This is a genomic window from Thermococcus sp. Bubb.Bath, assembly GCF_012027595.1.
Taxonomy (GTDB): domain Archaea; phylum Methanobacteriota_B; class Thermococci; order Thermococcales; family Thermococcaceae; genus Thermococcus.
In genome coordinates this window covers 547502-603118 of record NZ_SNUR01000001.1, presented here as the reverse complement: position 1 = coordinate 603118, position 55617 = coordinate 547502, and the positions used below count along the sequence as shown (strand labels likewise).

Sequence of the window (55617 nt, the reverse complement as noted above, 5' to 3'; positions counted from 1 at the left end):
CAGGAGGTTTATCCTCCTCGGGGGAATCAGCACGTCGAGGACTGCCTCTTTGACGGCCTCCCCTATGAGCTTCCCCTTGTCGGTGCCTATCCTCACCTTTCTCCCGACGAGCTTCTCCTTTATCTTTTCCCTGAGCTCGTCAACAACTTCCAGCGCCACATCGGCCTCAAGGAGCTCTAGTTCGAGCTCATCCAGAGCCTCCTCCACGTCTTTCTCCTTTATCTCCACCTGGAGGAGCCTTCCAAGGAACCCCTGCTTCTTCTCCTCGCCTTCTGCTCTCTCTCCTTCGGCTTTCTCCACGACCCTGGGGGTCTCTGGCGCGGCTTCTTCAGTCTTTGCCTCAGCTGCCTTCTCTTCCTCTTCTACCTTTTCTTCGACCTGTTTTGTAAACTTCTTGAGCTTCTCCCTGAGTTTCCCGAACATGCTCACCACCGGTAGGACGGGCTCATATCGTTATATATGACTATCGGCCTCAGCGATAGCTGGTGTCCTCACCCCTCAGACCCGAAGCCACTCATCATGGGCCGTTAAATCAGCTCTTCCTCATGAGCTCGCGGGATTCAGTTACCCTCCCGTTCTCCAGCCGATAGAGCTTAACTACCTCCGTTCCGACGGTTTCCCATCTGTATGCAATCAGGTAATCAATGAAGTCCTTAATTCTGTAGCGGGTGATGGAGTCCCCCACGTACTTTCCCTCGTAGAGCAGGATGAGTTTGTCCTTTCTCTCCTCCAGCCACTGGTAGAGCCGCTCCTTCTCCGCTTTGGACTTTGAGAGGGGGTTCACAACGAAGTAAACGTCGAAGTCTGGATTCTCCATCGGATTTCCAACGAAGACCTCCCCGTTGACGACGAAGGGCAGTTCCTCGGCCAGAACCCTGTAGCCCTCTTTGGCCCACTCGTTCAGGAATATTCTGGCTATCCTCTTCGGGTTTCCGCTCATCATTATCCTGCCGGATTTTAGGTACAGTAAGTCAGGCAGCTTCAACTTCGATCCCTCATTCCTCTTTACGTTAAGCCTTAAAAAATCTGCCGGAACGGTCGTAAAAATCTTTCGATAATTCGGGCGTTATTGTGAAAAACCTCTCACTGAGCGCCCTCAGACCATAAACTATATAATGGAATATCTCCCCAAGTATCCCAGTGAATGTTCAGAGGTGTTCGCATGAAGAAAGCAGTACTCGCTATATTTTTGGTGGCCCTGATGGGCCTTAGTGTTGTGGCCAGCGGCTGCATTAGTGGTGGAGGCTCCAGCAGCCAGAGCACTCAGGCCAAGAAGGCTATAGCCATCGTCTACGACGTCGGTGGAAGGGGTGATCTGAGCTTTAACGACATGGCATATCTCGGTGTATCAAAGGCGGCCAAGGATTTCAACCTTCAACTTACCCAGCTCCAGAGCAACAGTCCTAGTGACTACCTTACGAATCTGGAGACCCTCGCTAAGCAGAAGAAGTACCTTGTCATCGTGGCCGTTGGATTCATGATGAGCAATGCTGTCGAAGCAGTTGCAAAGAAGTACCCGGACCAGAAGTTCATCCTCATCGACGGTGATGTGTACAACATGTCCAACGTCATGACCGTCAAGTTCAAGGAGAACGAGGGTTCCGCTCTGGTTGGGGCACTTGCCGGCCTCATAGCGGCAAACGACGGCAAGAATAAGGTTGGAATTGTTCTTGGCATGGAGATACCGGTTCTCTACAAGTTTGAAGCTGGATATCGCTTTGGCGTAAAATGGGCGGAGGACTACTATAAAAACAGGACTGGAAAGAACGTCGACATAAATGTCCTCTACCAGTACACCGGAACGTTCAACGATCCGGCCAAGTGTTATGCTGCAGCTCAGACACAGCTCCAGCAGGGCGCCTGGGTTATCTACCAGGTTGCCGGTGGAGCCGGTCTCGGCGTGTTCAATGCTGTTGCAGACTACCTTCACGCCCATGGAAAGAAGATGGGACCGCCGTTCGCCATAGGTGTCGACTCGGCCCAGGATTGGATCAAGCCCGGCGTTATAATAGCGAGCATGATGAAGCGCGTTGACCTCGGCGTCTACGATGGTATCAAGGCTGCCCTCAACGGCACTTTCAAGGGAGGAAAGGTTGAGCTCGGCCTCAAGGACGGTGGTGTAAAGGTCAGCACCATAAACGACGTTATGACAATGTTCAATTCCCTCCCAGCGGACACAAAGAAGAAAAAGCTCCAGGAACTTGGATTCAACAGCACCGAGGAGCTCAAGCAGTACCTTGAGAAGACGAGAAGCCAGGTTCCGGACTGGATCTGGCAGGCCGTTGACGAGCTCCAGCAACAGATTATCAGTGGCAAGATAAAAGTCCCCGCCCCTACCACCAAGGACGGCATTGAAAAGATAAGGAACGCTCAGACCTGGCAGGAGATGGAACAGCTCGCGGGCTGATTTTTTCTCTTCCTTTATACTCTAAGGGGGGGTTGTTCTGTGGGCAGCGGGGAACAGAAGCCCATCGTAGAAATGAAAGGCATAGTTAAGGTCTATCCGGGCGGTACAAAGGCCCTCCGGGGCGTTGATTTGACCGTCCATCAAGGCGAGATACTCGGCCTCCTCGGTGAGAACGGGGCCGGCAAGACGACTCTTATGAAGATTCTCTTCGGTATGCTCAAGCCCACTTCTGGGCGGATCATCGTTAAAGGGGAGGAGGTGTCGTTTAAGAGCCCTTCCGACGCCATCGCTCATGGTATAGGTATGGTTCACCAGCACTTCACCCTAGTTGAGGTTTTTGACGCCCTCCAAAACATCATCCTTGGAATGGAGGGTCATGGTCTCTTCTCCAGGATAGACACGAAAAAAGCCGCCAAGAAACTGCAGGCCCTCATGGACGACCTGAACTTTCAGGTCCCCCTTGATGTCCCGGTGGAGGACCTCCCGGTGGGCGTTCAGCAGAGGATAGAGATTTTAAAGATGCTCTACCGTAACGTTGATATACTAATCCTCGACGAGCCCACTGCCGTTCTGACACCGATTGAAGTCGAGGAGCTCTTCCAGGTCCTCCGGAAGCTCAAAAGCGAGGGAAAGACGATAATCTTCATCAGCCACAAGCTCAACGAGGTCATGGAGATAACCGACCGCGTTACCGTTATCCGCAAGGGGGAGGTCATAGGAACCGTGAAGACGGCAGAAGCTACTCCCCAGCTCCTGGCAAGGATGATGGTGGGCAGGGATGTGGTCCTGAGACTTCAGAAGCCCCCTGCTAACCCCGGAAAAACCGTCCTCCAAGTGGAAAACCTGTGGGTCAAAGGTGACAGGGGTGAGGACGCGGTTAAGAACCTCTCCTTCCAAGTGCGCGCTGGGGAGATATTCGGCATAGCCGGTGTCGAGGGCAACGGTCAGACTGAGCTCATCGAGAGCATAACCGGCCTCCGCAAGGTGGAGAAGGGAAAGGTGATCATGAACGGGATTGAGATAACCGGCAAAGCTCCAAAGGAGCTCTACGACCTTGGAATGGCTCATATACCTGAGGATAGGACTCACATGGGCCTCGTTCTGGACATGACCGTGACGGAGAACTCGATCCTCGGCCTCCACTGGAGGAAGAAGTTCCAGAGGGCGTGGGGGATCATAAGCTGGAGAAAAGCCAGGGAGCATGCCCGCTCACTTATAGAGCAGTTCGACGTATCGGCCCCTGGGACCGAGGCGCCTGCAAAGGCCCTGAGCGGTGGTAACCAGCAGAAGCTCATCGTTGCGAGGGAGGTCAGCAAGGAACCGGTTCTAATCGTGGCCTCCCAGCCGACGAGGGGCGTTGACATTGCCTCAACGGAGTACATCAGGAATTATTTGATAAAGCTCAGGACAGAGGGAAAGGCCGTTCTTCTCGTCTCCGCAGATTTGGATGAGGTTCTTCAGCTGAGCGACAGGATGGGCATAATGTACGAGGGGGAGTTCATGGGGATTGTGAAACCTGAAGAGGTCAACACAGAGGAGATAGGCATGATGATGGGGGGTATCCACTATGAGGAGCTCAGGAAGTGAACTACTAAGGAAGCTTAACCTTAAGGCCTTCGCGGAGAGTATTACCGCAATCTTCGTGGGTTTCATTATTGGGGCTGTAATTCTTTATGCATTTGGTTACAGCGTCAGCAAGGCATATTACGGGCTCTTCACTGGGGCTCTCGCCTCAGTTGGGGGAATAGCAACTACGTTGGAGTATTCCACCCCCATAATGCTAACTGCTCTGACTTTCGCAGTCGGCAGCAGAACCGGTATATTCAACATAGGCGCCGAGAGCTCGTTTTACTTTGGGGCAATAGCGGCGGTCATATTCACGAACATCTGGGGAAACCTCTGGTTCGGCCTCGCTATGGGTATGCTCCTGGGGGCGTTATGGGCCCTTCCAGCTGCTCTCCTCAAAGTCTACCGCGGCGTCCACGAGGTAGTATCCACGATAATGCTCAACTGGATAGGGTTTTACCTCGTGCTCTACCTCATCTTGGGGCCATACGCTAATCCAACGAACCCCGTTCAGACGATTACTGTCCCTGAGGGGGCCAGACTACACCCAATCGGAGGCACCACTCTTAATTGGGGATTTTTCATAGCTCTCATAGCTTCAATCTTAACGTACGTCCTCCTCTGGCATACCAACCTTGGGTTTGGAATGAGGGTAAGTGGACAGAACCCCCGGGCGGCCAGATACGGTGGTATAAATCCGGGAATGGCCATAATCTGGTCTTTCATAATCGGCGGCATGCTCAGCGGTCTTGGGGGCGCTATCAAAATAATGGGGGACTACCCAAGTTATGCGATAAATCAGGGCGGTGCCAATATAATAAATTACGGGTTCGATGGTATCGGTGTTTCCCTCGTGGGAAGGGATCATCCCCTTGGCATAATTTTCTCTGCAATATTCTTTGGTATGCTGAGAGCTGGGGCGGCTTCAATGCAGACCATGGCCAACGTCCCGATCCAGATAATTGAGGTTATCCAGGGAATAATCGTAATAACCGTGGCTATCCCTGGGCTCTATGATCTAATAAAGAGGACGATGAGGAGGGGAGCATGATGGACTGGAGTTACATCGTTACACCCTTAATAATGTCCCTCATGTCGATGGTTCCCATAGTCCTCACGAGCGTTGGTGCCGCTTGGAGCGAGAGGGCCGGTGTCGTGAGCATTGGGTATGAGGGAGTCATCCTTATGAGCGCGTTCTTCGGTGCCATATTCGCAGAATTAAGCGGACACGCTTCGATTGGCCTCCTCGGAGGGATAGTAACAGGTATGCTACTTGGAATGCTCCACGGTGTCCTCACCGTGTACCTCAAAGGAGACCACGTTATCCCTGGTATTGGCATTAACCTGCTCGCCGCTGGAGTCGTTCCCTTTGGCATCCTAGCATACTGGGGAACCGCCGGCCAACACCAGCTTGCTCCTTCTGATGTTATGTGGCACATTCAGACAGCGTATGGGAACATAAGCCCGATGATCATAGTCACGGTAGTGGTAGCAATAGTAACCTGGTGGGCCCTCTTCAAAACTCCCCTCGGCCTGAGGGTTCGGGCGGTCGGTGAAAACCCGGAGGCTGCAGATGCCCTCGGGATAAACGTTGAGAAGTACCGCTTCTGGTCAACGGTCTACGGCCACGCTCTCGCAGGACTCGCAGGGGCATACATGAGCGTGGACTGGTTGGGAATGGTTCAGAAGACGATGTCCGGCGGAAGGGGCTTCATAGCACTGGCCAACATGGTCTTCAGCAACTGGAACCCGCTGGTTTCACTCATAGGCGGCTGGCTCTTCGGCCTCTTTGATGCAATAGCCACATGGCTAGCACCGCAGCATATAATCCCTGGACAGTTCATCCTAATGCTGCCATATATTATGACGCTGATAATAGTTGCAGGAATAATAGGAAAGGCAAAGCCGCCCAAGTGGGATGGCATTCCCTACAGGAGGGAATGACCTTTCATTTTTTCAGTATGTATCCGATGGTAGCTCCGAGGGAAAGTCCTGCGAAGAGTGCCGCTGCTGCATATTCAGCGTTTTGATTTTCCTCTTTTACGGTGCCGACCTGCTGGGAACTTCTTCCCATGGTAGCGTTAAGAATCGCAGCAGTGTTTTTGATGAGGATCTCCGTGTACGGTTTGTCCTTCCAGAAGACGGTTACTCCTGCGATTGGCTTATCTGCCTTAGACGCCAGCTCCATTGCTCCTTTTTCAAGCTGTTCCGGACTCTGGATGCTGTAGACGACCATATCAGCCTTTTTCGCCGCCGGAACCAGCTCATCAACCCCCTTAGCGGGAACCTCTTCCTCAGGGAGGAGGGAGGCAGTGGCCTTAATGCCCAGCCACTCAACGGCGTACTGCACCGGCGGCATCTCAATGACGGCGCTCCGGTTCTCTGTAATCAGCGCCCTGTAAGAGTTTTCTATTGCTTTAACTTTCTCCTCAAAGCAGAGAAGCTCCCGTCTGTATGTTTCAGCGTTCGCTGGGTCAACTTCCTCCAGCGCCTTCTCCGTGGCCCTCGCTATTGCAATGGCATTGTCCGGGTCGAGCCAGACCCCGTGGGGGTTGTCCTTGTCGTTGTACCAGTGCTCCTTGAAGTAGTGGAATCCTTCTGCTTCATAGTCGTCCGCTAGGAGTAGTATTCCATTTAGGCTGCCCTCCCTTTTGAGCTCCGCCATCTCTGCCTCGACCGGGAGGTGGCCATCGGTGGTTACTATCACGTCGGCCTCTTTTATTGTATTCACTTGCTCAGCAGTCAGCTGGTACTCGTGGGGGTCTGCGCCGAGCGGGATTATGTATTCCACTTGAACGGAATCCCCAAAGGCTTCCTGGACTATCGAGGCCAGTGGGGCGATGCTGGCAACGACCAGCGGCTTATCTGTAGCCGCGCCTGCATGGGGAACCATGAGCACGAACAACGTTACCGTGAGGAACAACCCAATTATCCTCTTCATTTCAGAACACCCAACCCACGTTTTCTCCTATCCCTTAAAAGTCTTGTATATTTCTCATTGATTCCACTTAAGAAGTGAGCTCATACCAAAACCGCAGCGATAGCGGCTTCCTCTTCGTATGGGTTGATTTTAATCCCCTAGTGGTGAAGATAAAAGGAGGAAAGCTTATTCTCCCTCTTTTTTTCCGTTTCCGTTGCTCTTTATGTGGGGCTTTCCAATGGCTATCGTGAAGCCCTTGAAGCTGTCGTCCTTCCTGTTGAACTCTATGGCGAGGGGAAGGCCGTTGTCCTCGTTGAAGACTATCCTGACGATCCTCGCGCGCGAGTGGTCGTTGAGGTAGTCCTCTTTAAGGCCCTCGTAGTTGTCGATTACTTCGTTGATGCTCTCACTGTGCATGTTGTAGATTTCCTTTGAATAGACGCTGTGGTTCTTTATCTCCTCGACCTTCTCGGCCCTGTCCACCGTTCACACCCGTCGGGCTTTGAGCCAGGCTCCCCCGCGGAACTTAAAAACCTTCCTGCGCTCGGCCATCTGGAGCGCCTCTTCGAGTCTGCCCTTTGGAACTTCCATGCCGTGGAGCTCCTTGAACATCTCGACGATTTCATCGGTGGTTAGAGCTTTTCTCTCCTCGAAGAGGTTGCCCACGAGGTTTATCATATCCTCGACGAAGTTCCACGGGAAGACTATCCAGGCCCAGTCTATTTCCTCACCGTAGAAGTCTGGCTTGAAGCGCGAACCCCTTATCGTTAGAAGCGTGGCAGTCTTTACCTCGGCCGGATTCTGCCCTTCGACGTAGTTCTTGGCGAGGGTCAGGCTCTCGCCAGTGTCGCTGATGTCGTCAACTATGAGAACCTTCTTGCCGCTCAGGTCGTAGTTGCTGCCATACTTCAGCCTGGCCTTGCCGTCTGGGGTTGCGGTTACTCCCCAGTGCTCAACCTTGAGGCTGACGAGGTCTTTGACGCCGAGATAGTCGCAGTAAAGCCTCGCGGCGACCCAGCCGCCCCTTGCAAGCCCAACCACAACGTCGGGCTTCCATCCATCTTCGAGAACCTTCCAGGCTCCTTCCTTCGCCCACTTTTCTATGTCTTCCCAAGAAGCCAGATAAGCTGGAAACTTCTTCATTTGTATTTCCCTTAACGAAGCGGAGGTGACGATATATTTAAGTCTTTTGGCAGGCTTTGACATAAAAATGAAAAAGCTCACTTCTCAAAGAGCTTCACGTAGAGGTTTATGCCGCTCTGGAACGCGGCCAGCCCGTTGAGCGTCGTGAATATCCAGTCCCTTCCAGCATAGGCGTATATAGTCAAGAGGACGGAGGCTGTGAAGTATATCATGATGAATCCCATGTTCAGAGGGCACTCCTTCCTCTTTATCGTCTCCACCGTCTGCGGAACCCAAGAACCAACGAGGAGCAGCATTCCGATGAGTCCAAGTATCTCCGCTGGTGTCATTTTCTCACCTCCTAGCTCCGCTCTGGAGGCACTAAAAAAATGTTGTGGACTTGGAAGGCTCAAAAAAGTCCAGAAAATATGTCCTGATTAACAGTATAAGGCTAAACCGTCGTCGCCATCCGGGACATTGCCCAGGTCTTGACGTCCTCGTCCATTATGTCGTTGATGATCTCCATCGCCTCTGACACCTTTCCCTCCCTGGCGAGCTTGAGCGCAACCTCCGCCTGGATTTTGGAGCGGTTCGGGAGGTCGGTTATGAAGCCTGCTATCCTTAGGCTCTCTTCTTCCATATCCATATTTAGGAAGTCAAAGGCCAGACCCATGAGTGTTTTCGTTGCCTCCTGGTTGGGAAGGTCGGAGGCGGTCTCCACAGCCTTTTCGAGGGCCTTTTTGTAGTCCCTGCCCTCTGATGCGAGCTTCACGGCTATCTTTGCGAAAGCCTGGGCCTTCACTTTGTCATCCGGAATCTCTTCGGCAATCTTGAGTGCTTCCTCACTCCTGCCCGAGTTCAGGAGTTTGATGACGGTGTCGTAGAGGGCGCGTGAGCGGTACCAGACCTGCATTCTCATCCCCCTACTACCTCCTTCAAAGGGGATTTAAACCTCCCGGTCGATGGGGCAGGTTTAAAAGATAAAACCCCAAATGACCCCGGTGAGTAAACAGATGAGGGCAGAAGTCTGGAAGTACATCACTTTCATCCTCGTTCTCATCCTTGGGGTCTTCGTTACCTCAACTGCGCTGCTCTATCTCCAGAACCAGAGCATCGAACACTACACTCCCGTTCCCGTCAACACCACCTGTACATCAAATGTCACCGGCGGTTTCTCGAACCTTGAACTCCAAGCACGAGTTCAGGAGCTTGAGGCCCAGCTGAGGGCAGTCGAGCTGGAGAGGAACGTAACCTCATCAAACGCAACGATAGCCGTCGTCCCAATCTTCGGTCTGATAGATGATGGAACCGCCCTGAACGTCGTCCCAACCCTAATGAGGCTCGCCTCCAACGACTCAATTGGAGGGGTTCTCCTGTGGATTGAGAGCCCTGGAGGGGACGTTGGGGCTGTCAGGGATATTTATCACGCGGTCCTCACCCTCAAAGCCAAGAAACCCGTAGTCGCTTACACCGGCGGTGAAGCGGCCTCCGGCGGTTACTACATAGCCGTTGGGGCGGACAGAATAGTGGCGGATCCCCTTGCCGAGATCGGGAGCATTGGAGTCCTCTACGTCCACTACGACTACTCTCAGAACTACGCCTTGAACGGAATAAAGGTGACGGTGTTCAAAACCGGCCCCCACAAGGACATGGGCGCCGAATGGAGGGCCCTGACGCCAGAGGAGAAAAAGGAGATACAAAATATGGTAAACGTCTACTTCCAGAGCTTCATCGACGCGGTAAGCTACGGGCGGAACATGACGAGGAACGAGACCCTGAAGTACGCCACTGGTGAAACCTGGTTTGCAGCAAACCTGACCGGAACCCTCGTTGATGAAACCGGAAACTTTCAGACTGCCGTGAGTGAGCTTGAGAGGCTCATGAACGTTTCCTCTGCAAGGATAAAGCTCTATGAGTATCCTACCGGGGGCTATTCCCTCGGAAGCATCGGGAGCACCGCCCTCTACTTGGACCCGCGCTACGTGAGGCTCCTCCCAGGGGGTGGTTGAATGCTCTGTGAAGAAAAGCTAGAGGTCTTTGAGAACGGCTTTGAGGACGGAAAGTTCAACCTCCGGGTTGAGTTCTACGGGAAGGATGCCCGAAAGGTCCTGCTTGCAGTGATAAGGGAGCTCTACGTGCCGGAATACGGGGAGGACTACGTGTACCCCTTCGAGTGTGCTAAAGAGTTCTGGGGCATCCCCCTAGAGCCTGACGAAATCGTCAAGGAAGAGTTCACACCAAAGCCGGTAAAGTTCCTGAACAGGGCTATCTTTGACCGGTTGGAAGAAGTCCTGGACAGTATTGGGGTTTCATGGCGGCCCGACTTTGAGCGTATCCAGGTTCACAGGCTTAAGACTGGCTACCTTGCAGTTGGAAAGGACTTCATCCTCAATGAGGATAGGGGAGTGCTCTTCACGTTCAGTAAGCCCTCCGCGGCGGGACTCATATTAAAGTACATGGGGATGCTTGATGAGAAGTGAAACGATAGTCTGGATAGTTATCTCTGCGGTTATCTTTTACCTTATATGGCTCGTTATCGAGCCCGTCCTCTCGCCGATAATCATTGCGCTGACTATCGTCTATGTTACCTACCCCGCTCATGTCCGACTGGAGAAGCGGGTAGGGGCCAAGAAGTCGGCGTTCATCCTGACGATCCTCCTATCCATCATCTCATTTCTCTTCATAATCGGCTTCGTCCTCTGGATCTCTGAGGTCAAGTACCAGCTGGTGGGCTACCTTGAATCTTTCTTCAACTGGCTTCAGTCGGTTACTGTCTCATCCCAGACACTCAACGAAGTTCTCGCCGCCACGAGCCAGGGCGTCTCAACGAGGCTTGAGAAATACATCATCAGCTACACCTACTCCCTCCCGAAGCTCTCCCTTGAGGTATTCATCATGATATTCGTCTACTACGGGGCACTCCTCAACGTTCAAGAGATAGTGGAGGAGGTCTACTCCCTCATACCCACTACCAACAGGGAGTTCGGCCTCAGGCTCATAGACGCAACTAGGAACACGCTTGATACCCTTCTGAAGAGCTGGCTCAGCCTCAGCGTAATAAAGGGGAGCACCGCGGCACTCGGCTTCTGGGTCTTCGGCGTCTCCCAGCCCAGTGGCGCGATAGCCCTGGGAATTCTCGTAGCCGTCCTTGAGCTCCTCCCACTCCTTGGAGGATGGATGGTGTGGCTCCCAATGGCGTTCTACCTCGGCCGATCCAGCGGTATTCTCATGGCCATCCTGTTCTCACTCTACTCTGCGGTCGCGGTTTCTCCAGCTCCGGATATACTCCTCGTGCCCAGGATGACTATCAAAAAGCGCGGCCTAAACGCTTTCATATCCCTCGTTGGTATATTTGGGGGGCTTTGGGCTTTTGGACTGGTGGGCATAATAATCGGTCCAGTTGCCCTCGGCCTCCTAACCACAGTGGCCGAGGAGTGGAAGAACATGGTTAAGGAGGTATAGGGATGATAATAAGAACACCTCGGAGACTTCACATGGGACTCATCGATCCCTCCGGAAGCTTAGGGAGGAGGTTTGGGTCCCTGGGGGTGGCTATAGAAGGCGGATATGAGGTCAGGATGATCCCCTCAGAATCCATCGAAATCAAAGCTGAAGGCGAGGACAGGGAGACGATCCTGGAGGCCCTGAATGCGATGAACGGCTCCTTTGAAACCGGTACGGGTTACTCCATTGAGGTGCGGAGGGGCATTCCGAGGCACGTCGGTCTGGGTTCGACAACCCAGCTGAGCCTCGCGGTAGGCACCGGTATCGCAAAGCTGAACGGTCTCAACGTTACAATCGAAGAGATAGCCCGGGTTCTGGGACGGGGAAAGAACAGTGGCGTCGGGATACACGCCTTCCGGCTCGGAGGTTTCGTGCTCGACGGCGGGGTTCGCAACGGCATTCCTCCCCTCATCGTTCGGCATGAGTTCCCGGAGGAGTGGGCTTTTTTGATAATCATCCCGGAGTTTCGGCCCGGATTTGACGAGGTTGAGGAGAAGCCCGTAATGGCCTCTCTGGGGGGGAATCCCCAGGCCGCGAGGGAGATAAGTCACGTAATCCTCCTGGGTCTACTCCCGGCCCTCGTGGAGAGTAACATCAGGGACTTTGGAAAGAGCCTGACCCGGATTCAGGAACTGGTTGGAAGCCACTTCAGCGGCTACCAGGGCGGGGAGTTCAGGGAGGATGTTGGAATCCTCCTCGACTTTCTGAGGGAAAGGAGCTATGGTTACGGCCAGAGCAGCTGGGGGCCGACGGTTTACGGTCTCATTCTGCGCGATGAAGGTGAGAGGCTGGTTGAAGAGGCCCAGGACTACATGAACGACCACGGCATCAGGGGAACGGTTGAGATAGGTGTTCCTCGGAACAGGGGCGCCGAGATAATTCAGGAGAACGCGTTTTTGGAGAGGTTGATAAAGTCCGTTGGCAGCGGGCGGGGATGAGTGATGACGCTGGAGAAGTACGTTAAAATACACTACAGGGCCGATAAAGACAAAGTTGAGAGGATTAGGGAAATTCTAAGGGAGCTTGGGGTAGAATGCGCCAGGATAATCGAGGAAAAGGTTGACCTCCAGTTCGACGCCCTCAGAAACCTCCGGGAGAACCTCGGAAACGACGAACTGTTCCTGAATCTCGTTGTTGCCAACTCGATAGTGAGCTACCAGCTGAGCGGGAAGGGGGAGAACTGGTGGTGGGAGTTCTCAAGGTATTTCTCCTCCCATCCGCCCAAGGGGGGCATAGTGGATGCCTACTTGGAGTTTTTGCCGGCTTCACGAACCAACCGCCGCCTCGTTGCTAGAAAACTAAGCAGACTGAAGAAGCTGGAGCCCTTCCTCGATTCACTCGACATCGATGACTTGAGGAACTACTACTTCGCCGGCATGGTGAAACTCAGGGAAGAGCTTGCAGAAACCCTTGGATCCAGGAAGAGCGCAAAAACCGTAGTTTTTGCCATCAAAATGTTCGGCTACGCCGGGAGGATAGCCTTCGAGGAGTTCGTCCCGTATCCAATGGAGCTTGAGATACCCGAGGACGTCAGGATAAAGGTATACACGGGGAGAATAACCAACGAGCCCCCCGTATCTTTCTGGGGGAGAGTATCAAAGGAGACAGGAGTTCCACCCCTCCATATAGACTCCATCCTTTGGCCGGCCCTCGGGGGAAACGAGCGGGTCGTGGAGCGGCTCCAGCGGCACTGTGGGGAACGGGCAAAGCTCGTCCTTGAACTCACGGAGCTTTGAACTTCTCGCGGCCTTTCGCCTTTATAGAACCTCAAAGAAGAACCTTCAATGCCCTGATTCCTATAGGGGTCTTTGCTTTCCCCACTAATCACTCAAACAAAAATTTTTTATACTAATGTTGATAAACAACGATGGAACCTTAGGAGGTGTTGGTGTTGTTGTGGGGACTGAGACTTGAGCTTAAGAAGAGCCTTCGAACGAAGAAGTTCTGGGCGGTTGTTATAGTAATGCTCCTGCTCTATATACCCGTGCTCTACGCGATGAAGAGCGTTCACCCCTTTGGGAGGGAGTTTACGGCCTCTGAGATAGTCTCCGGCCTCATCTCGGTGACCCTCTCCCTGGCGAAGTTCTTCATCACGATACTGGCGATAGTTCTCGGGGCAACGGCGATAAACGCTGAAATAACCGAAGGAACGCTCAGGGTAGCCCTGAGCAAACCGATAAGCCGGCTTGGTTATATCACAGGAAAGCTTCTCGGCCACCTTGTTGCCCTCTTTGCGGCAATATTCGCGGCAGTGGTGGTGACGATAATCGGGGTTACCCTTATGGGTGTTGACGTAACTGGAAGCCTGGTCTCGGACGTTATCCTGCTGAACCTGGCTATTCTCGTGGCCATGCTGGAGTTTCTGGCCCTGGGATACATAATCTCCCTCTTCGTAAAGTCGACCTCAACCGCCATAGGCATCGCAATAGTGCTGCTCTTCCTCGTATCCCTCATGAGCCCGATACTGGTCGACTACTTTGCCCACTCCAAGGCGGAGCAGCTGACGAGGGAGAAGTTCGGGCCCAACTGGGAGACAATGGATTATGGCGTTGCCCCATACGTCCAGTACAATCAGTCCATGAATGGGACGAGACCGTACCTCGAGAGACAACACAAATCCCCCTACGACTACCTCAACGAGCAGTACAATCGTATCAAGAGGGACTACGAGAAGAAATACCTCTTCTTTGACCCGATAACGCAGCTCGACTACCTGCTGGGTAACCTCTCGGAGAAGGTTCATGTAACGATCACGAACACCACGTACTATCCAATGGTTCAAGAAGGCCCTATGATGGTAGCCGACTACAAACATCCCATAAAAACTGAGGTAACGAACACTACTGAGAAAGGATACTGTAAGGGTGCCACTTACTCCGGTGGAAGCACAACGAAGACAATAAATGGAACTCCCGTAGAGGAAGTACACGAAATGCGCTGCTACACTATGGACGTGTATAGAGGAGTTGGCTACTCCATCAAACAGAACCTTGACAGGCTCTGGGTTCTCATCGGAGTTACGCTCGTGTACCTTGGAATAGCGTTCTACCGCTTCCTCCGTATGGATCTGAGGTGATGGCGATGATCAAGATAGAGAACCTCCTTAAAAATTATAGGGACGTGAGAGCCCTCGATGGTCTCAACCTTGAGGTCAAGAAGGGCCAGGTTTATGGGTTCCTCGGTCCCAACGGTGCCGGGAAGAGCACCACAATCTTAAGTACTCTCGGCCTCATTTATCCTCAAAAGGGGAAGATAGAGCTCTTCGGCGAAGAGGTGTTCAAAGACGGGAGATTCCACGAAAAGACCCTCCTAAACGCGAAAAAGAGGATCGGCTACATGCCGGAGCACGCTACCCTCTGGGACTTCCTCACCCCAATGCAGACCCTGGACATGATAGGAGAATCCTTTGGAATGTCCAGGGAGGAGAGGGCCAAGCGGAGCAGGGAGCTCCTTGAACTCCTGAACCTCTGGGGGGTAAAGGACAAGAAGGTCGGAAAGTTCTCGAAGGGAATGCGGCAGAGGGTTCTCCTGGCCCAGGCACTCATAAACGACCCCGAGCTCCTCATACTGGACGAACCCATGACCGGTCTCGATCCCACTGGGATAGCGGAGTTCAAGGACATCATCAGGGCCCAGAAGAAGGAAGGGAAAACGGTGTTCTTTTCATCCCACATCCTGGCCCACGTTGAGGAGGTCTGCGATACCGTTGGGGTTATAGTGAGGGGTAAGCTACGCGTGGAGGACAGCATAGAGAACATAAAGAGAGATTTCCTCAGAAAGGGCGGCTACCTGATACTCCTTGAGACGGACAAGCCAGTGAGCTTCGATTCCGCTGACTGGCAGGTCGAGAAGGTGAGCGAGACGAAGTACAAGATAAAATCCCCGGAGGACATCAGACCGCAGATTAACGAGCTCGTGTGGAGCCAGGGGGCGAAGATACTTCAGCTCATGGTTCGTGCACCCAGTCTGGAGGAGATATTCCTCAAAATGGTGGAAGAGGGGAACGGAAAGAAGTGATCAGACCTTCGCCCTCTCAAACTCTTCCTTTCTTTTGAGTAGTTTTGTCGCGTCGATTCCCCATTTTGCCGTCAGTCCATCCTGGGCCGAAGGGTCAAGGGAGCTTCCCCTGGCGTTTGTCACTATTACCAGGTCTTTATCCGGCTGGAAGCGCGTTGCCATCGCCCACTCAACGTCCCTGTCGTCGTAGATGTTGATGTCTTCATCGACCACGATGACTCTCTTCAAGCTCGGATGGCCTGCAAAGGCCGCAATGATAGCGTTCTTACCGTCCCCGTCGTGCTGCTTCGTTATCGAAACTACCGCGTGGAGCCACATCGCTCCCCCCTCTGTGAGGCGGACGCCGTGAACTTTCGGTACGACCCTCTTAACGCTCGCGTATATCTGCGGCTCCTTTGGGAGGCCCATCAGCATGTAGTGCTCGTAGGAGCCAGGGAGGAGGGCATGGAATATCGGTTCGTCAACGTGATACATCCTCTCAAAGACAACTAAGGGTTGTTTCCTCACTATGTCGTACGTCCCGGTTATATCCACGAAGGGTCCCTCGTCCACCAGCTCCGGTGTGATTTTGGCCTCGAAGACGAACTCGCTCTCAACTGGGACTGGGATGCCACCCACCTTGACAATCTCAAGGGGCTTCCCAAAGGCTCTCTCGCTCATTGCGGAGGCTATTTCCAGCTCACTGATCCCGTAGGCGGTGCTCACAGCTCCAGCAAGGAGGAGGTGGATGGGGTTCCCCACGATTATCCTGACGTCGAGTTCCTCCCCCTTTTCGGCCTTCTCCTTCCACATGGAGTAGAGGTGCCGTGGGACAAGGCGTATTGAGGCGGTTTTTTCATCGCGCACCATAATCCTGTGGAAGGATGTGTTAACGAAACCGTCCTCGTCCCTGGCGATAACCATGGCGGAGGTGAAGTACTGCCCCCTGTCCCCGGGATAGTACTTCGGCACTGGGAGCTCCTTGAGGGAGAAGTCCTTCGTGGAGTTCCTCATGAACGGCGCCTTATCGACCTCTTTGAAAGGTCTGGGGTTCTCCATGGCGCCGGCGATGAAGTGAAGCAGTTCCTCTTTGGAGACCCCCAAAAAGCGCGCTATCCTCTCCCTCGTACTCCAGATGTTCCCCGCTACCCTCCACCCTTCGACGTCCTCAAAGAGAACGGGCCGGGTCTTGTACTTGAGCAGGTATCTGGTTATCTCAAGCTCTTTTTTCACGGGCTCGTAAACGGTTACAACGTCCTCTCTAAACCGAGCGAGGATTTCCTCGAGCATGCTATCACCGAAATATTTTTCCAAAAAGCCTATAAAGGCCTTTTCCTCAACTCTCACTTTGAACTGCCATGTCCACGGTCACCATGAAGATTCCGGACGGTTCAATGAGGGTTCACGTTGCGAAGGCTGATCCAAAGGTTTACTTCCTCATCTATGACCTGTTGACATACAAGAAGGACTACGGAAAGTGGGAGAAGCCCGAAAGCCTCTACGACCCCTACACGAACACGTTCCCCCTGGGGCTCCTGCCGAGGGTGAGGGCCTTCCTCAAGGAGAAGGGCTACCGCGTTCGCGTTAGGGACGAGAGAACTCCAAGAGGTTATGAGCTGAACTCCACGTGGAACGAGACCTATAAACTCCGGCGCTACCAGGAGAGGGTAATAACGAAGGCCATCAAAGAGAAGATGGGTGTTCTGGCCCTCCCAGTTGGAAGCGGGAAGACCATAGTGGGGCTCGGGATAATCCACCGCCTGAACGTCTCCGCCCTCATAGTCGTCCACACCAAGGAGCTTCTCTACCAGTGGGCGGACAAGGTGAAGGAAGTCCTTGGAGTTGAGGTGGGGATCATAGGCGATAACAAGTGGCGCGAGGGAGACGTGACAGTGGCCATGATACAGACCCTCCTCTCCAGGGGTCCGGAGAAACTTGAGAACGAGTACGGCGTGGTCGTCTTCGATGAGTGCCACAGAACTTCCGCCGCCGAGAAGTTCTATGAGCTTGGGCTTAAACTTCCCCAGATGTACCGCTTTGGCCTTTCCGCGACCCCTTGGAGAAGGATTAGGGGGGAAGAGATAAAGATAGAGGCCGTCGTTGGGCCAATAATCTACGAGATTAGGGCAGAGGATCTAATAAAGGAGAAATTCCTCTCAAAGCCAAGGTTTGAGGTTATAAAGTACGAGTCGGAGATGCCGTCCTTCAGTGAGAGGTACAAAGAGCTTTACGAGGACATGATTATGAACAACATGGCCAGAAACCGGGCTATTGTCGAGAAGGCGGTAGAGCTAGTTAAAAAGGGACACAGAGTTCTCATAGACGTCAAAAGACTTGAGCACGGCAAAATCCTCAAGGAACTGCTGGAGAAGGGGGGAATCCGGGCCGAGTTCCTCAGCTCCCAGAGTCCGAATAGGTGGGAAATCCTAGAGGAGTTCAAGGAGGGCAGGATTCCGGTGCTCGTCTCCACCCTCCTCAAGGAGGGAGTCGACATCCCAGAAATCTCCGCCATAATCCTGGCCGGCGGCGGTAAGAGCGACATCATGACGATCCAGACTATAGGGAGGGCGCTAAGGCCCAAGAAAAGGATGAAAGCGGTTATCGTGGATGTGGAGGACGACGACCCCCTCCTGTTCACGCACTTCATCGAGAGGCAGAAGGCCCTCAAGCAGTACTACGGAAAGTACTACGACAGTGAAGCGGAGAGCCTCTATAACGAGATAAGCCAGTCTCCAAAGAGGGCGGCGCGAGATAAAGCGTAGGAATAACGGGAAAATATCTCTCTCCTTGCTTTCTTCAGTCCTTCTTCATCCGTGTCAGTGTCAAAGGTTATTCCTTCATAGTCTATCCTCCAGAGGACAAGGTTCTCAGGTGGGGCGGCAGGAACTTTCCTCTCGAACCGGCCGGACAGCATTTCCTTGACTTCATCCTTGGAGAGGATTCCAAGGCCGCAGTATGAGATTGCGCTCATCATTCTACGGGCCATCTCCCAGAGAAAAGACTTTCCGGAAACTTCTATTAGATAGTAGCCCTTCCTGGGAACTATCCTCATGGAAGTTACCTCTCTGATTGGGCCTTTTCCAGGTTCCAGCTTAGCGAAGGCCGAGAAGTCGTGGGTTCCCAGGAAAAGGGCGGAACACTCAGTCATGGCCTCCACATCGTACCCCCTATCAACGAGGTAGTATCTATACGTTTTTTCCCTGGCCCAGAACCTTGGGTGGAACTCTTGGGGAACCTCCACCCTGCCGATGACCCAGACGTCCTTCAGGTGGTGGTTTATAACCTTTGGGGTTGCTAGGTAGGCTTTCTCAGGGTTCGGGACGAAGGAAACAACGTTGAAGAAAGCTGAGACACCCCTATCCGTTCTTGAGGCACCCTTGAAATCCGAATCCTCCGGGTTCTGGATTATACCCAGCTTTTTAAGAACTCTGATTAGCTCGCCCTCGACGGTTCTGACTCCAGGCTGTCTCTGAAAGCCATAGAAGGCGGTTCCATCGTAAGCTATTCTGAGGGCCAGTTTTTTCATGCTCTCACCCAAAACCTGGTGGTCTCCAAGATTTGAAGCCATGTTGTAATCTGGCTTTAAAAACATTATTACGGGATGAGTTTTGTCCTCACGTGTTTTTGGGCTGCTTCAAACTGCTTGACGTCGGAAGTGTAGAGCTCGGCTTTTAGTTCTTCTGCGAAGGCTATGTACAGGGCATCGTAAACGGTGATCTTTTCTTTAAGCGCTATCTCCAAACCATGCTCAAAGTAATTTCTGGCTTCGAAGAACAACAGACCCCCGGTGAGATATTTCAGAGCTTCAGTTCTTTCCCTTGCATCTTCCTCGTTCAGCCGTCCCTGGACAACCGCTTTCCAAATAGCGTTTAAGGCTTCAACAAGAGCGTAATCCAGTGTCGCTGTTTTGCTCGTTAGCGGGACGGCCTCCCATCCCTCCTCTTGAAGGATTATCTTAGCGAGGGCTGAGGCGTCAATTACTATCACGGTCCTCCCTCACGGATTTTGCTGAAAAACCTCTCTCAACACCCTTCCCTTCTTTGAGGATTTTAAGGGCCTTTTGGAGGTTTCTCTTCCTTTCTTCATCTTCTATCCGTTGGGTTATGAATCTCCTTATCTCCTCGCTCCAGTTTATTTTCACCTCCTTCATCTTTGCTTTTACATCATCCGGAACTCGGACTGTAATTACGGCCATGTAATACCACCTGAAATACATTATGTAATGCAAAGCATATAAAAGTTTCCACGTGGCACGGCTCTGAGAATAGTCTCCGCCGTCCGTTGAGGACGCTTGAACGTTAGTGAAAGCGGCGCTTGTGGAACCAAACTGTTTGGGGGTGTGGGGGCGTAGTCCCATTAGCAACCTTTGCTTGCACAAAGCTTGACCAAATGGTTTTGACCTTATTTAAATCGGCTTGGGGCGGTTTGTACGTGCTTTGCAATAAGGAGAGTTTTGAGGGCTTTCCTATGGGTGAGTGGTTAATGTTTGCTGGGTTTACGCCTTATGCGCCCTTCGGGCGCTGTTAAAAGTAAACCCCATCTTAAAAAAGGCCTGTCCAAGGAGGAAAGCCCTAGAATTATGGCCCCTGAAAAGCACGTACAAACTTTGATGAAACTTTGTCTAGCAAGCTTTTAGAAAAAGCTTGACCAAAAGTGTTCCCTTCTTTTTGAACTTGCTCATTGACAGGTGTATGCCCCTCCAGAAGGCGACCGTGAGTGGGTTTACTCTTAGAACTTTCGCACTACTTATGATTTCCAACGTTCTTTTTAGTGCCCTCCGGGCGCTATACTGTGAGGAAATCCTTGTAAGGCTGACTGTCCAGTAAGCAAACCCGCTCAAAAACTCGCTTGTTAGAATCACATACCACTTTTCCGCCAGCGCTGAAACTTTGCAAGCAAAGTTTCATCAAAGGTTATGGTTCTTGTCAAAAGTGCAGTTTTCAGGAGATTTTCTTTAGAAGCTTCTTCTCTCATTTTGAATTCCAGTTTTAGTGGGCTTGTTCTCTATGAGTTTGCTTTGTAATAGACGCCCGTAGGGCGTCAAAGTGAGAGAAAAACTCCTTTTTGGTTGGCATGTTTGGAGAATTCGCTCATTTTTGGTTGGTGTATTGTGAAAAATCCCTTAGAAGGGCAATTTTAGAAGGGAACCACGAACCTTGATCAAACTCAATGGGACTATCGTCCCGTGCGTTGAAGCGAAGCTTCAACGTCACGCAGGCGAACAAACTTTTGGAAAAAGCTTGAGCAAAAGAGTTCCCTTCTCCGCGAAGAGCAAAAAGCCAGTCGTGCCCTATTCAAGGGGTAAGTTTCAAGGGGTTTGACCTTAAATCAACCCCTTCAATTGGTTTTAACTTTATTATCGGTGCCCGAAGGGCGCTTTGGGCAGTGAAAACACTCACCAAAGAAGCAAGCGAGTAAAAACCCTTTCAGGATCCAAACCTTATAAAAGGCACATAATTTTCCGCCAGCGCTTTCGTCAGAAAGGGCTGAATGGTGGGGCCGCCGGGATTCGAACCCGGGTCACGGGCTCCCAAAGCCCGCAGGATGGACCAAGCTACCCCACGGCCCCATGCCCGGCTTTTAAGGCTCTGCAAAGCTTATAAAGTTTGCGGGGGTTAGAGGTATGTTGCGGAGGGTGGGAAATGAGCCAAGAAAAATCAGAAAAGCCAAAGGTTTCAATCATAATCCCAACTTACAATGAGCGGGACAACCTCGACGAACTCTTTGAGAGGATATCCCGCGCGCTGAGTGAAGCGGGATACGATTTTGAGATCGTTGTTGTGGACGATAACTCTCCTGATAGAACGTGGGAATACGCTGAAGAACTGGGGAAAACCAGGGGCTATCCGGTCAAAGTCATACGGAGGGTTAACGAGAAGGGCCTCTCCTCCGCTGTAATTCGGGGCTTCAAAGAGGCCTCTGGGGACGTTTTCGTCGTGATGGACGCGGATTTGCAGCACCCACCGGAGAAGATACCCAAACTCGTCAGGGCGATAGAAGAAGGGGCCGATATAGTAATAGCCAGCAGGTACGTGCCTGGAGGAGGGGTTAGGAACTGGTACTGGTACAGGAAGCTCATTTCAAAGGGCGCCATAATGATAGGGCGCGTTGCACTTCCTAAGATAAGAAACGTCAGGGACCCGGTAAGCGGGTTCTTTGCCCTTAAAAGAGAGGTCGTCGAAAACGCGGAGCTGAACCCGATAGGCTTTAAGATACTCATGGAGATTCTGATCAAGGGAACCTACAAGAAGGTCGTCGAGGTTCCGTTCACTTTCGGCTTGAGGAAAGCGGGGGAGAGCAAGCTGAGCGGAAAGACAATGATAAACTACCTCAAGCACGTCTACAGGCTCATGAAGTGGGAGGGCGAACTCGACAGGCTGATAAAGTTCAGTATCGTTGGAACTTCTGGTATATTCGTAAACGAAGGGTTCCTGTGGTTCTTCGTCAGGTTCCTTGGGTGGAGCAAAGTCTGGGCCAACATACCGGCCATTGAGCTCTCAATTCTCAACAACTTCACTTGGAACGACCTTTGGACCTTCCGAGACCTCAGGAAGCGTCCCTTGTGGAGAAGGCTTCTGAGCTTCCACGCTGCTGCCTTAACTGGAGCCGCCGTCCAGATGGCCATCTACGCCCCGCTGGTTTATATAGGCGTCCATTACCTCATTGCCAACCTGATCGGCATCGCTGCGTCTTTCATTGTCCGCTTCCTCTTCAACAGAAACGTGACGTGGGGATGAAGGAGTTTAAAAAGAAAAGGCTCACTCCCCGTACTTCTTCTCTTTTGCGGCCTTTACCAGTCCCCTGAAGACGGGCGCAGGGTTCATCGGCCTTGACTTGAACTCCGGGTGGAACTGGGTCGCTATAAAGTAGCCCTGCTCCGGAAGCTCAAGAATCTCCATCCTCCTCTCATCGTCTCCGGCTATTCCGCTGAACACCAAGCCGGCTTTTTCAAATCTCTCAATGTAGTCCGGGTTAACCTCCCAGCGGTGGCGGTGCCTCTCGTAGACTATCTCCTTACCGTAGAGACTTCTGGCAAGGGTGTCAGGCTTGATGTGGACGGGGTAAGCCCCGAGTCTCATGGTTCCGCCGAGCCTGTCCAAATCTCTCTGCTCGGGCATCAGGTCAACGACTGGATACGGAGTCTGTGGATCGATTTCGGTGGAGTGTGCTCCCTCAAGACCGAGGACGTTCCTCGCGAATTCCACAACTGTGAGCTGGAAGCCGAAGCAGATGCCGAGGAAGGGAATGTTGTTCTCCCTCGCGTACCTTATCGCCATCATCTTGCCCTCTGTACCCCTAGCCCCGAAACCCCCCGGAACGATTATTCCGTCGACCCCTTTAAGGAGCTTGGTACCGGTTCTTTCAAGGTCCTCTGCCTCTATCCAGCGTATCTTGACCTTCACGCCGTTGGCGACGCTGGAATGCTTAAGGGCTTCCTTTATGCTCAGGTAGGAATCAGCCAGCTTGACGTATTTACCCACTATTGCAATCTCAACGGTGTCCTTGAGGTTCTTGTATTTCTCCACAATTCCACTCCAAGCTTTGAGTTCAGGCTCTTTTTCGGGAAGGCCGAGCCTTCTGGAGAGGTAGCGCGGGAGACCTTCCTTCTCCAGCATCAGCGGAACTTCATAGGTGTCCTCAACATCGTAGGCGCTTACAACGGCCTCGTCAGGAACGTTTGTGAAGAGGCTTATCTTTCTCCTCGCGGAATCCTCAAGTGGATCTTCCGACCGGGCAACTATAGCATCGGGCTGAATTCCAAGACTCCTAAGCTCCTTAACGCTGTGCTGGGTTGGTTTGGTCTTCTGTTCACCGACGACCCTGAGTTTGGGCACGTAGGTGACGTGGACGAAGGCGACGTTCTCCCTGCCCTCCTCAAGCTGCATCTGCCTAGCCGCCTCAAGGAAGGGCATGCTCTCGATGTCGCCGACCGTTCCACCTATCTCAACGACAACGACGTCGTAGTCCCTCGCAAGTCTCCTTATGCGCTCCTTTATCTCATTGGTAACGTGGGGAATGACCTGAACGGTCGCTCCAAGGTATTCTCCCTTTCTCTCCTTCTCAATGACGACTGAGTAGGCCTTCCCGGTCGTTATGTTGTGGTCGAAGCTCAGGCTGGTGTCGAGAAAGCGCTCGTAGTTCCCGAGGTCGAGGTCGACCTCGCCGCCATCGTCCAGCACAAAGACCTCACCGTGCTGGTAGGGGTTCATCGTTCCGGCGTCGTAGTTGAGGTAGGGGTCTATCTTGATGTTCGTCGTTCTGAAACCGCGCGCCTTCATGAGCATGCCGAGAGAAGCGCTTGTTATGCCCTTACCAAGACCGCTAACGACACCACCCGTAACGAAGATGAACTTGGCCATGGCAAAACCTCCAACGGTTATGTCGTTGGTTGATTGGGGAGTGTTTAAAAGTTTTCCCCGCTTTGGGTGAATCAGGAATTAAAGAAGGGACAAGAGGGATGCCATTGAACTATCCCTCAAGTTCGACCCCGTTTCCACTCTCTCCCCCTTCGATCTCCCTTATCTCGTAAACCTTCAGCGGAACCTTCTTTAGGGCCTTTCCAACCACGGCCTTGGCTATCCTCTCAGCGTGCTCCACGCTCTGGGCGTTGAAGACCTTAAGGGTGAGGTACATACCAACGAGCCCAACGCTTCCTATCACGAAGGCGCTCTCAAAGTGGGCCCCGCAGACCGGGCACTGCGAGTAGCCTATCTCCACCCTCACAAAGTCGAGGTTCTCCTTGTTCAGTGCCTTTGCCACCTTGCTCACGGCCACGTTTATGGCGTCTTCGCTCGTCTCAACGTCCCTAACGATTATCGGCGCCTCAAGGACGACGACGTAGTCTCCCATCTTTCCCACCTCAGCCGAAGGCAAAGAGTCTGTCATCCTCTCCCTTAAACACTCCCAGCCGCACACCCGCGTCTATAAAGCCGTGGGCGTAGTTCAGCGCGGCAAAAGCGGTAACGTAGTCCCCCTTCTCGTAGTAGTACTTGGCGTCCTCAAAATAGCTTTTTGCCATCGTTAAAAAGTCGTTCGCGACGGCCATTAGAAGGCTCCTCTCGTGTACGGCAACCTCAAGGGTTTTTAAAGCTTCTTCGGTGATTCTAAAGTACTTCTGGAGCTTTTCATCGGTTATCTCTCGCCCCACCTGTCTCGCCTCGGAGAGGGTTAAGCCCCGGTTTTATAAACCTTGCCCACACCATCATTATTAAATACCATCCCGCCCAATAGGGAACGGTGGGGGATGATGATAAAGGTTGTCTTCTTCGACCTGGATGACACGCTCATCGACACGAGCAAGCTCGCCGAGATAGCCCGTAGAAACGCCATAGAGAACATGATACGGGCTGGAATGCCAACGGATTTTGGCATAGCGTATCACGAGCTCCTTGAGCTCATCAACGAGTACGGGAGCAACTTTAACCGGCACTTTGACTACCTCTTAAGGCGTTTAGACCTTCCCTACAACCCCAAGTGGGTGGCCGCGGGGGTAATCGGCTACCACAACACGAAGATCACCCATCTCAAGACGGTGAAGGGAGTTAGAAAGACCCTGCTGGCCCTCAAACAGATTGGCCTGATGCTGGGGATAATAACCGACGGCAACCCCGTGAAGCAGTGGGAGAAAATCCTGAGGACCGAGATAGAGGACTACTTCGACGACGTCCTAATCTCCGACTTCGTGGGGGTGAAAAAGCCCCATCTGAAGATATTCCAGAAGGCCCTGAAGAACTTCGGGGTCAGACCCCACGAGGCCCTTATGGTCGGAGACAGATTATATTCTGACATCTACGGCGCTAAAAACGCTGGTATGGTAACCGTGTGGTTTAAATATGGAAAATATGCAAACAGGGAGCTGGATTACCTTGATTACGCCGACTTTCAGGTAAGGGCCCTTGAGGATGTTGTGGACATCGTGCGGGGGTTGAATAGTGAGGAGAGTGAAGAGCGTTCAGATAAGGAAGTTCATGCTGATTGACTCGGCCTACAAGTCGAGAATTCTCCGCGGGGACAAGGTGACAACGATACGCTACGGGGACTACGAGGTTAAACCGGGGAGCGAGGTCTATCTCGTCATAAGGCCGAGCGATACCGCGGTGGCGAAGGTCAGGATAACCAAGGTTGAGAAGAAGAAAATCATGGAGCTCACAAACGAGGACGCCAAGGCAGACGGCTTCTCAGATGTCAAAGAACTCCTTCAGGAACTCTCAAAAATCTACGGAGAGCTCCACGGCGACGATGAGGTTACCATCATAGGCTTCGAGGTCGTCAAGCGCTTCGACGATGGAATCCCCCTCAAGTGGCTGAAGGGCCTGAACTACCGCGAGCCGGGTGAGATAGCGCGCCTTTATCTCGAAAACCAGGAAAAGCTGAACCTCAACCGCGAGACCGACTTTATTATGCGCAGGATTTACAACGAGGGGCTTGGGAAGGCCGTCAGGACTTTCGGGCCGAAGAAGGTGCAGAACGCGCTTCTAAAAGTGTATCATGGGCTCTACGCGGAGGGGCTGATATAAATGACATGCCCCTCGCAGGGATTATCCCCTCTTAAAAATTTCTGGGTAGCTCCTCATTTGGACGAACTCTGCGTTCTCCCTTTTGTAGTGATCTATAAGCTCTTCAAGCAACTTAAGGGCTTTCTCTCCTGTGTTGAAGCGGCAGTCAAAGCGCACTTTTTTCATCGGGACGAACTCCCAGGGGTGGGCGAAGTATATCCTTGGCTCCTGTAGACGGGAATGTATCACGCGCTGGATGCCCCATGGAAGTCGCAGGACTGAGGAGGTTACCGAGGCGGGCACCTCAAGGACACCGTTCACATAATTCACGCCCTCCCTGTATCCTTTGTAGCGGGCCGTGGAAGAATCGACGAGGATTCTATTCTCATTTAGCACGCCATAGAGCCATGATGGCAACTGGAGGTTGGGGGCTCTGAACGATACAACCTCTCCGAATTCCCTCAATACCTGAAGGGACTTCTCTATGACCCTCTCAGCCTCACTCTTTGATAGTCTGTCCAGACGTTCATGATTGTAAGTATGACACCCCAGCTCATGGCCGTCATCAACCACACGCTTCACTAGATGGGGGTATTCCTTTGCCATCTGCGCTGTAAAAAAGAAGGTTCCCCTAACCCCCTTTTCCTCGAGCAGGTTCAAAATCTTCGGGAGGCCCTCTTCCATTCCCTTGGTAGTGTTGAGATATGGTGGACAGTCCTGCTCAACATCAAAAGTTAAAGATACCAGCACTTGCCATCCCCCTCTTGAGTGCCTGATGGAATTTGTAAAGGACGAATAGATTCTTATCCGCCTGATTCATTGTTCTCTCATAAACTTCCAGCACCCGGGGAACCACAGCCTCCCAGCTGAAGCGGTCTTCCACTCCCTTCCTTGCGTTTTTCCCCATTTCTTCCCGCATATTTTCGTCGTCAATCAGTGCCACCAGATTCTGTATCAGCCCTTGGTCATTTTGGGAAAGCAAGCCCGTCCTTCCGTGCTCCACGATCTCACCTATTCCACCGTGGTTGTTGGCAACGACCGGAACGCCGCAGGCCAGCGCCTCAAGCACGGCTATTCCGAATGCCTCATAAACCGTGGGGGAGAGGTATACGTCGCTTGCCCCCAGGTACTCCTTTATTTTCTCCCTCGGCTGTCTCCCGAGGAGTTTCACGATGTCCCCAACGTTGTATTCCCTGATGAGTCGTTCAATATTGCTCCTCTCTGGTCCATCCCCTATTATCAAAAACGTCACGTTTTCTCCGTATTCCTCCTTTATCCTCTTTGCAACCTTCGGAATCACGTGAATCCTCTTTCTCTTTGTAAGGCGGGAGGTTGTAGTTACCACCATCCCTTTTAGGCCAAGAGCTTCCTTCCATCCCTCCTTATCCTCCTGTGGCTTCCAGAAATCCGTGTCTATCCCGTTGGGAATGACGTAAATCTCCCTGTTCTTAAGGTTCCTGCCGAGGATTGAGAGCATATCGCTTTTAACGGCTTCACTGACTGCTATGAACGAAGTGACCTTGTGGAGGGAGAGGCGCAGGAGCGCAATGTATGCAGGGTTTAAGATTGAGTTCCCAAGAAGTGAGTGGTTGGTTATAACACTCGGAACCCCTCGTATCCCGGCTGAGAGATTGGCAACACCGACGGCCATAGGAGAATATATGCTGTGTCCGTGGGTTATGTCAAAGCCTTCCTTTTTGTACAGCTCGTTTATTCGCTTTAATGCACCCGTTCCAATGCTCACGTGGAAGCTGTTCATCGTTATCCTGCCCTTAAAACGGTGAACCTGATAAGGGAGCTTCTCATCGGGATGGTCCCCGAACCTTGTTATTACGTGGACTTCGTGACCCATCTCAACCAGGTGGGTGGCGAGATCATGAATGTGATACTCTATGCCCCCCACGCTTGGGAAGAACCAGTCTGAGGCTAACGCGATCTTAAGGCTCTCCACACCTCGACACCCCCTGAAGTTATCAAAGTCATGAACCCAACTATAGTGCTGGACACGTACGAGATGAACCTCTCAATCAACGTCACCGAGAGGGCCAGTGTTGAGGGAATTCCGAAGTAGGTAAGGGTCCCAAGAAGTCCTCCCTCAACTATTCCAATTCCCCCCGGTGTGAATGCTATCAGACCGAAGAGCAGATTGGCCAGTGAAACTATTGCAAGGAACGCAAGTGGTGGGTTCCAGCCGAAGGCCATTGCTATGAGCTTCAGCCTGGTAACGTCCAAAAGCCACACAGCCGAACTCAGACCAACCGTGAGCAGGCTTATAGCAGGTTTCTTTTTGAGCTCAAGCATCCTGATCAGGTCCTCCTGCCTTAGGCTGACCCTAAAGATCTTGACCGAGAGCATCACCACTCTGTCCCATTTAAGCCACAGCAGTACCGCAGCGATCGCTCCAAGCACTACAAATGCCACGACATGCGTTGCAAAGTAGGAGATCCCCAGGAGGGTGAGTATAAGCACCGGTATTACCTCTGAGATTCTTTCATAGACTATGCTCGCGGTTGAGAGGGCCACGGGCACCTTGTGCTTCTTTGAAACCCACGTGATCCTTAGAATTTCACCGCCACCGCGACTCATGGGTGTTACGTTGTTAACGAAAATTGAGGAGAGAGTGATCTTCAACAGCTCCATTAGGGGGATGTCCTTCCCCATTCCACTGAGCACTATCCTCCATCTAAGAGCATAGATGAACACGCTTATGTAGTATGTGGCCACCGCTATCCCAATGAGCTCCAGGGCCCTGCCGTCGAGTGACCTAATAACGGAGATATAACTGGCTATGTCCATAATACCCACAACTCCCCTATCGCTCTCATCCCTAAAAAATATATGGTACGCTTTTCAAAATGTAAAATAAGAATATGGAGCACTCTCAGTTCTCACCTCCCTGTTGCACTTCCTCGTTTATGGTGTCGTTGTCCACTGAACCACGGGATTCGCCCTTCTCAAGCTCTTTCCCGGGTTCTTTCTCTTCGTTGCCTCCAGTGCTTTCCTTCTCCCTCTCGGCACCCTTGTCAATGTGAAGCACCTTTCCGTTTCCGGCGTCAACCTTTACGTCATTGATACCGCTCGAAGTCTTAACTTCCACGGAGTACACGAGGTATCCGTTCTCGTCCTCAAGGCTCACCTTGACCACGGTTCCGTTCACCTTTGTAAGTGCTGCGCTCTTTGCCTGCTCTGGGGTTATCTTTGCAAGCTTCTGGAGGGCCTTTGCCTCCTGATCTTCACTCAGGTTGGAATTCTGGGCAATTTTTATGCTCCCAGTATAGCTCGGTGTTTGGACGTTCTTGCCGCTGGTATTCGCTGATCCGATTGACGTCGCCATTGCAAATGCCCCGATGCTCAGTGTCACTATCAGTGCCGCCATGAGGGCGGCCACTTTCAGTCCGATGTTGAACCTTCCTATCTTCACGGCTTATCACCCCCTTCAGGTTCTTCAGTATACTATGTGTATGAGCCATTATATATCCTTTCTGGCTCAGTTCTCGAAGTATTAGTCCAATTTTTGAAATATGGGTCCTCTGCTTTGGACATGGTCGGAATAAAACTCCGAGAACATTTCTAAAACTGAACCACAAAACATTAATTAAGAACCCAAACATACACATCCGAGGTAACGATGGGCAGTGATGAGCTCAATGAACGCACGAAGCTTATCCTCAATTTCATCAGAGAGAATCCCGGCCTTAGCTTCAATGAGATATCCCGCCAGTTGGGTCTTGCTAAAGGGGACCTCCAGTACCACATTCAAAAGCTCAAAAAGCTGGGCTTGATAACCTCGAAGAGGAGTGGATTGAGGAAGCATTACTTCCCGAAGGGCATCTTCAATGAGAGGGAAAAAGATGTCCTCTCCCTGCTTTCCAGCGAGAACGTGAGGGGAATGATTATGTACATAATAGCAAACCCGGGGGCAACTCAAAAAGAGCTCTGTAGTGAGCTGGGGCTCTCCCCACCCACGGTAAATTACTACATTGCCAAACTTGATGAGCTGGGTCTCGTTCGAAGCATTAAGGATGGGAAGTTCGTGAAATATTACTTTAAGGGGGACGTTGAGCTCTTCATCAAAATGATCCAGAACTATCATCCGAGCCTGTTTGAGAGATGGGCCGACAGGATAGTGGACATATTTATGGACTTCGAGGAGGGTGTTTAAAATGCTGGATATTGACCAGCTTTTAAGCCTGGGCATTGTCATCTTTTCGCTCCTTCTTACGGGGGCATCGGTGATTGCATACCAGCGGACGAGGCTTAGAAAGTTCCTAATAGTATCCCTCGCATTTCTGCTCTATGCGTTGAAGGAGTTCGCGGAGCACATAGACATAGTGTTTCCCAATCTGGAGACGAACACGGTTGAGCTCATCACAAACTCACTGGAGTTTCTGATAATAGCGCTGTTCTTCGTCGCGGTTGCCATCAGGGAGGGAAGGAAGGATGAGTAATCACGCCCACAAACTGGAGTTTTGGAGCCTAACTGCAGTCCTACTGATATTGCTTGGTATGGAGTGGGGGGGTCTGTTCAACGGGCTCAACTCTTGGGTGAACTCGACACTTCCCCACGGTGGTTTTTTGGTGAACCTACTCACCGATACGGCGAGCCTTACCGCCTCCCTCCTCTACATACTGTTCTTCTTCGCCTGGGACTTCAAAAAGAGGGGGCGGATGAGCCGCTTCACCCTTGACCTCTCCCTGGGCTTCGTCCTCTCGATGGTGCTTGTGGCCATCTTAAAGGTCTCCTTCGCCACCCCAAGGCCCGGTGAGGTCTCCGTTTCATGGACTCTCTTGGAAAGGGTTAAGAACCTCGACTACTTCTCCTTCCCCTCGGGCCATACAGCGAAGGCATCAATCTTCGCCTATTTCCTCAGCAGACGCTGGAAAAAACTCTGGCCCCTCTGGGGGGGATGGGCAGTTTCGATAGCCCTCTCGAGGCTCCTCCTTCACGTTCACTGGTTTGGTGACGTCCTCTTCAGCCTCCTCCTTGGCTCATGGGTTGGAATGTTGGTAGTACTGACCGAGGATTGGTGGCTCCCATACTACCGTGCCATTGTGAACGCGCTTAAACTGGGGGTGTTCGACGTTGAATGGTCTCCTTGAGGTATTCCTGCTCTCGCTCGTCCCAACCTTTGAGGGCCGCTATGCCATAGTCTACGGAATTGGCAGAGGTTATCCCCTTTTGGGAACAATCTTGGCCGCTTCAATTGGCGTTATAACGCTCTCGCTCGTCCTTCCCCCGGTCCTGCCCTACATTGACGGGGTTATGCTCTGGCTCAAAAAGACGCCCCTTAAGAAGGTAGCGCGTCTCTACATATACTACGTTGAGCGCGTCAGAAAGAAGGCCCATCCCTACGTAGAGAAGTGGGGGTTCTGGGGTCTCCTCATATTTGTTGCCGTTCCACTCCCGGGGACTGGTATATGGACCGGCGCCCTGGCGGCGTACCTCCTGGGAATCGAGGCAAGAAGATCCATTCCCGCCCTGATACTCGGTGGCCTTTTGAGCATGGCGATAACCGTTGGCCCCGCACTCGGCCTCTTTGGGTGAGGAGGCCTAGATAAAAGAAAGAAGAGGAGGCCTTCAGGCCGAGTCGTAGTATATCACGTAGGTGTCACTATCGTCGTAAATCTCCTGCGGGGCGACACCATCGAGATATTTAAGAGTCCATCCTGGGTTGGCATCTATGTCAACGGTACCGCCGCTGGCCGCCATATAAGCCGCCCAGACGAGCTCTGAGCAGTAGTAGGAGTTGCCGTAGACGTGTTTGGTGTACCAGTGCCAGTCGTAGGGTTTTCCAAGCTGCTGGAGGGCGAAGTTGACGGCAGCCTGCCGTATGCTATCCGTCGTCCTAACGCGAAGTACTGCGACGGTGTCGTACCTCTTGAGGAAGTCCGAGAGGTAAACGAGCCTTACCTCACTCGGATCGTCCCAGGCCTCAACGACAACCCAGTCTCCAGCGTTGTAATCGTAGTATGCTATCATTCCAGTGTGCGTCCAGTAGCCGGGGATTATGATGCTGCTGAGGGGGTTGTGACCGATAACGATGTCCCCCGGCTTGAGACCGTAGGGGTACGGGTGGTAGTAGCTGCTTCCCCCGAGGCTTCCGATGGCGCCCACCGGGTGCAGAAAGGTGGCCACTACAAAGAAAGCCATCAAGATTCCGATTGGCTTCTTCATTTTATCACCTCCTGGACAATCGCCCAAGGTGGGCATTTTTGCCTAATAAATGTTTTCATTTCGCATCGTTAATCATGGGTGCACTTAAATGATACCCACAAAACCCTGTGTTATCTGGAGAAAATTCGAGCGACGTTGCCTGAGCAAAAAATATTTGAACTAATATGTTCATTCCCGACTATGCCCAAGTTCAGCGTTTGCATGCGGGACTGCTACGATACTTGCTCGATGATAAGCGAGCTTAAGGACGGGAAGCTGGTCACTAGGGGGAACCCAGAGCATCCAATAACTGCCGGCTTTCTCTGCCCCAAGGGAGCGCTCCTCCCAAAGTGGTTCCACTCGCCCGAGCGGCTAAAAGTCCCTTTGATACTCACAGGAGAGCGGGGAAGCGGTGAATTCAGAGGGGCAAGCTGGGAGGAAGCGATAAGGCTCGTGGCGGGCAAGCTTAGGGAAACCATAGAAAATCACGGGAGCGAGAGTGTTCTGGTCTACCAGTATGCGGGCGATAGGGGAATTGTCAACTACGCCTTTCCCATGAGGCTCTTTCACTACCTCAACACAGCTATGCTCGACCACGGGATATGCGACAGGGCCGGGCAGGAGGCGCTGAAAGACATTTATGGAACCGCGGTAGGCCTCGATCCGGAAAAGCTCAAAAACAAAAAGCTGATCGTCTACTGGGGCGTCAACCCCTTCTGGACCAACCTTCATGGTTTCATGCTAGCAAAGCGCTACGGCCTTGAGATGTGGACCGTTGATGCCGTGAGAACCGAAACTGCAAAGCGCTCCCACCGCTTCTTCCAGGTAAGGCCTGAAACCGACGTTCTTTTCGCTTTAGGTGTTGCGAAGCTTATCATCGACAACGAGCTCTACGACCGGGACTTCGTGAGGGAAAACGTTCACGGTTTTAAAGAATTCAAGAATTATGTAAAAACACTATCGCTTAATTATGTTGTTAGAGAGACAGGGCTTTCGAAGGAGGAGGTCAAGGACTTCGCCTTTGGCTTTGCCGAGAAGAGGGGAGTAATCCACATCGGCTACGGCTTCCAGCGCTCCCTTTCCGGTGGGGAAGCGGTTATGGCGATAGCTATCCTCCCAGCACTCATTGGCCACCGCTTCGGCTTCATTTACGACATGAAGACGATAGACAAGTCCTATGCGGAGGGGGCCTTCCTACGGACGAAGCCCGCCAGGAGGATTCCCCAGATGAAGCTTGCAGAGTACATTGAGAAGGGGGAGATAAAGTTCCTCTACATCTACAATTCCAATCCGCTGGCGAGCCTGCCGAACCAGAACCGGCTCAGGAAGACCCTAGAAGAGGGCGACGTTTTCGTCGTCACCCATGACATCTTCCTCACGGATACGGCGCTCTACTCCGACGTTGTTTTGCCGGCGAACACTTTCTTCGAGAGGCTCGACATAGCCGACAGCTACTACCACCGCTACGTGGCCTTAAATGAGCCCGTTGCGAAGCTTTACGGAAAGAGCAATAGTGAGGTCACGAGGCTACTCGCAAAGGCTCTGGACATTAAGAACCCCCATCTCTATGAGAGCGATGAGGAAGTAATAAAGAAAATCCTCGAACTCAACGGCCTGAGCTGGGAGGAGCTGAAAAGAAAGGGCTTCGTAAAGGTACCCGAAAAACCGAGGAAATACGAGACGCCGAGCGGGAAGATAGAGTTCTACTCCCAGCGGGCAGTTGAGCGCGGTCTGTCCCCTTTCCCCGAGTACAGAAAGCGTGAGTGGAGATACCCGCTGAGGCTCCTGACGCCTACCTATCGTATGACGATAACGAGCCAGTACCACAACACTTACGGGGTAATTGATCCTCACGTCTACATGAACCCCGCAGACGCTGAGGAGAGGGAGATAAGGGACGGTGACAAAGTAGAAGTATTCAACGAGAACGGAAGAATAAAAACTACCGTGAAGTTCACCGAGGACGTTCCGAAGGGGGTGGTTCTCCTTTACAAGGCGTTCTGGGTCAGGCTCCTTGGCTGGAACGCGAACTTTCTCACTACGGACGAGATAGTTGAGGGCTACGGAGACGGATCTGCCTACCACTCAACGTGGGTTGACGTTAGGAAACTAAATCAAAACTTAAATTCTTCAAACTCCCTCTGAATTATCCTCAGTTGCTTCTTCGAGAGTGCCCTTGGCTCAAGCAGCACCACGAGAGTTCCCCCACCTGATATGACGGAGTCCTTAAGGGACAACAGGAACTTCAAGGCACTCTCGAAGCCATTTTCCAGCACCAGATATTCAAAACCATCGAGCACCACGAGGGAATGGCCTTTCTCTAGGTATCTCCTAATGCGGTCGATGAGGATCCCTATGTCAGTAGGGGAAACTGCCACGACATTTTCGTCCAGCATGCCCGATGCTACCATAGTTGACCAGAACACGGGGAACTTTGGCTTGAACTCCTGAACAGACTTCCGTGTAATAAAAACCCCGTTCCCGCTGGACTGCATCTTCCACAGGAGTCTTTCGAATATCTTCCCGTTAGTGGTATAGAAAGCGCCGGTCGGAAATTCCATTATTGGCATCTCTGGCAGTGTCACTCTCATGAACGCATAGTTTAGCATCCCTATGAGCATCATTCCCCTGAAAAGGGCTCCCATACCGTATAGGCATCTCGCCAGGGGAGTGTCAACGGTTAGGGGGTAAGTGATGTTGATACCGCCCAGCAGAAATATCCCTATAGGGAAGAGGGCGGCCACTTTCTTTGAATCAATATCTTTCCTGAGCAGAATGTATCCCGTAAACATAAGGCTAATCCCTAGGAATGGCACGGGAACTGCGGAGATGACTTTGGAGGATTCGCTGAGCAAAGTCGCCATAAGAACGTACAGTGACCCGAGGGTGGTACTTGTTAAGAGTGCAAACTGGCTCCAGAGCTCTTTAATCCGATCAAGGACAAGCAGGGATGCGGTTATTAAAAGAACTCCTTCGATTATGGCAAGGATGCTCATCAATGGCGCCAGAGCAGTTGTCTTTGGTTTTAGCCCAATGTCGGCAAGAACCGCCCTCTTGGATAGTGCCGCAAGGACATCTACCCATATTGCAAGGCTGAGGAGGAACATGAAGTCTTCCCTTCGCTTCCACCATCGATACGTGGCAAGTCCCCATACAAGAAGTCTCACGATCAAATTCAATATCTCCAGCACCATTCTCCCTGCTGTATCTATCTCAGAGCATGTCAAATTGGACCGCACGTTATAAATATTGTAAGGTGTCAACGCTCCCCAAAGAACAAGAAACAAAGGGAGAAAAAACTAACTTAAAAGCATTCACTTCGTTGCCCTCGTTATGCCGACGTCTTTAACGAGCACGTAGGGCGTCGAGACCGGAGTGTTGACTTCCCACCAGTGGATGTGGTGGAGCTCCTTTCCGAGGGCTACGATGTTTTCAAGAATTCTCTGGAGGTTGTCACTTACACGGATGTTCCTTATCGGCTTCAGCTCGCCGTTTTCAACGAGGAAGATGCCATCCCTCGGTATCGTCGAGAAGTCTCCCGCAACGTAGTTCTGGAAGCGGGTGTACCACACGTTGGTGATGTAGATTCCCCTCTTCACCTCGCTGAATAGCTCCTCCTTTGAGTAGTCTCCAGGCTCGAGGACGAGGTTCCAGGCGTGGGGCATAACCAAACCGGCATTGGCGGTTGTTTCGACCTTGTACTTCCTCGCCATGCTTGTGTTCAGGAGGAACGTCTTGAAGGTTCCGTTCTTGATTATGGTCGTCTCCTTAGTCGGGACGCCCTCGTCATCGAACTTTCTCGTGCCGTAGCCGTTGGGCATGTTGCCGACGTCCTTGATAGTCACTATCTCGTTCGCAACCTTCTGGCCAAGCTTGTTAATGAGGAAGCTGAATCCGGCCTCCGCCGCATAGGCTGATGTCATAAAGCTCATGTAGCTCAACAGGTTGGCGAAGGCAAGGGGGTCGAAGACCACATCGAACTTTCCTTCCGGTCCTTGCTCAGGGTTCCGGGCGAGCCTGGCTATCTCTCCAGCTTTTCTTCCAGCCGATTCGGGATCAAATTTCTTGAGAACCCTGACGGAGTTCGTTCCGTGACCGCTCTCAAGATCTCCGATGAAGGCCCTAACGCTTATCTCTATTCCAGCCCCCTCGTCGAAAGCCTCAACGCCGTTGCTAGTGGTGAGGTATATCTTGTCGTGGTCGGTGTAGAGAACCCCGGCCACTCTCTTAGACCCTTCCTCAAGGGCCGTGTTGATGGCTCTCTCGACGTACTCGTTAGGCTCATCGAGCTCAACTATCGCCTTATCAAAGGTTTCAGGAATCTCTTTATACTCAAACGGCCCCTCCGCTATTCCGTTGTAATCCTCCTTCGGGGCCATGCCCTTCATGTTCGAGAGGAGCGTCTTGAGGGTTCTTTCTATGTTTTCCTCACTCAGGTCTGTTATGCTCGTACTCGCTATTCTCTTCTCCTTTTCGACGAAGAGCTCGACCTTCCTCTCGTGCCAGTTTTTAGCAACGGTTATCTCGTTGTTCGCGAATCTAACCTGCCTCCTGTTGCCCTCGTGGCTGAGAACGACCACGTCACCGAAGCCGAGTTCCTTAGCCTTTTTCAGAATGAGTTCGTTAACGTCGAACATCTTCACCACCTCACGGCCTCCTCAGCGGTATGTCCCTAAGTCTTGCGTGCGCTCCGCCCATCCAGACCGGAACGCCCTGACCGGGCTCGCCTTTGCCACAGGTTCCTGGATAGAAGGCAATCTCCTTTCCTACGGCGTCAACGCTGCTCCACAGTGCCCTCGTCGTTATCTCAAGGATCGGCCTCCTTACCGGGTGCTTTATCTCGCCGTCCTCGATGAGGTAAGCCTCCCTGCCGATGTACCTCTGCTGGTAACGCCTGTCGTCGATGTTCCATTCGTTGAAGCTCACCATGTAAACGCCGAGCTTCACGTCCTCAATCAGCTCCTCGAAGGAGTGATCTCCCGGGGCGAGGTAGGTGTTGGCCATCCTCACGATAGGCTCGCGGTTGTAGTTGATGGCGCGGGCTGCGGCGTTCGACTTCTGCCCAAGCTTGTAGGCGTATTCACGGTTCGTGAGGAACTCGGTGATGATTCCGTCCCTAATAAGGTACCTTGGACGGGCTTTAACGCCCTCGTCGTCGTAGAGGTAGAACCCCCAGCTGTTTGGAATGGTCGGGTCTTCGATGACTGTAACTGCATCACTCCCAATCCTCTCACCGAGCATGTTCGGCTTAACGAAGCTCTCGCCCGCCTGGGCCGCCTCCCTTCCGAAAATCCTGTCGGATTCGTAGGGGTGGCCAACGCTCTCGTGAACCGCTATGCCGGCCACTTCGGGGCTTATTACGAGGTCGACCTTTCCCTCCGGTGGCTTCTTGCCTTCGGTGATTAGCCTCTTTAAAGCTTGCACGTCCTTGACGGCCCACTTCCAGGGTTCATCCTTTTCGATCAGCTCCAGCCCACCGGAGAATGCCCGCTCCACGAAGGGCGCCTGCTCCATCTGACCGTTCTCGAGGACAACGAGATTGTAAACGGTAGAAACGCGCGGGATAACGCTCTCAACCAGAGCACCCTCGCTGTTCCTGAAGATTTTGTGCCACATCTGGTCGGAGTACATCAAATAGCGCATCGGGACGTTGACGCCGGTTGCTTTTATCTCCTCCTCGATTTTCCTGAGGAGATTCATTTTCTCCTCGGGGGAGACGTCGCGGAAGTTCTTCCTCATCCTGACCTCGTAGTAAACCTCGTGGAAGTCCTCCTCGGAAAAGCGTATCGGCTCGTTCCTCACCTTTGATGCTGCCTTAGCCAATTTGACTGCTTTCTTGACGGCCTCTGCAACGCTATCCCTGGTGAGGACGTTGGTTGAGGCAAAGCCCATCCCCCCGTCCACTAGGACGCGGACTCCAATGCCCCTATCCGCCAGAACTTCCAGCCCCTCGGGGTTTCCGTTCTTCATGCTCAGAGAAGTGCCGTTCTTCTCCTCAAAGCGCGCCTCCCCGTAATCCGCCCCCAGTTCGAGGGCCTTTTCCACGGCGAACTCTACAAGTTCATGCATGCACATCACCTCAGTTTACTGCATATAAGAGTGCTCTTTGAAGTATAAAAATCTTTTCGTTTAGATGATGGTCGAAAAGAGGGTCAAAAAATAAAGCTCATTTCTCCTCGCATTCACATGGTTTCTTGCCGCAGTACGGGCAAACTCCGGGGTATTTCTTTCTGGCGGCCTTCTCAAGGTCTATCTCAAGGAGGTTTGCCAAACTTGCGAGCCATGCTAGGACGTCTGCGAACTCCTCCTCCATCGACTCCCTGTCGCGCTTCCTTATCGCCTCACTGAGTTCCCCTACTTCCTCGACGAACCAGAGGAAGGTCTTCTCGACACCGCGCTTCGAATCCTTGTGAAAGTAGATGCCCCGTATCATGTCCTGGAACTCCCTGATCTCCATCTTTTCCACCTATTAGGCGATAGGGATTGGAGGGTATAAAAATCCACCTCACCCAAAAGGCAATAAAGGATTCCGCCCCACTGAAGATGGTGGTCAAAATGTCCATTACCACAAAAACTGGGGATAAGGGTTTGACCGGGCTCTTCACCGGCGACCGTGTCGCGAAGTTCTCGCCGGTTATGGAGGCGAACGGGACGATAGACGAGCTGGACAGCTTTATCGGCGAGGCGAAGCACTACGTTCCAGAGGAGATGACCGAAATCCTTGAGAAAATCCAGGTTCAGCTCTACGACCTTATGGCCGAGCTCGCCAGCAAGGGAAAGTACTCGAAAATCGGAGATAACGAAGTTAAGTGGATAGAGGAGCTCATCAATAAGTACGAGGAAGAGTTCCAGATGAAGGCCTTCGTTCTGCCCGGCTCCACCATAGCCAGCGCGAAGCTCGATGTATGCAGAACCGTTGCGAGAAGGGCGGAGAGGAAGGTTGCAAAGCTCGTCCTTGACTACGGCTTTGGGCAGAACGCCCTCGTCTACCTCAACAGGCTCAGTGACCTGCTATTCATAATGGCGAGGGTAATAGAAAAGAGGGAGGGCAAGGTGAAGGAGGTCAAGTAATCTCCGCGTTTCCGTTCTTTTCTCCTTCTCTGCCGGCCTCCACGTCCGCCAGCAGGACATCCCTGTGTCTCGCCCAGTAGTACGCTACAACCGCCCCCATGCCTATCCAGAGGCCGAGCGAAACGAGCCAGCCGGGGTATCTGTCGAGGAGGGGCCCAACCCCGAGGAGTCCTATGGGGCCCGCGGCGTGCATGAGCACGACCATCGCGGACATAACCCGACCGCGCACCTCCGTTGGGATAGCCCTCTGGATCTTCGAGTTGAGGGGGACGTTCAGGAATGCCTCAACAGCACCCCAGAGCACGTTAACCCCCGCCAAAAGCAGGAAAGCGCCGTCAGTCGAGAGATCTGAGAATGGGCTTATCATCCAGGTGAATACGAGGATCATAACCCCATCGAAGAGGAGGGCGTGAAAGAGGTATCCCCCCGCTTTCTTCCCGAACTTGACCGCGATTACGCCGTTCCCTATCAGCGCCCCGACCATAAAGGCGCTTTCCTGAAGGCCGAACTGATAGCTTGAGAACTTCAGTATCTCCCTCATGGCATAGGGCATCAGAACGGCCCCGAAGGGCTCAGCAAAGGCTATCATGAATATCGCGAAGGACATGAGGGTCCAGAGGTAGCGGTTCGAGCGGAGGAAGGAGAAGCCCTCTTTAAGATCCACAACAACCTGGGAGAAGCCCGCTATCCCCTTTGCCTTCCACTCGTACCGTATGAGAATCTCAAAGAGACCCGAGCCGAAGAAGCTGGCCGCGTTAATCAGGATTGCCAGCTTTATCCCCCCAACCGCGTAGATGAAGCCGCCGAGGGCCGGTCCGACGAGCCTCGCCAGGATGTTCATCGAGGCCGTTATCGAGTTCGCCCTCTCAAGCTCGTCCGGCTCCACCAAATCGGGGAACATGGCACTCGTCGCGGTTCCGAAGAAGGCCCCAAGCGTCGCCATTACCACCTGGACAACTATGAGCTGCCCGATTCCCAGGAGGTTGAACGCGATAACACCGAAGAGAAGAACTCCCCTTATTAAATCGAATCCCACCATCAGGTGCTTCCTGTTGTAGCGGTCGCCCACAACCCCAGCGAAGGGCATGACTATCAAAGCTGGAATCATTTCGGCGAGGATGAAGGCGGTCATCATTCCGCCACTATGCGTCTGGTCAAGAACGTAGAGTGGCAACGCGACGTCCTGAACCGCCCATCCCACTTGCGAAACGAACCTCCCTATGGCAAAGAGCCAGAAGTTCCTGTTGAGGCTCATGGCTTCTCCTCCCTCACTTCGACTTATCCAGCACCCCTTGCCAGCTCACTCTCCTTCTACCTTCCGCACAGAGGTGAGCAAAAAAGAAAGGGGCTAAACCCTCCTCACCACGATGTTCCCGTTCACGGTGCTGACCTTAACTTCAAACTCGCCGGTGCCGATGATCGGATTCTCCGGGTCGATGCCCTCGAAGGTTACCGTCCCGTTCACGCGGCCCACCTTTATCCTCGCGTCGCAAAAGTCCGAGAGAGTCACGGTAATGCTCCCGTTCACGGTGCTTATCTTTCCAGCCTCGCAGTCTTCAAGCTCTATCCTGCCGTTTACAGTGGAGACCTTGTCGAAGGAGGCATTCCCTGCCCTTGTTTCCCCGTTCACACTGGATGCCCTAACGGTAACTTTCCGTGGTACCTTGATGGTTATCTCGGCCCAGCCGCTCTTTCCGAGAAGGTTGAGGAGCTTCTTCTTTGGCTCCTCTCTGATGATGAGCTTCTCCCCCCTCTGTTCGACTTCCACCTCGGCCTCGCCATGTATGGTGTAGCTCACCTCCACGTGGTCGTTATTCCAACCCTCAATTTCCACCTTGCCGTTCACGGTAGATATCTCAATTTCCTTCACGTTTTCAAAGATCATCGGCATCACCCCAGATACCTCATGAGCTCGTCTATAAGCTCCCTGACGCGCGCGTTCAGCTTTTCGCGGTCTATGCCGAGACCCTCCACCATCTCAACGCCCTGCTCTTCAACCATTTCCTTCGCCTTTCTCAAAACCAGATCGCAGGCTTCCCTGCTCTCAATCGTGTGGGTCTTGCCCCCAACGCGGATTCTCACCATCCCATCGCGGGCGGAGATAACCACGTCCTCTATCCTGAGCTTGGCCCTCCCCCTGCCGACGGTGACGGAGATGTCCCCAGAGCGGAGTGAGACCGTCTCGCCGAGGCTGAGGGTCTCGTTTCCACTCCTGTATGTTACCCTGCTCCCTGAGGCCTCTATCGTGTACTCCTCCGTCTGGACCGTCAGCCTGTTACCCACCCGAGTGAGCTGGAAGCCGTTCGTGAGCTCCTTGATGGTGAGCATATCGGTGGGAACGCTCCCGGAGTTTCCCTCGTGAACGTGTATCGGACCAACTTTTACCTCCTCTCCAGCGGGCGTCTTTCTGACCTCTATGAACGGGAGCTTGACGTACTCGAAGTCGTTTCCCTTGTAGACCTTCACTATTCCAAGATCAACGGCACTCGTTCCCTCCTTGTTGCGGTAAAGTCTGTCGGGGTTGATCAGTTCGTTTGCCCTTTTGACAAAGCCAGGATCAGGTGAGGTCTTCTCTCCGACGATTTTATCAGATGTCCATATCGCGACTGGTGAGAGGAGCTTTCTGGTGACCTTTCCAATCGGCGTCTCTGCATCGACCGTGAGGTCGCCGTCTATGACCCAGCCAACGGGCTTCCGTCCGAACTTCACAGGGTAGGCCTTGCCGGTCCCCTTGAGCTTGACCTCACCGAAGGAGGCGCCGCTGAACTCGTAGGCCTTCTTATCAACTTTCCACTCTATGTGCCTCTCGTCGAACTTGGCAAGCAAAAGGCCGGCTATGGCGAGGACGACTGCGTAGGCGAACATCGTTCCCGCGGTTATTGCGGCGTTCTTTCCCGTGAAGGTCTCAGACAATCCGAGCCATTTCCCGAAGAACAGGAATACGCTCGTCCAAAAGGCCGCTTTGGCCAGTGCAAAGACTATTCCGCTCACCGTTACCCCGAACCACTTCCCGACGCTCAGGAGCTCGAAGGAGAAGATGAGCGCGATTATCACGTACACCATGTAGTCGTTGTATGCCTCAAGCTTCAACGGGCCCTTGAAAAGCCAGGCGATTATCAGGAGGGCAGTAAGCGCCTTCAAATTCTCGGCAACCTTAAACCTGATGCTTCTTTCTTCACCAAAACCGAACCCGTACATCATTCTTCCACCTCCTCGAGGGCGGTCATTATCTCAAGCAGGCGCAAAAACAAGTGTCCGTTAGAGGAAAGTTCGTACTTCTCGCCTTTCCTCACCATCCCGGTCCTCACGAGGAGCTTGAGGTGGTGGGAAACGGTGGGACTCTCAACGTTGAGGGCCTCTTTAATCTCTTTGAACCCCATCGGCTTCCCGGCCAGCATCTTCAGTATCCTTATCCTGTCCGGGTTGGCGAGGGCTTTGAGGGTCTTCGCCGCCTTCTCCTCGTCTATCCCGGGTAATGTCCCTCCCTCAAGCCGCTTTTTCAGCCGGGCTTTTATGGAGAGCATGACCTCGTCCACAGGGTCGATGTTCTCCTCCAGCACCTCCAGCCGCTTTTTCAGCTCCTCCAGCTGGGCCTTCAGCTCCATGCTACCACCAGGTACAGATTTATGTAGTACAATTTTCTGTACTTAACTGGTGTGATGGGTATATAAAAGTTTATCGATTCACTGGCAGTGAAGCAAAAACCGGGACAAAGGAATAAAAGGAGAGTAGAGCTCCTTATCGCTGACTTCCAGATAGCTCGACCTTGATGGTCCGTATCTCCTCATCGAGGATGTCCCGTATCTTCTTCAGGAGCTCAAGGTATTCACCAACCGCTTCCCTGTCCATCTCGCGCTTTTCTCCAACATTCTCAAGCTTCTTCTTCAGGGCCTCGTGATAGCGGGCGGCAGTATAGAGAACCCTCAAAGCGAGGTCGTTGGAGGTTTTGAGGTACTCCAGCCCCTTCGGGGTGAGGCTGTACTTTACCCTGCGCACTTTCCCACGGTACTCTTCCCTCGGCTCCAAGAGGCCGCCCTCAACCATTTTGTTAAGGATAGTGTAGAGGTTGCTGTGGCTGGGCTTCCAGAGGCCTATCGCGAGCTTCTCAAGCTCCTTCAGAATCTCGTAGCCGTGGGCCTCACCCTTGAGCCCGACTATCACGAGGATTATGTCCTTCAGGGGGACCGTGAAGAGCCCCTTGATTATCCTCCGCTCAACGTCCTGCGGCATAGCAATCACCGGTGTAAGTGAGTTCAACCAAAACACTTATAAATGCTTCTCCAGACGACATGTCGAATTTAAACATGTTGTGAATTACCATGTTGATAAGTGTCATAGGTGATGACTATGGCTTGGAACGACTGGATTGTGAAGCACGCGAAGCTCATCATCGCCCTTTGGGTTGTTACCATAATTCTCGCCACACCGCTGGCAATGAAGCTTAGCAACGTCACCAATTACAGTATGAGCCAGTTCCTACCAAAGCACGTTGAGTCGGTCGAAGTTCAGAATGATATGACAAAATATTTTCCTAGCTTTGCTCAGAACAATAATATGACTTACATGATCATCACCAACATCAATGTCAGCAGTCCTGAGGCAAAGGAAGCATACGAACGGTTTAAGGTCGAAGCGAGTCCCTACGGGAGCAACTTCACCTCTTACTATGATGCCGTTGATCTGCTCCACAACGAGTCTTACGGGATTGCCCTCAACCTCACGAAAACCACGGCCAACCTGACGGAGATACTCTATAACTCTGCGGTAAACGCGAGCGATGCCTACGGGATAACGCTCACTCAGATCGAGAACCTCAGCAACCAGGTTAAAGTCCTGAACGGGACTGTCCCCGAACTTGCTAGGGCATACCTTTCGCTCGAGACTAACCTGACTGTGCTCTACAACCAAAGTCTCGCCCTTAAAATGACCCTCAACCAGACCGATACAGCATACGTGGAACTCCATCAGAACCTGACCAAAGCAAGCGAGCAGTTGAAGAGTTTGAACTCCACGATAGCGGGACTGAACGTCGGTCTCTACAACCTGAGCGACAGCTATGCCAAAACGTACCTTGGCACTATTGGAACCTACGACGCACTCGTTCAATCTGGAGCCTATGAGATGGGACTCAACAACAAAACGGCTCAGGGCATTGCCATCCAGCTGGGCGTTCCGGTCGAGTTCGTCTATGCGGTTTACAATGCGACGTATCCTGCCTACTCGACCTATGGGGCAACCTCCATAACCGACGGCTTCCTGGCCAACGTCACAAAGGGGATAGCTCTCAGCCGCATAAACGAACCAATGCAGAAGAACCTGGCCGAAGCGTACTCAGTTGCCTTTTATCATGGTGTCACAACCTTTGATAAAGAGATGGGGTGCAACTACACCCTTATCCATCTCGGGAAGGATGCAGCTAAACCCGTCAGCGAGATAGCGAATAAGTCCCTTGAGAATCTCCCGTTCGTCATAGAAGAGGCTGGAGGAAGCTTTGAGGTTCCAGGATTCGGGAAGGTTCCAGCACAAACTCTGGCATACATCGCCAACGTTTCCATAGGTCTGGGAAGAAACCCATCATCCCTTGAGGTGGAGAACGCAACTATTGGAGTGGCCAAAGTCCCGATGAAGGGCAGTCCCCTCTTGGAGATGCCGAACGCCGAGGGGATACTCAGAACACTTCTCGTTTACGGCCCGACAGGGGAGCTTGAAACCAACCTGCTCGCCAGTGCGCTTAGGGAGAAGCTTCCAACCGAACAGAAAGCTTTAGCAGAGCCTATAGCGAAGACCGTTGTTAGCTTTGACACAAACGCCACGGGGGTTCTTGCTAAAAACCCTGAAATGTTGAAGAAGGCAACGGTTTCACTCCTCGCCCAGCTGGCTAATGGGAGAGGTGTTGAGCTCCCGGAGAGTGTTATAAGTCAGGTCTACGACTCTAACGGAAACGTCACAGCAATAGCGAAGGAACTCCTGATTCAGAAGACTGCCGAGAGAGTGGGGAGCGAGAAGGCGGCCGAGATCATAGTCAACGAGGTCCTCAAGAACCCAGAGGAGCTGGTCAAGGGGACCGGAGTAAAGGAAGCCGTCAGAGAGATAATAACAAGCCTAGCCGGAAACGCACCGGTAGACATTGGGAAGGTTGTGAACGAGCTTTATGCCGGTGAAAGCACCGGGGAGATAGCATACGGCCTGTTCGAGAAAGGTGTCAACGAGAAACTTGCCAACGTTACCGCCCCAGAGGACGTCAAGAAGACCCTGAAAGGAATAATGCTGGCCGTCGCCAGGAACTATCCCATAAGCGACTCCCAGATTCAGGCTCTAGTTAAGGAGAGAACCGCAGGACTGGTTGGAAAACTCGTTGGGAAGATCAACCTCGGCGTCCCGCTTCACGTGAACACAACCCAGCTCGTTGATGTAGCCTTCAGGTTTAGGGATGACCCGGGGAAAATAACGAGGGAAGATGTTAAACCTGTAGAGGAGCAGGTTTACCCGTCCGTTTATGGCCTTGCGAAGGATTATATAAGCATGCTCAAGAGTCCCAACAATACCACAATGCTGGTATCGATGGTTCCAAAGGGTGCCGGCGTAACAAACGCTGAGGAGCAGAGCAGGATTCCCTACGAAAACACGCTCAAGGCTAAGGAGGTTCTTCTGAAAGAAATGAGAAAGCACTTCCCGGAGGCCGAAGCTTACATCAGTGGAACGCCGGTTCAGACCTATGAGCTGGTGCACTATGGGGAGGAAGACGACAGCAGAACCACAAAGTTCAGCTTCATAGGGGCCCTGATAGTGCTCTTCATAATCCTTGGGACGGCACTCCTGGCGACGCTCCTGCCCTTCACAGGTGTTGCCACCGCAATACTCACCGCTCTAGGGATTCTATATCTACTCGCAAAGGGGAATGTGATAAACGTTGGAAGCTGGGCACGGACGATCACCATGACGACCTCACTTGGTCTCGGTATAGACTACTCAACTTACTACTTACACCGCTTCAAGGAACATCTTGCAGAGGGCTACGATCACAACAGGGCCGCAAGTGAGGCGTTAAGAAAAACAAAGGATGCCATACTCGCGAGTGCCTCCGTTGATGTGGTAGCCTTCGCAAGCTTTATGCTAGCTTGGGAGTTCCCAATATTTAAAGAAATGGGTATAATAGTGCCCACAGCAGTGTTGGTTGTCTTCGCCGCCAGTCTGACCCTCATACCAGCCATAACCGTCCTCATCGGAGACAGGCCAGCCTTCTGGTGGCCAAGACACGTAGGGCACGTTAAGGAGAGCGACATTCATAAAGAGAGCAGAATTGCCAGATGGTCAGTCAAACACGCCAAGGCGGTGTTGCTTATATTCCTCCTCCTGCTTGCTCCGGCAGTTTACACCTTTGCTAACTTCAACGGGACACATGACATCAAGCTGTTCCTGCCAAAGGACAGCGAAACCTACCACTTCCTTGAAATAAGTCAGAGCAAGCTCGGGGCCGACGTGATGGGTGCCACCTACGTCCTGGTTAAGTTCAATCATAACGTCACCAATAGCGACCTTTCAACAATCAACGGAGTAGTGAGGAACATCGAGAGGATAGACGGCGTCAAGTATGTTTACACCATTACCCAGCCCTATGGAAAGTCCGTAAACGCGAGCCTTAGCCAGCTCCAGGCTATAGGTGGCGGCAGGTATCTCTCGAGCTCGGGCAACATGGTTCTCATCGAGGTAGTCAGCAGGTACCAGTCAACGACCCCCCAGGCCCACAAGATAGTTATGAGCATTAGGAGCCTCTTGAAAGGCTATGAATCCAGCGGGAAGATAGCCAAGGGCATGGTGGGCGGTGGTGCGGCACTCGACATCGACCTCAGCAACCTGATCAATGACATATTCTGGCACAGGATGCTGCCAGTAGCGTTGGTGCTAATGTTCCTGCTACTCATACCGACGCTCAAGGGCATTCCAGCGGTGATCTCGACGATGGCAACAGTAGGCACCGGGGTACTCCTCAGCATAGCAGTATCAACATGGCTCTTCCAGCGGCTCTTTGGACAGGAGATTATGTGGTTCCTGCCGCTGCTGGTGTTCATCGTACTCATGGGGGTTGGTATTGACTACAACAGCTTCTACCTAGTTAAGGCCAGGGATGAGTTTGAGCGCCGCTCTCCCAAGGACGCCCTCATAGTTGCGGCGGGAACGATGGACCTCGTCGTCATCGGCCTAGCAACGGTGTTAGGAACCACGTACGGTGCACTGATGACCAGTTCAATGTGGGGGATGAGGGAAATGGGCTTTGCACTTGCCTCGGGGGTTCTGATAACAGCAACACTTGCCGTTTATTTCCTTGGCCCGGCAATGATGAGCCTCTTCGGTGAAAAGGCCTGGTGGCCGCTGTTCAAGAACCACAGCCGTAGTGAAGCCGCTGGGAAGAAGGAAAAGTGACCCCCTTCCCGTTTTATTTTTGTTTTTAATTCTCCAACCACGTTCGACAGGCTTTTAAACGCTGAACTTTAGCTTTTAACATGGACATCTATGAGATGCTCACACTCATTGCGCTCGGATACGTCCTCAAGCTCGTGATTAAGTCTGAAAAGCCCTTCGATTACCTTCGTTTCCTGACAAACGACATCCTTCTGGCCTTCTTCGTCTTCGGCAACGTTGCAAGCAAGGATTTGAGTTACCTCCTTAGCATAAAGACGGTTTTCGTCTACGTCTTCATTATAATTGGAATAAGCCTCGGCTTCTCCTACCTCTACGGTCGCTTCGCCCTTAAAAACGACCCATGGGCCGGCGCGCTTATGGTTCTTTCGGTTTATCCCAACACCGCCGCCCTCGGCTTCCCGATAGCAAGCCTCTTCCTGAAGGATATAACGCCCGCGATACTCTACTCGACAACCAACAGCCTCATCGTAATCCCGATAGTGACGTTCATGGCAGCCCACTACTCCAGCGGCGGTGCCTCGATAAGGAGAAGCCTTGAAAAGGCCCTCAAGTTTCCGCCCACTGGAGCCAACCTGCTCGCCCTTGGCCTCGTCATCGCTGGGATTAACCTTCCTAACTGGTTCATCGAGCCGATTAAGACAGTCGGCTGGTGGAGTATTCCCCTGCTGATAATCTACTTTGGCTCGCGGATAACCCTCAGCAGATTCGAGCTCAGGAAGTTCCTTGAGGTAGGGACCTTCAGGATAGGGATTCCCTTCATCTTCGTCTTCCTCACTCTGAGAAGAGCCAGCCCAGATGTGTTCTACTCCGTTTTGGTTGAAGCGAGCATGCCGCCGGCTATAGCGGCAAACGCGATTCTTGCACAGTACAGACTTAAAGCTGAGGAGGCGATAAGCGTTACCTTCGTGCTGACGCTCATCGTTATCGGTCTCTTTATAGCCCTAAAGGCGCTTCTCTGACCGATGCCCTTTTTAACCCTTCGAGGGATTTTTGAATGGTGGTCATCATGGAGAGAGTAGTTGAGATTCTGAAGGAGATACTTGAGATACCCTCCCCCACGGGCTACACGAAAGAGGTCATGGCCCACATCGAGAACCTTCTGAGGGAGAACGGGATAAAGAGCTACTACACCAACAAGGGGGCCCTAATGGCGGGCAACCACCCCGAGCCGAAACTTGTGGTAGCGGCCCACGTTGATACACTGGGAGCCATGGTGAAGGGCATCCTCCCCGACGGGCACCTCAGCTTTACCAGGGTAGGCGGCCTCCTCCTTCCGACGTTCGAGGGCGAGTACTGCACAATAATAACCCGCTCCGGGAAGCGCTACCGTGGAACGCTCCTTCTTAAGAACCCGAGCGTCCACGTGAACAAAGATGCTGGGAAGAAGGAGAGAACCGAGGAAAACATGTACATCCGTCTCGATGCCGAGGTTGAAAAGAAGGAGGACACCGAGAAGCTTGGGATAAGGCCGGGCGACTTCATAGCCTTTGACCCGAAGTTCGAGTACGCCAACGGCTTCGTTAAGGCCCACTTCCTCGACGACAAGGCGAGCGTTGCGGTGCTCATTGACCTCATGCTCGACCTTGGCGCTGAAACCCTCGAAAAGCTCCCTGTGGCTTTCTTCTTCTCGCCCTACGAAGAGGTGGGTCACGGAGGTTCCGCTGGCTATCCCCCGAGCACGAAGGAGCTACTGGTTGTTGACATGGGCGTCGTCGGCGACGGGGTTTACGGTAAGGAAACGGCTGTCTCAATAGGCGCAAAGGACTCCAGCGGGCCGTATGACTACGAGATGACGACCAAACTAATCGAACTGGCTGAGAAGAGGGACATACCTCACGTCGTCGACGTCTTTCCCTACTACGGCTCCGATGGTTCCGCCGCCCTAAGGGCCGGCTGGGACTTCAGGGTTGCGCTCATCGGCCAGGGGGTCCACGCGAGCCACGGCATGGAGAGGACTCACGTTAAGGGCATGCTCGCCACGAAGGAGCTGATAAGGGCCTATATTGAGGAAACCCTTTGAGGAGGGTATTCTCTTTACTCGTGGCCTTTTATCTCCTTTGTTTTCATTTTAACTATCGTGATCCCCATCAAACGCTCCTCATAAAGAGTGCCCTAGTCTGGGCCCTCCCTCGTGTTCTCTCGGTAATTAACTCCATTAAACTCTCGGCTTCACCTTTCCTTGTTTTGACTGTGAACTTGACCAAGTTTCCATAGTCCTCGCTGACTATCCTCCCACCCGCATTCTCAATCGTCTCCCTAACCGCGTGAAATAGGCTGTAGGGGAACGTCACCTCAAAGCGTTCCGTCTCATATACCTCGACGATGCCAGCTTTCTCTATTGCCAAACTCGCCGCTTCCCCATACGCCTTAACGAGCCCACCGTAGCCCAGTTTTATTCCACCGAAGTACCTAGTAACTACGATCACGATGTTGCTTAACCCCCTGTTCTGAATCACCTTGAGCACGGGCTTTCCGGCGGAACCCTTGGGCTCCCCGTTGTCGTCGTAGCGCACTGCAAAGTTCTTTCCGTCGTTGATGACGTATGAGAAGACGTTGTGGGTCGCGTCGCTGTGGTACTCTCTCACTCGTGATATGAATTCCTCGGCTTCCCTCTCTGAGCCGGCGGGGGAGGCGTAGCCTATGAAAACGGACTTCTTGATGATTATACGGGCTGTTCCCAGCCCCTTGAGCGTCAGGTATCCCATAGCTCACCCTCTCAGAGTTGCAATTAACTTCCTCTCGTCGAGGAGCATTTTGATGGCGCCCTTTACGTCTTTTACAACAATGTCCGCGGCGAGCATGGCATCCACCGTTGCTCCTTCCTCCCCAATCACGCAGAAGGCCAACTCGGCACTCTCCATCATAGCCACGTCATTGTTTCCGTTTCCCACTGCCACGTAGGGGGCGTATCCCTTTGCGATCTCCGCCTTCTCTTCTCCGTTGGATACACGCTCTATTCTAACTGGAAGCCCCTCGAACTCCCTCTCAAGGGTTCCAAAGGTATCGGCGCTGAGAACGACAACCGTGTACTTATCTGCCAGCTTTTCAAGAAGGCGCTTAACATCCTCCGGTACCTCCCCTGAAGTTCCGAGCGTGCCATTTAGGTCGAAGAGGACGCTCTCGAACTCTACAGTTCCATAGTTAGGGACGTCGATTTTCATTCAATCACCAATATGCATGCAGTCCCTGACAATAAAAGGATTGCTGTATACAACCGCGAAGAGTTTTAGGCTGACCGACTGTAAAGTTTAAATACTCTATTCCTAAGTTGAAATGGGGAGTGTGATGGTCAGCAGTGAAGTCCGGGATTCCCTCAAGAGGATCGCCAGCGCAGTTGAGGACAGGGAGGTTCTTATAAGGTTGGACGTCTTTCTGCTCCTCTACTTTGGATGGATGGGCTTCACGGTTCTCTACGACCTGATAAAGGAGCACAGCAGGGACGTAACGTCCCAGCTTCTCCGACTTCCGTTCACTTCCAGGTCTTTCGTCGTTGCCTCTCTCAAAGTCGTCCACGAGGTTCCTGGCCTTTATCAGTTCCTCCACGGCGTGTACTACATTGGCTTTACGGGGTCGATAGCTCTCACGGTCTTCTTCATTCTGCTCTACTGGAGAGACCTTGGAAGTGCTGATGAGCTCGCCGCTCGCTATCTCCTGGCTTATTCCACATGTGGTATTATGTACTCCTTGTTCCACGTGTACGCCCCTCACTACGTGTACCACATTCAGGTCTTCTCCCCGGATGAAACTTATCTAACACAGCCGGAGTTCGTCCTCCCATCTCTTCACAACACAATTGCCGCGGTCAATATACTCACCTTGTGGAAGCACCGGAAGAAAATCTGGGGAGCTCTCCTTATAGGACTCAGCAGCCTCGTTCCGTTTGCCACGGTCCTCCTAGCTCAGCACTGGGTCTATGACGCCCTGGCAGGGATACTCTTGGCGATGGCCATCGGAAAAGCCACCGAGGGACACCAGATAAGGGTTCACGAGAGCATTAGAAGGATGCATGTGAGCAAGCTTCGGATGGCCATGGTTCTTGGGTTCATCGCTATGGCTTACATCCTAATCTTTGCGATAACCACCCCCAAGTCGTGAAAAAACTTATAAACCTATTCCCCCTCTTTGGAACGGTTGTGCCGGGGTAGCCTAGCTCGGCAGGGCGGCGGACTCGTAATCCGCAGATCCCGGGTTCAAATCCCGGTCCCGGCTCCATAATCGTCCTTCCGATTCTAAAAGCGAGTTTTTGGGCGAAAGCCGCTCTAAAATTGCATCCTTAAAAGGCCATCTTCTGCAAACACTCCAAATGTAGTTTCATCGGTTTTGGCTAACTGGTGAGGAGGTGTGCGGCACCGGCCCCGCAGGGGGCGCATGGCTGACGAAGGCCGGCACCGCACATAGGATAATATGAAATCCAAACTTATAACGTTTTTTAGGTGCTAGCTGAAACCCAGGGTGAACATAACCCTGAGAATATGACTATAGGAAAAAGATAGGGAAAAAGAAATCACTCCCTGAGTTTGAGCGGGAGGCCGTGGTCAAAGGAGTAGTAGACCTTCTGGAACTCGGCGCGGAAGCCGTAAACATCTCTCCTGACCTTGGCCGGGTCTTCCCTGTCAAGGAGGACGCGCTTCATGAAGTGGGCTATCTCCTTCATGTCGTCCTCCATCATTCCGACGCGGGTCATTTCCTGGACACCTATCCTGAGGCCGCTCGGAGTGTTGACCTTCTCAAGCGGGTCCCATGGGAGGAGGTTCTTGTTGAGGATTATGCCGGCCTCCTCAAGCAGCGGGGCCGCCCATCCTCCAGCGGCCTCGTGGAGGTCGGAGACGTCAACTATGACTTGGTGGCTCTTGGTGTAACCCTTGTCCTCGCCGATAACTTTGAAGCCCTCCTCAGCGAGAGCTTCGGCTAGGGCCTTGGCGTTCTTGACGATCTGGGCCGCATACTTCTCGCCGTACTCGAGCATCTCAGCCGCGGTGAGGGTCTTCCCGGCCATGTGGTGGAGGTGGTGGTTGCTGAGGACACCCGGGAAGATGGCCCACTGGAGCTTGGCTATCTCCTCGGTCTCACCGAACTTCTTGTAGAGGATGACACCACCCTGCGGACCTGGGAACGTCTTGTGGGTTGAAGCGGTTATTATGTCGGCTCCCTCGCGGAGCGGGTCCTGGAACTGCTTTCCGGCGATGAGACCGAGGACGTGGGCGCCGTCGTACATTACGTAGGCGCCGACTTCCTTGGCGACCGGCGCGAGCTCCTTGACCGGGTGCGGGAACGGGTAGAGAGAGCCTCCGAAAACCACCAGTCTGGGCTGGACCTCGCGGATGAGCTTCTCAGCTTTGTCAACGTCGATGTTAAACTCCTCGTTGTCGAAGGGCCAGGTGTGAACGTTGAGTCCGCGCATTCCGGCGCTTCCAAAGGCGGCATGGCTTATGTGGCCGCCGTGGCTCGTGTGCAGGCTTACTATGTGGTCACCGGGCTGCGTGAGCCCAAAGAAGACCGCCTGATTGGCGTTTGTCCCGGAGATAGGCCTTAAATCGGCGAAGTCGCTTCCGAAGAGCTTGGTAAAGAGCTCGACACCGATGAGCTCAACCTCATCAACGTACTTGCAGCCTTGGTAGTACCTCTGCTTTGGCCAGCCCTCGGCGTATTTGTGCATGAAGCCGCTTGCAACGGCCCTCGTAACGCTCGGAGAAGTCACGTTTTCGCTCGCGATGAGGTTTATCGTGTGCTTCCTCCAGTTCTCGTGGTCTTCAATAAACTCCAGAACTTTATCCCTGTACTCTCTGTATCCTTCAGCCATTTGGAACACCTCGATGGGAATTTGAACGATGGGGATATAAATCTTACCGAGGTGTGCATGTGGTCGGAAAAGAACATTGAACGTCCCAAAACGGCGTCGATGTCTAACTTAAATGGAAAAAGGGAAGAAATAGAGAGGCTAACTCATGGAGCCGGGAGGGTCTTGGGGGCTTTCTCCCTAGACCTTGCCCGTACCCCTCGTATCTTTTCAACTCCCCAGATGAGGAGCGGAAGTACTATGAAGGCCAGCATGTCGCCGGTGTCGCCCGCGAAGGCCAGCACATCCGCGAAGTTCCGGACTCCGGCAAAGTAAACGAGCGCGGGGGGAATTACCGTCAGACCCCACGCGACTGGCCGTTTGAACCTCACGAACTCCTCGCTGTTGCTCTGCTGGGCGAGTGCTATCCCTATGTAGCTCGTCGTTATGGCCAGCAGGGGTATGAGGTTGCCGACGAGCCAGCCGGCCCTCCCGTAGAGCGCCTCAAGGCCCTGTGTGGCCACTTCCGGGGTTCCCCTGCCGAAGACCAGCAGGAAAGAGGTCATGAACACCGCGTAGATGACCGTTGGGATGAGGAACGCGAGCACAACGACCCTCTTCGTCTTCTCGTAGCTTCCAAGCCCCTTGTAGACGTCGGGGATTATCGTGTGGCATCCGAGGGCGAAGATCGCAACACCGGTTATGCTGAGTACCCCGGAGAAGTCCGCGTAGAGGCCGTTTTCGAGTCTGGAATGGGGAACAAGCATCATGGTAACTCCCACGAAGAGGGCCAGCATGACGTAGCTCATTATCAGCTCGGTCTTTCCGCTCGCTTCAAGGCCGTGGTAGACAACGATCGAAGCCAGCACCCAGAAGATGAAGCCGCCCACTGTCTCGCTGACGCCGAAGAGGCTGGAGAACACCTGCCCCATACCGGCAACGTATGCGAGAAGCGCGCCGAAGCTCATCAGGGTTATGCTGAGATACATGAGCCAGCCGCCGGCCTTTCCGAGCGTTCTGTTCGCTATCGTGCTCATCTGGGCACCGCCCATTTCCGCCGAGAACCTCAGGGTTATGAAGGCTGTCCCGAGCATGAGGACCATGACTCCGATGAGGACGCCGATGGCTGGAATGAGGCCCACCTTAGCGGCGGCGTAGGGGAGTCCGAGCACTCCGGCTCCTATCTGCGTTCCCACCAGAACCGCCAGCGCTTCCCTCTCGTTTATGCCCCTGCCCTCGACCTTTATCGGGCTCGTCCTTAGGCCCCGGGCACCCTTCCTTCTTCGGAGATTCTGGATGATTATGAGCTTTTTTCGCCTCTGGGCCGCTATTCTCGCCGAATAATACCTTCCGTGTGATGTGGTCACTCTTTTTCTCTCAACACCGTTCGAAACTGGCATCTCTCTCACCGTTAAAATGTATGCATGCATACAATTTAAACCCTCCCTCGGGAGATTGAACCAGGCTTCAAATTTTCTTCGGGGTAAGCGGGGAACTTCCCTCAAAACCGGGCAGGATTTTTAAATGATGCCGAGGACATGGGTCATGCCCGCGGAAGCCGCAAAACTCTCAGCCCGTTCGAGGTTCGCCATAGCGTTCACCGGCGCGGGGATAAGTGCAGAGAGCGGTGTTCCAACGTTCAGGGGAAGAAACGGCCTCTGGAGGACCTACCGTGCCAGGGAGCTGGCAACGCCGGAGGCCTTCAGGAAAGACCCCACCCCGTCTGGGAGTTCTACAAATGGGGAATGCGGAAAATACTCTAGGCAAGCCGAATCCTGTCCATTATGCGCTGACTGAGCTTGAAAGGATGGGAATCCTAAAGGCCGTGATAACCCAGAACGTTGACGACCTCCACCAGGAAGCCGGGACGAGGAGCCTAATCGAGCTCCACGGCAACATATTCCGCGTGAAGTGCACTTCTTGCAGCTATAGCGAAAACCTCAAGGAGACCGGCCGGCTGGAGGAATTTCTGAAGGGAAGAGGCCTCCCACGGTGCCCGAAGTGCGGCTCTCCCCTGAGGCCGGGCGTGGTGTGATTCGGGGAACCTCTCCCCCAAGAGAGCACTTGAGGAGGCTTTCTCCCTCACTGAAAAGGCCAATCTAGCTCTCGTCATCGGAACGAGCGGTGTCGTGTATCCCGTCGCGTACATCCCTTACATCGTCAGGGAGCGGAGAGGAATAGTCG

Annotated in this window: 57 protein-coding genes, 2 tRNA genes and 1 pseudogene (2 of these 60 only partly in view); 27 read left to right on the top strand and 33 right to left on the bottom strand. The window is 52.8% G+C overall.

Annotation, left to right across the window (positions count from 1 at the left end; genetic code table 11):
• Positions 1–423: the start of a signal recognition particle-docking protein FtsY gene (ftsY, locus tag E3E29_RS03360; protein WP_167909866.1), read on the bottom strand. The gene continues 624 nt to the left of window position 1, outside the view; only the first 423 of its 1047 coding nucleotides appear in the window; it begins with the start codon at positions 421–423; its stop codon lies beyond the left edge, outside the window.
• 109 nt (positions 424–532) lie between these two features.
• The gene (locus tag E3E29_RS03355; RefSeq protein ID WP_240922739.1) at positions 533–985 is read right to left on the bottom strand and encodes a hypothetical protein; all 453 of its coding nucleotides are present in this window, start codon (positions 983–985) and stop codon (positions 533–535) included.
• A 177-nt stretch (positions 986–1162) separates the two neighbouring features.
• Here E3E29_RS03355 and E3E29_RS03350 point away from each other — a divergent pair, with 177 nt between their 5' ends.
• From E3E29_RS03350 to E3E29_RS03335, 4 genes are all read left to right on the top strand, one after another.
• Positions 1163–2407, top strand: coding sequence for a BMP family protein (locus E3E29_RS03350; RefSeq protein ID WP_167909467.1), 1245 nt, complete (start codon positions 1163–1165; stop codon positions 2405–2407).
• A 72-nt stretch (positions 2408–2479) separates the two neighbouring features.
• A complete protein-coding gene (locus E3E29_RS03345) occupies positions 2480–3994 on the top strand; it encodes an ABC transporter ATP-binding protein (RefSeq protein ID WP_167909864.1) in 1515 nt (504 codons plus the stop codon).
• Positions 3975–5024, top strand: a complete 1050-nt coding sequence (locus E3E29_RS03340) for an ABC transporter permease (protein ID WP_167909466.1) — start codon at positions 3975–3977, stop codon at positions 5022–5024. The genes E3E29_RS03345 and E3E29_RS03340 overlap by 20 nt, the downstream gene beginning before the upstream one ends.
• Positions 5024–5917 (top strand): ABC transporter permease, encoded by an 894-nt coding sequence (locus E3E29_RS03335; protein WP_167909465.1) that lies wholly within the window; start codon positions 5024–5026, stop codon positions 5915–5917. Before E3E29_RS03340 ends, E3E29_RS03335 begins: the two co-directional genes overlap by 1 nt.
• A gap of 4 nt (positions 5918–5921) precedes the next feature.
• Here E3E29_RS03335 and E3E29_RS03330 read toward each other — a convergent pair whose 3' ends face one another.
• The 5 genes from E3E29_RS03330 to E3E29_RS03310 form a co-directional block, all read right to left on the bottom strand.
• A complete protein-coding gene (locus tag E3E29_RS03330; RefSeq protein WP_167909464.1) occupies positions 5922–6914 on the bottom strand; it encodes a metal ABC transporter solute-binding protein, Zn/Mn family in 993 nt (330 codons plus the stop codon).
• 165 nt (positions 6915–7079) lie between these two features.
• Positions 7080–7376, bottom strand: a complete 297-nt coding sequence (locus tag E3E29_RS03325; RefSeq protein ID WP_167909463.1) for a hypothetical protein — start codon at positions 7374–7376, stop codon at positions 7080–7082.
• A 3-nt stretch (positions 7377–7379) separates the two neighbouring features.
• A complete protein-coding gene (locus tag E3E29_RS03320) occupies positions 7380–8036 on the bottom strand; it encodes a phosphoribosyltransferase (RefSeq protein WP_167909462.1) in 657 nt (218 codons plus the stop codon).
• Positions 8037–8113: 77 nt separating this feature from the next.
• Positions 8114–8365, bottom strand: coding sequence for a PQ-loop domain-containing transporter (locus tag E3E29_RS03315; protein ID WP_167909461.1), 252 nt, complete (start codon positions 8363–8365; stop codon positions 8114–8116).
• Positions 8366–8466: 101 nt separating this feature from the next.
• Positions 8467–8928, bottom strand: coding sequence for a hypothetical protein (locus tag E3E29_RS03310; RefSeq protein WP_167909863.1), 462 nt, complete (start codon positions 8926–8928; stop codon positions 8467–8469).
• 88 nt (positions 8929–9016) lie between these two features.
• On the opposite strand from E3E29_RS03310, the gene sppA reads away from it, so the two are divergent.
• The 7 genes from sppA (at position 9017) to E3E29_RS03275 (ending at position 15536) form a co-directional block, all read left to right on the top strand.
• Entirely contained in the window at positions 9017–10024 is a 1008-nt protein-coding gene (sppA, locus tag E3E29_RS03305) for a signal peptide peptidase SppA (RefSeq protein WP_342764653.1), read from the top strand.
• Positions 10025–10495 (top strand): PH1570 family protein, encoded by a 471-nt coding sequence (locus tag E3E29_RS03300; RefSeq protein ID WP_167909460.1) that lies wholly within the window; start codon positions 10025–10027, stop codon positions 10493–10495.
• A complete protein-coding gene (locus E3E29_RS03295) occupies positions 10485–11477 on the top strand; it encodes an AI-2E family transporter (protein ID WP_167909459.1) in 993 nt (330 codons plus the stop codon). Before E3E29_RS03300 ends, E3E29_RS03295 begins: the two co-directional genes overlap by 11 nt.
• Positions 11478–11479: 2 nt before the next feature.
• Positions 11480–12457 (top strand): beta-ribofuranosylaminobenzene 5'-phosphate synthase family protein, encoded by a 978-nt coding sequence (locus E3E29_RS03290; protein WP_167909458.1) that lies wholly within the window; start codon positions 11480–11482, stop codon positions 12455–12457.
• A 3-nt stretch (positions 12458–12460) separates the two neighbouring features.
• On the top strand, positions 12461–13255 hold the full coding sequence (locus E3E29_RS03285; RefSeq protein WP_167909457.1) for an N-glycosylase/DNA lyase: 795 nt from the start codon (positions 12461–12463) through the stop codon (positions 13253–13255).
• A 146-nt stretch (positions 13256–13401) separates the two neighbouring features.
• The gene (locus E3E29_RS03280; protein ID WP_342764652.1) at positions 13402–14595 is read left to right on the top strand and encodes an ABC transporter permease subunit; all 1194 of its coding nucleotides are present in this window, start codon (positions 13402–13404) and stop codon (positions 14593–14595) included.
• Between the two features lie 5 nt (positions 14596–14600).
• A complete protein-coding gene (locus tag E3E29_RS03275) occupies positions 14601–15536 on the top strand; it encodes an ABC transporter ATP-binding protein (RefSeq protein WP_167909860.1) in 936 nt (311 codons plus the stop codon).
• On the opposite strand, the gene E3E29_RS03270 is transcribed toward E3E29_RS03275, so the two are convergent.
• Positions 15537–16805, bottom strand: a complete 1269-nt coding sequence (locus E3E29_RS03270) for a UbiD family decarboxylase (RefSeq protein ID WP_167909456.1) — start codon at positions 16803–16805, stop codon at positions 15537–15539. It lies immediately after the preceding gene.
• A 68-nt stretch (positions 16806–16873) separates the two neighbouring features.
• Here E3E29_RS03270 and E3E29_RS03265 point away from each other — a divergent pair, with 68 nt between their 5' ends.
• A complete protein-coding gene (locus E3E29_RS03265; protein WP_167909455.1) occupies positions 16874–18277 on the top strand; it encodes a DEAD/DEAH box helicase in 1404 nt (467 codons plus the stop codon).
• Here E3E29_RS03265 and truA read toward each other — a convergent pair.
• The 4 genes from truA to E3E29_RS03245 all read right to left on the bottom strand — a co-directional run bounded on the left by truA (position 18226) and on the right by E3E29_RS03245 (position 21084).
• Positions 18226–19041, bottom strand: coding sequence for a tRNA pseudouridine(38-40) synthase TruA (gene truA / locus E3E29_RS03260; RefSeq protein WP_167909859.1), 816 nt, complete (start codon positions 19039–19041; stop codon positions 18226–18228). The two genes, E3E29_RS03265 and truA, sit on opposite strands and share 52 nt — an antisense overlap.
• Positions 19042–19109: 68 nt before the next feature.
• Positions 19110–19502: a type II toxin-antitoxin system VapC family toxin gene (locus E3E29_RS03255; RefSeq protein WP_167909454.1), complete on the bottom strand. Its 393-nt coding sequence runs from the start codon at positions 19500–19502 to the stop codon at positions 19110–19112.
• Entirely contained in the window at positions 19489–19710 is a 222-nt protein-coding gene (locus E3E29_RS03250) for a hypothetical protein (protein WP_167909453.1), read from the bottom strand. Before E3E29_RS03250 ends, E3E29_RS03255 begins: the two co-directional genes overlap by 14 nt.
• Before the next feature lie 1296 nt (positions 19711–21006).
• Positions 21007–21084 (bottom strand) — tRNA-Pro (locus E3E29_RS03245).
• Between the two features lie 73 nt (positions 21085–21157).
• Here E3E29_RS03245 and E3E29_RS03240 point away from each other — a divergent pair.
• Positions 21158–22252 (top strand): glycosyltransferase family 2 protein, encoded by a 1095-nt coding sequence (locus E3E29_RS03240; RefSeq protein ID WP_167909452.1) that lies wholly within the window; start codon positions 21158–21160, stop codon positions 22250–22252.
• A gap of 21 nt (positions 22253–22273) precedes the next feature.
• Here E3E29_RS03240 and pyrG read toward each other — a convergent pair whose 3' ends face one another.
• The 3 genes from pyrG to E3E29_RS03225 form a co-directional block, all read right to left on the bottom strand.
• Positions 22274–23875, bottom strand: a complete 1602-nt coding sequence (gene pyrG / locus E3E29_RS03235; RefSeq protein WP_167909451.1) for a glutamine hydrolyzing CTP synthase — start codon at positions 23873–23875, stop codon at positions 22274–22276.
• Between the two features lie 109 nt (positions 23876–23984).
• Positions 23985–24365 carry a DUF555 domain-containing protein gene (locus E3E29_RS03230; RefSeq protein ID WP_167909450.1) on the bottom strand — a complete coding sequence of 127 codons (381 nt, stop codon included), beginning with the start codon at positions 24363–24365 and terminating at the stop codon, positions 23985–23987.
• A gap of 10 nt (positions 24366–24375) precedes the next feature.
• A complete protein-coding gene (locus E3E29_RS03225) occupies positions 24376–24663 on the bottom strand; it encodes a DUF357 domain-containing protein (protein ID WP_167909449.1) in 288 nt (95 codons plus the stop codon).
• Positions 24664–24762: 99 nt separating this feature from the next.
• Between E3E29_RS03225 and E3E29_RS03220 the strand changes: the two genes are divergently transcribed.
• Positions 24763–25494 carry a TIGR02253 family HAD-type hydrolase gene (locus tag E3E29_RS03220; RefSeq protein ID WP_167909448.1) on the top strand — a complete coding sequence of 244 codons (732 nt, stop codon included), beginning with the start codon at positions 24763–24765 and terminating at the stop codon, positions 25492–25494.
• Positions 25484–26032, top strand: a complete 549-nt coding sequence (locus E3E29_RS03215; RefSeq protein WP_167909858.1) for an ASCH domain-containing protein — start codon at positions 25484–25486, stop codon at positions 26030–26032. Before E3E29_RS03220 ends, E3E29_RS03215 begins: the two co-directional genes overlap by 11 nt.
• 21 nt (positions 26033–26053) lie before the next feature.
• On the opposite strand, the gene E3E29_RS03210 is transcribed toward E3E29_RS03215, so the two are convergent.
• The 4 genes from E3E29_RS03210 to E3E29_RS03195 form a co-directional block, all read right to left on the bottom strand.
• Positions 26054–26761: a polysaccharide deacetylase family protein gene (locus E3E29_RS03210; protein WP_167909447.1), complete on the bottom strand. Its 708-nt coding sequence runs from the start codon at positions 26759–26761 to the stop codon at positions 26054–26056.
• Positions 26739–27962 carry a glycosyltransferase family 4 protein gene (locus E3E29_RS03205; RefSeq protein WP_167909446.1) on the bottom strand — a complete coding sequence of 408 codons (1224 nt, stop codon included), beginning with the start codon at positions 27960–27962 and terminating at the stop codon, positions 26739–26741. Before E3E29_RS03205 ends, E3E29_RS03210 begins: the two co-directional genes overlap by 23 nt.
• A complete protein-coding gene (locus tag E3E29_RS03200; RefSeq protein ID WP_167909857.1) occupies positions 27938–28807 on the bottom strand; it encodes a lysylphosphatidylglycerol synthase transmembrane domain-containing protein in 870 nt (289 codons plus the stop codon). The genes E3E29_RS03205 and E3E29_RS03200 overlap by 25 nt, the downstream gene beginning before the upstream one ends.
• 85 nt (positions 28808–28892) lie before the next feature.
• Complete coding sequence (locus E3E29_RS03195; protein WP_206205753.1) at positions 28893–29432, bottom strand: PepSY domain-containing protein; 540 nt, start codon at positions 29430–29432, stop codon at positions 28893–28895.
• 207 nt (positions 29433–29639) lie between these two features.
• Between E3E29_RS03195 and E3E29_RS03190 the strand changes: the two genes are divergently transcribed.
• The 4 genes from E3E29_RS03190 (at position 29640) to E3E29_RS03175 (ending at position 31556) form a co-directional block, all read left to right on the top strand.
• Positions 29640–30173, top strand: coding sequence for a winged helix-turn-helix transcriptional regulator (locus E3E29_RS03190; protein ID WP_167909445.1), 534 nt, complete (start codon positions 29640–29642; stop codon positions 30171–30173).
• Between the two features lies 1 nt (position 30174).
• Positions 30175–30459 (top strand): hypothetical protein, encoded by a 285-nt coding sequence (locus tag E3E29_RS03185; protein ID WP_167909444.1) that lies wholly within the window; start codon positions 30175–30177, stop codon positions 30457–30459.
• Positions 30460–30589: 130 nt separating this feature from the next.
• Positions 30590–31111, top strand: a complete 522-nt coding sequence (locus E3E29_RS03180) for a phosphatase PAP2 family protein (RefSeq protein WP_342764674.1) — start codon at positions 30590–30592, stop codon at positions 31109–31111.
• The gene (locus E3E29_RS03175) at positions 31095–31556 is read left to right on the top strand and encodes a COG2426 family protein (protein ID WP_167909442.1); all 462 of its coding nucleotides are present in this window, start codon (positions 31095–31097) and stop codon (positions 31554–31556) included. Before E3E29_RS03180 ends, E3E29_RS03175 begins: the two co-directional genes overlap by 17 nt.
• 33 nt (positions 31557–31589) lie before the next feature.
• Here the strand turns inward: E3E29_RS03175 and E3E29_RS03170 are convergent, their stop codons facing one another.
• Entirely contained in the window at positions 31590–32186 is a 597-nt protein-coding gene (locus tag E3E29_RS03170; RefSeq protein WP_167909441.1) for a YiiX/YebB-like N1pC/P60 family cysteine hydrolase, read from the bottom strand.
• Between the two features lie 180 nt (positions 32187–32366).
• Here E3E29_RS03170 and E3E29_RS03165 point away from each other — a divergent pair, with 180 nt between their 5' ends.
• The gene (locus tag E3E29_RS03165; RefSeq protein WP_167909440.1) at positions 32367–34310 is read left to right on the top strand and encodes a molybdopterin-dependent oxidoreductase; all 1944 of its coding nucleotides are present in this window, start codon (positions 32367–32369) and stop codon (positions 34308–34310) included.
• Here E3E29_RS03165 and E3E29_RS03160 read toward each other — a convergent pair.
• The 4 genes from E3E29_RS03160 to E3E29_RS03145 form a co-directional block, all read right to left on the bottom strand.
• Positions 34280–35359 (bottom strand): DUF835 domain-containing protein, encoded by a 1080-nt coding sequence (locus E3E29_RS03160; protein ID WP_206205752.1) that lies wholly within the window; start codon positions 35357–35359, stop codon positions 34280–34282. The two genes, E3E29_RS03165 and E3E29_RS03160, sit on opposite strands and share 31 nt — an antisense overlap.
• Positions 35360–35479: 120 nt before the next feature.
• Positions 35480–36802, bottom strand: a complete 1323-nt coding sequence (locus E3E29_RS03155) for a TldD/PmbA family protein (protein ID WP_167909854.1) — start codon at positions 36800–36802, stop codon at positions 35480–35482.
• A gap of 10 nt (positions 36803–36812) precedes the next feature.
• On the bottom strand, positions 36813–38234 hold the full coding sequence (locus E3E29_RS03150) for a TldD/PmbA family protein (protein WP_167909439.1): 1422 nt from the start codon (positions 38232–38234) through the stop codon (positions 36813–36815).
• Between the two features lie 97 nt (positions 38235–38331).
• A complete protein-coding gene (locus tag E3E29_RS03145; RefSeq protein WP_167909853.1) occupies positions 38332–38622 on the bottom strand; it encodes a MazG nucleotide pyrophosphohydrolase domain-containing protein in 291 nt (96 codons plus the stop codon).
• A 98-nt stretch (positions 38623–38720) separates the two neighbouring features.
• On the opposite strand from E3E29_RS03145, the gene E3E29_RS03140 reads away from it, so the two are divergent.
• Positions 38721–39236, top strand: a complete 516-nt coding sequence (locus tag E3E29_RS03140) for a cob(I)yrinic acid a,c-diamide adenosyltransferase (RefSeq protein ID WP_167909852.1) — start codon at positions 38721–38723, stop codon at positions 39234–39236.
• Here E3E29_RS03140 and E3E29_RS03135 read toward each other — a convergent pair.
• From E3E29_RS03135 to E3E29_RS03115, 5 genes are all read right to left on the bottom strand, one after another.
• Positions 39229–40491 carry an MFS transporter gene (locus E3E29_RS03135; protein ID WP_167909438.1) on the bottom strand — a complete coding sequence of 421 codons (1263 nt, stop codon included), beginning with the start codon at positions 40489–40491 and terminating at the stop codon, positions 39229–39231. The two genes, E3E29_RS03140 and E3E29_RS03135, sit on opposite strands and share 8 nt — an antisense overlap.
• 93 nt (positions 40492–40584) lie before the next feature.
• A complete protein-coding gene (locus E3E29_RS03130) occupies positions 40585–41127 on the bottom strand; it encodes a DUF4097 family beta strand repeat-containing protein (protein ID WP_342764651.1) in 543 nt (180 codons plus the stop codon).
• Positions 41127–42434 carry a hypothetical protein gene (locus E3E29_RS03125; protein WP_167909850.1) on the bottom strand — a complete coding sequence of 436 codons (1308 nt, stop codon included), beginning with the start codon at positions 42432–42434 and terminating at the stop codon, positions 41127–41129. The genes E3E29_RS03130 and E3E29_RS03125 overlap by 1 nt, the downstream gene beginning before the upstream one ends.
• Positions 42434–42841 (bottom strand): helix-turn-helix transcriptional regulator, encoded by a 408-nt coding sequence (locus tag E3E29_RS03120; protein WP_167909437.1) that lies wholly within the window; start codon positions 42839–42841, stop codon positions 42434–42436. The genes E3E29_RS03125 and E3E29_RS03120 overlap by 1 nt, the downstream gene beginning before the upstream one ends.
• 133 nt (positions 42842–42974) lie before the next feature.
• Positions 42975–43466, bottom strand: a complete 492-nt coding sequence (locus tag E3E29_RS03115) for a PadR family transcriptional regulator (RefSeq protein ID WP_167909849.1) — start codon at positions 43464–43466, stop codon at positions 42975–42977.
• Positions 43467–43583: 117 nt separating this feature from the next.
• Between E3E29_RS03115 and E3E29_RS03110 the strand changes: the two genes are divergently transcribed.
• The 3 genes from E3E29_RS03110 (at position 43584) to E3E29_RS03100 (ending at position 49677) form a co-directional block, all read left to right on the top strand.
• Complete coding sequence (locus E3E29_RS03110) at positions 43584–47657, top strand: MMPL family transporter (RefSeq protein ID WP_167909848.1); 4074 nt, start codon at positions 43584–43586, stop codon at positions 47655–47657.
• 80 nt (positions 47658–47737) lie between these two features.
• Positions 47738–48616, top strand: coding sequence for an AEC family transporter (locus E3E29_RS03105; protein WP_167909436.1), 879 nt, complete (start codon positions 47738–47740; stop codon positions 48614–48616).
• 47 nt (positions 48617–48663) lie between these two features.
• Positions 48664–49677 (top strand): M42 family metallopeptidase, encoded by a 1014-nt coding sequence (locus E3E29_RS03100; RefSeq protein ID WP_167909847.1) that lies wholly within the window; start codon positions 48664–48666, stop codon positions 49675–49677.
• Between the two features lie 67 nt (positions 49678–49744).
• Here the strand turns inward: E3E29_RS03100 and E3E29_RS03095 are convergent, their stop codons facing one another.
• A complete protein-coding gene (locus tag E3E29_RS03095) occupies positions 49745–50362 on the bottom strand; it encodes a YigZ family protein (protein ID WP_167909435.1) in 618 nt (205 codons plus the stop codon).
• A gap of 3 nt (positions 50363–50365) precedes the next feature.
• Complete coding sequence (locus E3E29_RS03090; protein ID WP_206205751.1) at positions 50366–50818, bottom strand: HAD family hydrolase; 453 nt, start codon at positions 50816–50818, stop codon at positions 50366–50368.
• Between the two features lie 112 nt (positions 50819–50930).
• On the opposite strand from E3E29_RS03090, the gene E3E29_RS03085 reads away from it, so the two are divergent.
• Together E3E29_RS03085 and E3E29_RS03080 are read left to right on the top strand one after the other, a co-directional pair.
• Complete coding sequence (locus E3E29_RS03085; RefSeq protein ID WP_240922736.1) at positions 50931–51752, top strand: phosphatase PAP2 family protein; 822 nt, start codon at positions 50931–50933, stop codon at positions 51750–51752.
• 40 nt (positions 51753–51792) lie between these two features.
• A tRNA-Thr gene (locus E3E29_RS03080) sits at positions 51793–51869 on the top strand.
• Between the two features lie 292 nt (positions 51870–52161).
• On the opposite strand, the gene glyA is transcribed toward E3E29_RS03080, so the two are convergent.
• Both glyA and E3E29_RS03070 read right to left on the bottom strand, forming a co-directional pair.
• Complete coding sequence (glyA, locus tag E3E29_RS03075) at positions 52162–53457, bottom strand: serine hydroxymethyltransferase (protein ID WP_167909434.1); 1296 nt, start codon at positions 53455–53457, stop codon at positions 52162–52164.
• Positions 53458–53600: 143 nt separating this feature from the next.
• Positions 53601–54833: an aromatic amino acid transport family protein gene (locus E3E29_RS03070; RefSeq protein ID WP_167909844.1), complete on the bottom strand. Its 1233-nt coding sequence runs from the start codon at positions 54831–54833 to the stop codon at positions 53601–53603.
• A 145-nt stretch (positions 54834–54978) separates the two neighbouring features.
• Between E3E29_RS03070 and cobB the strand changes: the two are divergent.
• Positions 54979–55617: pseudogene (gene cobB / locus E3E29_RS03065) on the top strand (NAD-dependent protein deacetylase) (its annotated part continues 104 nt past the right edge of the window); the annotation flags it as partial.

Bases quoted from the DNA above. Each gene is read 5' to 3' on its own strand.
- E3E29_RS03350 (WP_167909467.1), top strand. From the start codon at position 1,163: ATGAAGAAAGCAGTACTCGCTATATTTTTGGTGGCCCTGATGGGCCTT.
- E3E29_RS03345 (WP_167909864.1), top strand. From the start codon at position 2,480: ATGAAAGGCATAGTTAAGGTCTATCCGGGCGGTACAAAGGCCCTCCGG.
- E3E29_RS03340 (WP_167909466.1), top strand. From the start codon at position 3,975: ATGAGGAGCTCAGGAAGTGAACTACTAAGGAAGCTTAACCTTAAGGCC.
- E3E29_RS03335 (WP_167909465.1), top strand. From the start codon at position 5,024: ATGGACTGGAGTTACATCGTTACACCCTTAATAATGTCCCTCATGTCG.
- E3E29_RS03330 (WP_167909464.1), bottom strand. From the start codon at position 6,914: ATGAAGAGGATAATTGGGTTGTTCCTCACGGTAACGTTGTTCGTGCTC.
- E3E29_RS03320 (WP_167909462.1), bottom strand. From the start codon at position 8,036: ATGAAGAAGTTTCCAGCTTATCTGGCTTCTTGGGAAGACATAGAAAAG.
- E3E29_RS03315 (WP_167909461.1), bottom strand. From the start codon at position 8,365: ATGACACCAGCGGAGATACTTGGACTCATCGGAATGCTGCTCCTCGTT.
- E3E29_RS03310 (WP_167909863.1), bottom strand. From the start codon at position 8,928: ATGCAGGTCTGGTACCGCTCACGCGCCCTCTACGACACCGTCATCAAA.
- E3E29_RS03300 (WP_167909460.1), top strand. From the start codon at position 10,025: ATGCTCTGTGAAGAAAAGCTAGAGGTCTTTGAGAACGGCTTTGAGGAC.
- E3E29_RS03295 (WP_167909459.1), top strand. From the start codon at position 10,485: ATGAGAAGTGAAACGATAGTCTGGATAGTTATCTCTGCGGTTATCTTT.
- E3E29_RS03290 (WP_167909458.1), top strand. From the start codon at position 11,480: ATGATAATAAGAACACCTCGGAGACTTCACATGGGACTCATCGATCCC.
- E3E29_RS03285 (WP_167909457.1), top strand. From the start codon at position 12,461: ATGACGCTGGAGAAGTACGTTAAAATACACTACAGGGCCGATAAAGAC.
- E3E29_RS03275 (WP_167909860.1), top strand. From the start codon at position 14,601: ATGATCAAGATAGAGAACCTCCTTAAAAATTATAGGGACGTGAGAGCC.
- E3E29_RS03270 (WP_167909456.1), bottom strand. From the start codon at position 16,805: ATGCTCGAGGAAATCCTCGCTCGGTTTAGAGAGGACGTTGTAACCGTT.
- E3E29_RS03265 (WP_167909455.1), top strand. From the start codon at position 16,874: ATGTCCACGGTCACCATGAAGATTCCGGACGGTTCAATGAGGGTTCAC.
- truA (WP_167909859.1), bottom strand. From the start codon at position 19,041: ATGAAAAAACTGGCCCTCAGAATAGCTTACGATGGAACCGCCTTCTAT.
- E3E29_RS03250 (WP_167909453.1), bottom strand. From the start codon at position 19,710: ATGGCCGTAATTACAGTCCGAGTTCCGGATGATGTAAAAGCAAAGATG.
- E3E29_RS03240 (WP_167909452.1), top strand. From the start codon at position 21,158: ATGAGCCAAGAAAAATCAGAAAAGCCAAAGGTTTCAATCATAATCCCA.
- pyrG (WP_167909451.1), bottom strand. From the start codon at position 23,875: ATGGCCAAGTTCATCTTCGTTACGGGTGGTGTCGTTAGCGGTCTTGGT.
- E3E29_RS03230 (WP_167909450.1), bottom strand. From the start codon at position 24,365: ATGGGAGACTACGTCGTCGTCCTTGAGGCGCCGATAATCGTTAGGGAC.
- E3E29_RS03220 (WP_167909448.1), top strand. From the start codon at position 24,763: ATGATAAAGGTTGTCTTCTTCGACCTGGATGACACGCTCATCGACACG.
- E3E29_RS03215 (WP_167909858.1), top strand. From the start codon at position 25,484: ATGCTGATTGACTCGGCCTACAAGTCGAGAATTCTCCGCGGGGACAAG.
- E3E29_RS03200 (WP_167909857.1), bottom strand. From the start codon at position 28,807: ATGGACATAGCCAGTTATATCTCCGTTATTAGGTCACTCGACGGCAGG.
- E3E29_RS03190 (WP_167909445.1), top strand. From the start codon at position 29,640: ATGGGCAGTGATGAGCTCAATGAACGCACGAAGCTTATCCTCAATTTC.
- E3E29_RS03185 (WP_167909444.1), top strand. From the start codon at position 30,175: ATGCTGGATATTGACCAGCTTTTAAGCCTGGGCATTGTCATCTTTTCG.
- E3E29_RS03170 (WP_167909441.1), bottom strand. From the start codon at position 32,186: ATGAAGAAGCCAATCGGAATCTTGATGGCTTTCTTTGTAGTGGCCACC.
- E3E29_RS03165 (WP_167909440.1), top strand. From the start codon at position 32,367: ATGCCCAAGTTCAGCGTTTGCATGCGGGACTGCTACGATACTTGCTCG.
- E3E29_RS03160 (WP_206205752.1), bottom strand. From the start codon at position 35,359: ATGGTGCTGGAGATATTGAATTTGATCGTGAGACTTCTTGTATGGGGA.
- E3E29_RS03155 (WP_167909854.1), bottom strand. From the start codon at position 36,802: ATGTTCGACGTTAACGAACTCATTCTGAAAAAGGCTAAGGAACTCGGC.
- E3E29_RS03150 (WP_167909439.1), bottom strand. From the start codon at position 38,234: ATGCATGAACTTGTAGAGTTCGCCGTGGAAAAGGCCCTCGAACTGGGG.
- E3E29_RS03145 (WP_167909853.1), bottom strand. From the start codon at position 38,622: ATGGAGATCAGGGAGTTCCAGGACATGATACGGGGCATCTACTTTCAC.
- E3E29_RS03140 (WP_167909852.1), top strand. From the start codon at position 38,721: ATGTCCATTACCACAAAAACTGGGGATAAGGGTTTGACCGGGCTCTTC.
- E3E29_RS03135 (WP_167909438.1), bottom strand. From the start codon at position 40,491: ATGAGCCTCAACAGGAACTTCTGGCTCTTTGCCATAGGGAGGTTCGTT.
- E3E29_RS03130 (WP_342764651.1), bottom strand. From the start codon at position 41,127: ATGCCGATGATCTTTGAAAACGTGAAGGAAATTGAGATATCTACCGTG.
- E3E29_RS03125 (WP_167909850.1), bottom strand. From the start codon at position 42,434: ATGTACGGGTTCGGTTTTGGTGAAGAAAGAAGCATCAGGTTTAAGGTT.
- E3E29_RS03120 (WP_167909437.1), bottom strand. From the start codon at position 42,841: ATGGAGCTGAAGGCCCAGCTGGAGGAGCTGAAAAAGCGGCTGGAGGTG.
- E3E29_RS03115 (WP_167909849.1), bottom strand. From the start codon at position 43,466: ATGCCGCAGGACGTTGAGCGGAGGATAATCAAGGGGCTCTTCACGGTC.
- E3E29_RS03110 (WP_167909848.1), top strand. From the start codon at position 43,584: ATGGCTTGGAACGACTGGATTGTGAAGCACGCGAAGCTCATCATCGCC.
- E3E29_RS03105 (WP_167909436.1), top strand. From the start codon at position 47,738: ATGGACATCTATGAGATGCTCACACTCATTGCGCTCGGATACGTCCTC.
- E3E29_RS03100 (WP_167909847.1), top strand. From the start codon at position 48,664: ATGGAGAGAGTAGTTGAGATTCTGAAGGAGATACTTGAGATACCCTCC.
- E3E29_RS03095 (WP_167909435.1), bottom strand. From the start codon at position 50,362: ATGGGATACCTGACGCTCAAGGGGCTGGGAACAGCCCGTATAATCATC.
- E3E29_RS03090 (WP_206205751.1), bottom strand. From the start codon at position 50,818: ATGAAAATCGACGTCCCTAACTATGGAACTGTAGAGTTCGAGAGCGTC.
- E3E29_RS03085 (WP_240922736.1), top strand. From the start codon at position 50,931: ATGGGGAGTGTGATGGTCAGCAGTGAAGTCCGGGATTCCCTCAAGAGG.
- glyA (WP_167909434.1), bottom strand. From the start codon at position 53,457: ATGGCTGAAGGATACAGAGAGTACAGGGATAAAGTTCTGGAGTTTATT.
- E3E29_RS03070 (WP_167909844.1), bottom strand. From the start codon at position 54,833: ATGCCAGTTTCGAACGGTGTTGAGAGAAAAAGAGTGACCACATCACAC.